Genomic DNA, 57,671 nt, shown 5'->3' on the forward strand with positions numbered 1-57,671 from the left:
GTTCTGCTTTCATCATAATTATTACTAAAGTCAAAGTGTATAGTATACTCTCCACCTTTATTTGTGATAGAAGCAGCTTTAATACTATCTTGAAGCCCTTTAAGTTTAAGGTCTTCATTTATTTCAGAAGTTTCACCCTTCTTAGGAATTTTTATAGCTAATTTACCTCCTTCTTTTAAAACATAATTTATATCTATATCCTTTATTTTTATATCTAATTTGCCTTTGTACGGATCTAATATTTTAAAAGCTCTCCCAGTTCCATCATTAGCATTTTCTATAGATAATAAAGTACCTTCTTCATCTCTAACTTCAACTTTTCCAATGGCATCTAAACTAATGGTGTAATCTTCACGCTGCTGGTAATCTATATTGCTCCATATTTTAAAGTATCTTTCTCCCTCTTCATAATAACTAGTTGCCCCTAAAAGAACTTCTTTATCTATGGCATTTCCACCAATTTCATCATAACTATTTTTAAAATCTACCTTTTTTAAATTAAACTCACCTATATCTTTATCCTTATAGTGCAACTTAAAATCTGTTATTAAACCCTCACCCTGCTGAAAAGCAAATCCTGCATATCCTCCACTTGCAAAGCTAGTTAATCCTACATTATACATATTTCCATCACTAGTCTTTAATTTTAAGTTGTTTATTATTTCTCTTTGATTCCCAATGTCTTCAGCTTCTGCATCCTGGTTAAACCACATTTCAACATATATATTCTCACCATCATTTGTAATACTTTTTACTAATGCAGAACTATCATCAATATTAATTCTTACTGGTTCTTCTAGCATATATAGCTCTTTATCTGCTTGCTGTTTTATAATGCCTTGGGAAGGAGTAAATATTAGTTTTTCAGCTATCTGCGCAATGACTTCCTTGCCTAAAGGGGACATGCCTATTAATAGGGCTAATATAGCAACCACTGCAGCCACTTTATACATCTTCATAGCCCTTTTCATTTTCCCATTTTTCTCTTGATTAGACTGTATTTTTTCTTCCTCACTTTTCTCTTTATTTACTTCTGTTAAATCAATGCTATCATTGTTGTCGTAATTATCTATATCTACTAATTTCTCTTTCAAGGATTTCTTTAATCTCTGTTTTTCAACTTCATCCATAGGAACTTCTTCAAAATTACTTACATCAAAATCAATTTCATTAAATTTATCATATATATCCTTATTATCCATGACTATACCCCCTCCCTAGCTTCCGTATAATACTCTCTTCTTATCTTTTCTTTTCCTCTACTAATTCTAGTATTTATATTACTTACAGAAAGCTTTAGCGCTTCACTAATACTGTTACTTTTCTCTCCAAGTAAAAATTTCATTATAAATATAGTTTTATCTGGTTCATCCATATTTTCTATAATACTTACTAATCTACTATTATACATGTCGTCAAGATAACGATCTTCTGCACTTTTGCCATCAGTTATAGATTCATCCACAAGCTCATTATTTTCTTTTTTACAATACTTTCTGAAGTAATCAATTGCTTTAAATTTTGTGATAGCCCCTATCCAACTTTTAAACTTAGAACTATCCCCAGTAAACTTATACCCATTAACCCAAATTGCCATAAATACATCTGATATACATTCCTCAACTAGTCCTTTATCTTCTATAGAATATAAGGTTTTAGATATGATTCCTTTTATTAAGGGCCCATATATATCAATGATATAATCAAGAGCTTTAGGATTTTTTCTTTTTAATTCTGCAATAAAATTATCTTTATTCACCCTCATTAAATCTCCTCCAAATTTTCTTCTTCACCCTATATATCGAAAGTAATATAGTTTATCTTACAAAAATATAAAAATTAACATAAAAAGGTGTCTCAAAATATACTATACCTTAGCTTTTACTAAAATATAATCTAATATTTTAAGACACCCTTAAATTAAATACTATTTAGTTATTTACTTTTTTAATCTACAGAATCCGTTTCCTCTAGTGGTTTAAAGAAACTTTTATCTCTTCTACAAATAGGACATCTCCAGTCTTCTTTTAATTCTGCAAAAGGTACCTCTTCTTGGCTTTCATCATACAAGTATCCACATACACTACATTTGTAAATTTTCATATTAATTCCTCCTCAACTATAAAATTATATTAATAAACTTCTTATGTTAGCTAATTTACTAACACTAAGATTATTAATTTCTTATATTTTTAATATAGTTTTAATCATTCTATTGGAATATTAAAACTCCTGAAATCCCCATGAATAGAACAACTATTTAAATAGTTATATATATTCCTAGTTATAAAGTTATATATTTTCATATTTGTATAGGTACATATTTACTCTTTTCAACACTCTATGGCTCTATCTGTATAACAGCATTTCCTCCAGAGTACCCCCACTTATTAAGGCTACCATTATTATTAATTACCGTCATAGAGTAATATTTATATTTAAATCCATAGGTGTCCTGAACCTCAACCAAAACATCTAACATATCTCCATTTTTTAATTTATAATTTTCTTTAAGATCTCCAGTATAATGGCTATATTCACTTGAAACTTCATTACTTTTCTCTAATTTAATTTCATCTATAACTTCCTCATTTATTCTTATCTTACATAAAGCTTCTTCTACACGATTTTCTTCTATAGAACTTGGATAAATCCTACATTCAATCCTCCCATCAATTATAACTTCATCACCCTTTGTTTTATATTCTCCTTTAAAATCTTGAGGCATAATTTGAAGTTGATACTCCATTCGATCTATATATTCATCTTCCCATATTTCTTTTTTCACTTCTTCTCCATAGTCTAAAGTAAATCTGAATTTAACAGAACTCCTTATTGGAACTGTTATCTTTGCACTATAGTTTAGAGCTTTATCTAATTTGCCTTCAACACTCTTATTATCCCCATTGCTACATTCATAATTAAAATAAAACTTTAATCCTTCCTTATATATTTTAGGAGTCCCTTTAAGATTAATAATAATGGCCTTATTTTCTATATCTAGCCCTTCTACAGAATAACTAAAGTCACTTAAAATACTCCCTTGCTTTTTTAGATTTTCTTCTACGATGGTATTAATGCTACTTAAGGATGTCCTCATATCATTATACTGATTATATATATCACCTCGTAAGCTGTCTAGATCTTGTCGAAGAGAATTAACTTTTATCAAACCCCACAGATTAAGCAATATCAAAACTATAAAACCTATAATAATTCTTTTTTTTACTTTTTTATTTTTCTCTAATAATTTATTATCTTCCACTTTCATTCCCTTTCACAATTATACTTCTATCCATCTATCTTCTAATGCTTTATTAACCATATCTTCATCACATAAATATTTCCTTAATATATCTCTTATGTATCTATCATCATATTTATGATTAGAATTATTCTTTAAATCTTTATATCCAGAACCTCTATGAAGATAATCAGAGCTACTTACCCTATAAACTTTATCTTCCATAATAGGTTGTCCATTTATAATAACCTCTAATACTTCTCTTTCCCTGTATTTAATCTTTACATTTCTAGAAAAATGAAGTCTTCCTACATATTTTCCTCTAAAGCCTGGTCCCCTACCATCAGCTAAAACTATGTCTCCATCTAAACTTTCCTTAATAGCTTCTAATATATATTTACCTTCAATTTCAAAGTATGTAGGATTTAATGGGGATGGCTCTATTTGTAATAGCTTAAGATTAGTTACTACACCTTTTTTTACTCCTCCATTTAATACTCCGCTATTTATACAAGCAAAATCACAATTATAAACTTTAGATAGTCCATCTGCTAATAAGTTAGTGATAGGATTTTCTTCTATTACATCATGCCATAAATTTTCTTTAACTTTATATAGTAGTATAGAAAGATTATTTAAAGCTATCTCTTTGTTTCTCTTTAATACTTTAATTATACCTTCATCCATATCTAAGTCTTCTATATTTATATTCTCGCCTTTTACTAAACTTACTTTATTATCTTTTATGGATAGTTTTAATACTCCCAAGTGCTCTCCAAACTGTCCTGAGGTATGGATTATCGTATTATTTATAATCTTAGGCTCCTCCATAAGGATATGAAAATGTCCTCCTATTATTACATCTACCTCTGAAATCTTTGTTGCAATCTCTTCATCCTTATCCATACCTAAATGAGATAGAACTATACATATATCATATTTACCCTTATTATCATTTATCTCCTTATTTATTCCCTCCAGATAATCTAAAATATCTAATCCGCAGCTTGTACTAAACTCATTTAAATTAGGAGAAGCACCTATAATTAATATTCTTAATCCACCTCTATTAATTATTATACTTTTATTTAATCCTTCTATATCTTCACCATTAAGTTTTCTTATATGACAACTTAAAAAAGGTATCCTTCCATCAGATGTTAAGCCTTCTAATGTATGAATTCCATCAAAGGTCTCATTATTTCCAATAGATATAGCATCGTATTTAGCTTCCTGTAGTAAATCTATTGCAACCATACCCTTAGTTCCATTAACTTCTACTCTTTTAAAATCTGCTAAATCACCTGCGTCTAATATAATTGTATCTTCGCTTTTTAACTCATTAATTTTTGTAGCTATTTTTGCTAAACTTTCAAAGTTACTATGTATATCATTAGTGTGTAATATTTGTAATTCCATAATATATCTCCTTTATGTATGTTTATAAAATATTTTAAGGCTCACATAAAAAGTAAGCTTTAAATAACCTCAATAGCCATTACATTTCATTTATATAAATATTTTACAACACATTAGAAAATATTTATATGGAAATTTTATTGAAATTGAAGTTTGCTTTCACAAATATTACATATATAACATAACATACTATTAGGTAGAAATTAATTCAAGGAGAAAACGAATGAACAACTATAGTAATTACTCACATAGAAAAATGGAATACGCTTGTGCTTTTGTATTACCTCAAGTATATGAAAATTTATTTTTAATTAAAGATGCTCTATCAAAGGGCACAATATTTAAGGATTTATATAAACCTTACAATGAGAAGAAACACTCAAGATGGGAATAAAGAGGTGAGATATTATGTATGATCAAGAATTATTAAATAATATAAGAAAACTTCAATTTTATTGTATAGATTTAAATCTATATCTAGATAACTTCCCTGATAATGAGGAAGCTACTAAGGATCTACAAACCGTATCTCACAAGCTCGGAATATTAGTACGTGAATATGAAGAAAAATATGGCCCACTTACTAATTTCGGCTCAGCCTCTGTTGAAAGTCCAATGTGCTGGACTTCATTACCATGGCCTTGGGAAAACTATTAACGTAGGAGGATTATAATATGTGGTATTATACAAAAACATTAGAATATCCAATAAATCTTAAATCTAAGGATCTTAGGATGGCAAAATTTCTAGTAGCTCAATATGGTGGCCCTGATGGAGAATTAAGTGCAGCACTTAGATATTTGAATCAACGCTATACTATGCCTACTGGAAAATCTAAAGCATTATTAACTGATATAGGTACAGAAGAGATGGCTCACGTTGAAATGATAGCTACTATGATCTATCAACTTATGAGCAATGCTACTCTAGAAGAACTTGAAGAAGTAGGACTTGGTGGTCACTATACAAATCATGGAAGAGCTTTATTCTACACAGACCCTGATGGAGTACCTTGGACAGCAGCATATATTCAAGCTAAAGATGATGTAGTTGCAGATCTTCATGAAGATTTAGCTGCAGAAGAAAAAGCAAGAGCAACCTATGAATGGTTAATAAATCAAAGTGATGATTATCAAATTAAAGAAATCTTGAAATTCTTAAGGGAAAGAGAAATTGTTCACTTCCAAAGATTTGGTGAGGCTCTAGATGACGTACAAGACTGTTTTAAAAGAAAACCATTGCTAGATCCATTGAATAGATAAACTTAAAATTTATATTCTAAGTGAATATACTTATATAATTAAAAAGGCTGTGTCAAACAGTCTTTTTATTTTAATCTATGTTAGGTAACTTTGTTATAATTATAATAAAATTTTATATAATATAATAATTAATAAAAGAGGAGATTAATGATGGATAAGAGTCAAATTAAATCCTTAATTAAATGTGTTGTTTGGGGAATAATCTGGTCTATTATTTTAGTGTTAATTGGATTAGGCATTGTTAACTTTACTACTCATAACTTAAAAGATGCTTTATTCATTGAAGGTATAATATTAGTTATTTTAGGAGTTTCTTCTTTCCTAGGAGGAAATCCAACTGGATTATCCCTTCAAGGAATGGGTCAAACTAATGCTCAGTATATTGCAAATGCAAATCTTGAAGTAACTAGAATGGAAAAAGAAAAAACTACTACTTCTATTAATAACAGTTTTAAGACTATTATAAATACGGTTTCATTAATTATCGGTGGATTAATATGTATTATAATCAACTTCATCATTTAGATTTTAAGAGTATTATAGGGGATATCAATAAATAAACTTCTAATCTTTCATTATGTTGAGCTTGTACTTATATTAGATGACAAGCTCAACATTAACTTAAGATTTAGCTTATTTTGAGATATCTCCTTTCTTAAATCAGAAGTTTTAGCTAATTATAGCTGAATCTCCATTACTACTTCTCCCCACATTATCTTTCCAGTTTTTCTGAAACCTACAGCTTCATATAATTTTTCAGCAACACTATTTTCTGGTTCAAAGCTTGTATAAACTTTTATATTTCCATGGTCTTCTTTTAATAATTTTAAAAGTTTTAGTATAGTAGCTCTACCATATCCCTTTCCTTGATATTTTTTGTCCATCATAAGTCTACACATCCACCAGCTATTATCATCACTATCAAAGCTATACATTAAAAATCCTACCATAACTTCTCCATCATATATTGCTAAAGGATAGTTTCCTTCTTCAAATTTAGACTCCAATATAGAGTATGAGTTTGATGCTACGAAACACTTCTGGTTTTCTTCTACAGAAAGCTCAATACATTCTCTCCAATTGTCATTGTCTATCACTTTAAAAATAATCTCCATAAATATTTTCCCCCTAATATTATATTTTTTTCTTATAAAAAACCTCATCCTCAGCTTCAAATCCAGTTATAAACTGCCTAAAGCCAAAACTAGAGTATAGATTTTTTGTTACTATATTCTCTGGATGAAAGCTTAAATATATAGTTTTATATTTAGACTTTTTCTTGATATCTTCTAATACTAATGATAATGCTTTTCTACCATAACCCTTTCCTTGATATCTTTCATCTATCATAAACCTTCTTAATTCTGCCATTTCATCATCATCCTCATCTCCATGCATAGCAAATCCAATAATTTCATCATCCTTATAAATTCCTAACAGTATATAATTAGGATAAAATCTTGATTCTGCAATAGACTTCAAATTAGAGTGAGGCAAGTATGTCTCTTGCTCCTCTGATATTTTTAGTTTAGTACATTCTTCCCAATTTTCTAGATTTATATCTTTAATGCTAATATTCATTTATTCACCTACCTAAAGCTATTTAATTTTGAAAACACAACTCTATCCTCATATTTATCATTTCCTTTGTTATAAATTTATTATTCTTATTTCATACTTCTAAATTATATATCTATAATAATCTATTTGTGTTTTAATAATAAATCCATTATTAATATAAAGGTTATATGCTGTATGATTTTTACTATCCACCTCAAGATATATATCTTTAATATCCAAGGTCAACGCCTTCTCTATTCCCTTACTTAATATCTCTTTTCCGTAGCCAAATCCACGATACTTAGTTGAAATTCCTAATCCACAAATAAACGCATTGCCACCTTCTAAACTAATACTACATATACCAACAGTTTCATTATCTACTTTAGCCATATAGGATATCCTATCTTTAGATTCTATTGCTCTATTAACAATTGCTTTTCCTTCTTCCAAAGTTTTATTAAAAATGTCCATGTTTAGCTTTGCTATTTCATCTATATCTTGAATAGTTATTGGAGCTAACTTCAGCTTACCATCTCTTTTAATAAATTCATCTTGTCTATAAACTAGTAAGTACTCTGAGAAATCATATATCGCATTAAATTTCTTTAAAGCTAGCATGCCATCATTGCTTGAAGTCTCATGTACAAAGAGTATTTCTTTAACGCCATACTTTCTTAGTTCATTAATAGCACTTTCTAAAAGTATTTTAAAGAAACCTTTCTTTCTCTTCTCTGGTAATGTATATGCGGAAACTTCTGCCTCCTTTGATCTTGGTATAAACATAGATAAAAAGCTTACAAGAGTTTCTTCCTCATATAATAAGAAAAAGCAATTAATTTCTTTACTGAAGTTAATTTCATTTGATAAAAATACACTTCCCTTAGTTTTATCATACTTTTGGCAAATTCCTTCCAGATTTTTAATATCTTCAATCTGCCTCTTATCTAGTTCTCTTAACTCTAAAATTTGCATTAACTTTAACCCCCTACATAAAAAATGGCCATATCCTTCACCGTAGATGATAGGATATGGCTAACTAGCACATATTTATTCTTAAACATAGTCTTAAACTTAAATATTACTTTTAAGTTCACTATGCTATTTAAAATATTTAGATATAAAAAGTCCTAGGGATACCCCTAGGACTTAATTACAAATTAATACTTTAAATTTAACTTTAAAAACCTATAATTTCAGGCAGGGCGTTATTATATATTCTATTTAATTTTATATTATTTTTATAAAAATCTCTGTTCATAAACAACGTATTCCCACCTTTCTCATTACTTATATTTACATTATAATATTTTTATATATTATTTGTCAATATTTTTAAATTCTATCCTTAAAAGTCTGGTCTTACTTACAAATCCACTACTTTCTAAAGTTTTTTTAGAATTTGTGTTATAATACCAGCATCCGCAAATTGGAATTTCTCCTTGCTTGTAACAAAGTTCCTTTAGCTTTGCTATAATAGTTCTTCCAATACCCTTTTGTCTATATTCTTCTCTAGTAAACATTCCTATACTAGTATATCCTTTTAGTATCCTTCCTTTTTCTTGTATACCAAAACCCAATATATTGGTACCTTCTTCAAAAACATATAATTCTCCATCTTTAACCTGTTTATCTACATCTTCAAAAAAGTCACCACTAAGTTCTTTTATCATTGGAATATCTTTATATTCAGCTTTTCTTAGACTACCATTGCTATAATACCTTATTTCTTCTGGGCTACCTTTATGATCCTGGAAAAAATAAGCTTGATTTTTTACTTCTTTATTTTCTATATCACATATACAACTTAAATATAACTCATCTCCTGTAAATACATAGGCTGATTTTGGATTAAATTTTTTCAATATAGCATTAAAATATCTTTGAGCGTATTTTATATATTTACACTTGATATAAAACAGTGTTAATAATTCATTATCATATATAGCAAAGTATCCTATATACTTTGAATTCATAACTATTCTATAAAACTTAGATTTAATTATATGGTCCTCTAAATAGGAATCAAAGGGCGAAGACAGGGTTTTTAAATAATCTTTTAAAAACTTATTTATATCATTATAATTGCTTAATTCAAATCCTATATTTATTTTCATTTATTATTTTTAAGCTCCAATAAATTAAACCCCTGTGCCCTTATTAAAGTACTTTCTTCTATGTTGCAATTTATTTGCAGCATAATTAATTCTTCTTTAATAGCTTTACTCATTTATTATCTAGTGAATACTTATTAATAGTATCACTAAATTCACCCCTTTTTTTACTTTATTTACCCCAGTTATTTTCTTTACTATAATAATAAAATATTTTATTGTTACTTAAGTAGCTTGTCTTACTTTCATTGCAATCATAAATCCCCTCCCTACTAATTTTAAGGCTACTGATTTACTACTTAATTTCCCCCATTATTCGCAGTACACATTTCACAGTCTATAGCTAAAACTATAGCTAAGCATAATATTTCATCAACCTGATCAGTTATATTTAGTACATAGCTGTCTCCCCAGGTAAACCATTCTTTGCTCACCGTCATAACAGCATATCCATCTTGATATAAGGTATAATCATGAGCCCAAAAATCACCTGTTAACCTTAGGTTAGTTCCATCTAGATAATAGTTTTGATTAATAAAAGTAAATTTTTTTATCAAATCTCCAATTACCATGCCATTTATAATAATTTCAAACTTAGGCATAAAGGTGAATAGTTTCTGTCTGATATATCCTACTTCTTTATCATTTTTATCGTAAATATGAAGTTTATGCCCCATGGAGAACATTTCACCTTCAACAAAGTATTTATCTTCCCCTTTTTCATCTTTAACTATAAATCTATCAGTAAATGAAAATACTTTTTGCTTAATATATAATTTCATAGATTCCTCCGGTAAATATAATTGATTATAAATATTATCTCACAAATTTTAGAATATTAATACATTTTTATGTAATTATGTAATGCATTATTCTATTATGTCACTACAAATAAAAGTTATTAGGATTAGATTCATTAGATAGTGTTCAATTATATTTAATATATTTTCATAATATTTTAAATATAATTCGATTTATAATAAAATATTTGATTTTAAATGTGAAAAAGATACCACTCATGGTATAATAATATCGTAATTTAATACAGGAGGGAAAATTATGTCTGAAAAAAAGAACAAAGAAATTCTTTGGTACACATTGGCATTTATGGCATTTTCAACAGTATGGGGTTTTGGTAATGTTATTAATGGCTTCTCTGAATACAACGGACTTAAAGCAATTGTATCTTGGGTTTTAATCTTCACTATTTACTTTGTGCCTTATGCACTAATGGTAGGAGAATTAGGATCTGCATTTAAAACCTCTGGTGGAGGAGTTAGTTCTTGGATTCATGAAACCATAGGACCAAAAATTGCTTACTACGCTGGATGGACATATTGGATAGTTCATATGCCTTACATTTCACAAAAGCCATCTGGTTTTATGATTTCAGCAAGTTGGGCGATCTTCCAAGACAAACGAATCAGTAGTATGAATACAGCTCTACTACAATTATCTTGCTTAGTAGTCTTTTTAATTGCATTATATATTGCATCAAAAGGATTAAATCCATTAAAAAAGATAGCTACTTTTGCAGGAACATCCATGTTCGTAATGTCTATTTTATTTATTATATTAATGTTAGCAGCACCAGCAATTACAGATGCTAATCTAAATGCTATAGATTGGTCATTTAAGACTTTTATGCCTACATTTGATGTTAAATTCTTTACCAGTTTATCAATCTTAGTCTTTGCTGTTGGTGGTTGTGAAAAAATATCACCTTACGTTAACCAAGTTAAAAATCCTGAAACAGGATTTTCAAAAGGTATGATTGCATTAGCAATTATGGTTGCTGTTTGTGCAATTTTAGGAACTATATCATTAGGTATGATGTTTGATTCAAACAATGTTCCTAAAGACTTAATGACTAATGGTGCATATTATGCTTTTCAAAAGTTAGGTGAATACTATCACATAGGAAATACTTTCGTAATTATTTATGCTATTACAAACCTTATTGGACAATTTGCAGTACTTATAATATCAATCGATGCACCTTTACGTATGTTACTTAATAGCGCTGATAGAGAGTTCATTCCTGAAAAATTATTTGTTAAAAATAAATATGGTGCTTATACAAACGGACATAAACTTATATTAGTTATAGTTTCAATATTAATCATCCTACCTGCTTTTGGTATAGGAAGTGTAGATGAATTAGTAAAATGGTTAGTAAAACTAAATGCTATATGTATGCCTCTTCGTTACTTATGGGTATTTGTTGCATATATAGCTTTAAAGAAATCAGGAGACAAATTCAATCCTGAATATAAATTTGTAAAAAATAAAATCTTAGGTATTATCATAGGAGCATGGTGCTTTGCATTTACAGCTTTTGCATGTATTGGTGGTATATACTCTGAAGATCCATTCCAATTAACACTTAACATTGTGACCCCATTTGTACTAATAGGTTTAGGTTTAATTCTTCCATATATTGCGAAGAAAACTAATCACTAATTTAACACTTAAATAGGACAAGCACTTAAAAATCACTATATAAACAGAGTTCTAAGCTTCAGAGTGGTTTTTACTCCCACTGAAGCTTACTAACAGACTTCTAAGTATCAATATTTTTGATACTTAGAAGTCGTTGTCCTTTAGGGGAAATAGTTATCCAGGGACGTAGCCACTCTTCACTCCCACTTTGAAGAAAAGCAGAGAGCCCAACAAATCTGTGATTTGGTGCGAATCGCTTTCACAGAGTGCGATGGGAGTATTAGAGTGGGTAGTCATCGAATAAAAATAGGACTGAATAAAGATAAAATATCTTTATTCAGTCCTTTATTTCTATTTAATTATTTTATTCCTTTAGCTTTTAATTTTTCAAGCATATCTGCTGTCATCTTAGCTAAGTCATATTCAGCTTTAAAGCCCCACTCTTCTTTAGCAGCAGATGGATCTATTGAATCTGGCCAAGTATTTGCAATTCCTTGTCTTACTGGGTCTACGTCATAAGACATTTCGAATTCTGGAATATGCTTTCTAATTTCTGCAGCTATTTGTTCTGGTTCAAAACTCATTGCTGTTATGTTAAATGCATTTCTGTGCTTTAATTTGCTTGGGTCAGCTTCCATTAAAGTGATTATTGCATTTATAGCATCTGGCATATACATCATGTCCATGTAAGTTCCTTTACCTATGAAAGAAGTATACTTGCCAGTTTTTAATGCTTCATAGTAAATATCAACTGCATAGTCTGTAGTTCCACCACCTGGTAATGCTACATAAGAAATAAGTCCTGGGAATCTTACTCCTCTTGTATCTACGCCATATTTAGAGTGGTAGTAATCACACAATAACTCTCCAGAAACCTTAGTTACACCATACATAGTGTTTGGTCTTTGAATAGTATCTTGAGGGGTATTTACTTTAGGTGTAGATGGTCCAAATGCTCCTATTGAGCTTGGAGTAAAGAATTTACAATTTAACTCTCTAGCAACTTCTAAAGCATTTACAAGACCACCCATGTTTATAGTCCATGCAAGTTGTGGTTTTGCTTCTGCAACTGCTGATAAAAGTGCTGCAAGGTGAATAATAGTATCTACTTCATGTTTTTTAGCTATTGATAAGAATTCATCATAGTTTGTTACGTCTAAAGTTTCAAAGATTCCACCTTCAACGATTGGATTCCCTTCTGGCTTTCTTACGTCTGTAGCTACTACATTGTCTACTCCGTAAACTTCTCTTAATTTCGTTACTAATTCCGTACCAATTTGACCTAAGCATCCACTAACTAATATTCTTTTCATATTGATTCTCCCTATCTCATGTTATTTAAATTTTATTTAAATGTTTTTAGTTAAAATCTATAACCTTTAGAGGAGGATAATCCTCCTCTAATTTTAATACAAATACTATTTTATTAAACCCATTTCTCTTCCTACTTTTGCATATTTAGCAATAGCTTCATCTAACATTTCTTTTGTATGAGCAGCTGATGGCATGTTTCTTACTCTAGCTGTTCCTAATGGTACTGTTGGGAATACTATTGATTTAGCATATACACCCTCTTCATATAATCTTCTACTGAATTCTTGAGCCTCAGCAGCCTCTCCAATTATGCATGGAGTTATAGGTGTTTCACTATGACCAATATCAAATCCTAATTCTTTTAAGCCTTTTTTAAGGTAATTTCCATTTTCCCATAATTTATCGTGAAGTTCCGTACTTTCAGTTAATATATTTATAGCTTCTATACAAGCTCCTGCTGCTCCTGGAGTTAATGATGTAGAGAATAGGAATGGTCTACCTCTAACTTTTAACCAATCGATAAGATCTTTAGATCCTGCTACATATCCTCCAACTACACCAATAGCTTTAGAAAGTGTTCCTATTTGGAAATCTATTTTATCTGATAATCCAAAGTGGTGAACTGTTCCAGCACCTTTTCCAAGTACCCCAGAACCATGAGCATCATCAACGTAAGTAATTAAATCAAACTCCTCTGCAATCTCAACAATTTCAGGAAGTTTTGCAACATCTCCATCCATTGAGAATACACCGTCAGTGATTACCATTATTTTTTCATATAATCCTGATTCTTTTGCTTCTTTAGCTTTTGATCTTAAATCATCCATGTCAGAGTGCTCAACTCTTATGATTTTAGCTCCTGATAATCTACATCCATCTATAATTGAGGCATGGTTTAATGCATCTGAAAGTATTGCATCTTTTTTGTTCATTACAGCAGATATAGCTGCCATATTGCAGTTAAATCCTGATTGGAAAGCTATTGCAGCTTCAGTGTGTTTAAATTCTGCTAACTTCTTCTCTAATTCTATATGTATGTCTAATGTTCCATTTATTGTTCTAACAGCACCAGCACCTACACCGTACTTTTCTGTAGCCTTGATTGAAGCTTCAATCATTCTTTTGTTAGTTGCAAGTCCTAGATAGTTGTTTGAAGATAGGTTTATTAGCTTCTTTCCTTCTATTTCTATCACAGGTCCATTTTGTCCTGTAATAACATTAATTTCATTATAAAGACCTTTACTTTTAAGGTCCTCTAAATTAGTATTAAGGAAATTGTTTAAAGATTTGCTTCCCATATGATTACCTCCATATAAATTATATTAAATAAAATTTACTATACATGTTAATATATTTATAACACATATTAGTATATTTATACTCCAAAATAATATCCTTCAATGCCTACTCTATAAGATTAGCTACTCATATTTTCTCTTCATATAATTAGAATATCTTCTACTTATAAGTTTTTGAATAAATCCTTATTTATATACGCCTCTATATTTTTCTGGTAAAAGAGCTGCTATAGATTTCATAACTTCAACCATGGCTCTTTCATTATATTGATTCTTATCTTCCTCTTTAAGTTTTTCAGGTAAATACACAGCATCCCCAAACCTTACAGTAACATGAGCTGTCTGGAAGTTTTCCTCTCCCATATCATCATCATTTATAGGTAAAAATTCCTCTGTACCAGTTAATGCAATTGGAACTATTTTAGCTTTAGATAACTTAGCCATTAAAAGGAATCCCTTTTTTCCTTCTATCATGGAACCAGTTCTGCTTCTTGTCCCCTCTGGGAATATCATAATATTTTCTCCAGCCTTAAGCTTCTTTATAATCTTGCTAATGGCATCCTTATCAGCAGAATTAGGCTTAATACCTATAGTCTTTATAAACTTAAACCCATTCTTAGTAAAATCGTTATTGGAAAGCTTTACTCCCGCAATGAATGTAGGATCAAAGTCTTTTAGTACTTCATTAAGTATAAGACCATCTGCATTACTTAAGTGATTGCATACAAATATTATTGGTCCATCTATATCTTTAATCTTTTCATATCCTTCAACTTTCATATTAGCATACTTTTTTATTGATGTCTTTACATAAGTTCTTGCTAGTTTTCCAGAAATACTTTCTGGTAACTTATTTAAAATTTTAGTTAATATATCTCTTTTCATATAAATCTCCTTTATACCTAAGACTTACACCATACTATTTCTTGAATAATTTATCATAATACTCCTTTATGTATGGTGATTTTATACTCTCTTTTATACTATCTCTATCTTCATTATACCTCAAATAATAATTGATAAGCCCATTTCTTATTAATAAATTCTTTCCACGCCATCCACAAGAATGAATGATATACTTTTCTTTAAAGCTTTTATTATCAAGATTTATAAGCTCCAATAAATCAACCTTTTCCATATACATCTTAGGTAGAAACTCTTTTATAGGTGAAACTTCCACATTCAAATTATGTGGACATACTTTTTGACAATTGTCACACCCAAAAATTTTGCCTTTAACCATGTTAATTTCCTCATCATTTAAGTGTTTCTTTTGAGTTAAATAAGAAACACATTGTGAAGAATTAAACTTTTTAACATCTTCTATTATAACATTTGTTGGGCATCTTTCCACACATAAATTGCACCCTTTACAGCCATATTTTTTTGATTTATCCCCCTGTAGCTTAAGATTTGTTATTATTTCTCCTAAAAATACGTATGAACCATACTTTTCCGTAATAAGAGCATTATTCTTCCCTATAAATCCAACTCCACTTATAGCTGCAATATACCTTTCTGGTAATGGATTGCTATCTACAAACCACTTAGCTTCTCCTCCTAAGGATTCTATAAAATCACATATTTCCTTTAAATACTTTTCTACTACTTTATGATAATCTAACCCTCTTGTGTATAAAGAAAATTTATCTCCTTCTCCTTTATCACCATGGTAATAAGGAAAAGCTATTGATATAATAGTTTCTCCATTTTCCATTAAAAGCTTTGGATTAATCTTTTTTTCTATGTCTTCCTCTTCAAACTCATTAAAAAGATTATTTTCCTTCCTATCTATGAAAAATTTCTCTAATTCATTAAATCTTCTACATTCTGTAAATCCAATAGTATCTAAACAAAGTCGCTTTGCATAACTTATTATTTTCTCTTTTTTATCCATATATTCTTCCATCAGTTTATATATTTCCTACTTTCTCATTTCCATATATCCTATTAATACTCTTAAGTCATTATTATGTTACCCTTATAGTTTCTATTGTTCTCCATGCAAATACTCTGCTGCATACTTAGCTGCTAACCTTCCCTGATTCATAACCTTCTCCACATTAGTATACCCATCAACAACTGCTCCACATGCAAATATTCCATTCATTGAGGTCTCCAGTTTATCTGAAATAAATATACCACCCTTTTCCTTATCTATATTTATTCCTATTTTTTCTGCTATAGGGGTATCAGGCTTTAAATTCATACATAACACTAGAGTATCACAATCCACATATTTACTAGTTCCTTCAATAACATTATATTTTTCATCTAGATGCACTATATCTACACCAGTAACTCTGTGAGTACCATATATTTTTACTACTCTATGGTTAAAGAGTACAGGAATATTAAAGTCTTCAATATACTCTCTAGCTTTATTACTTACAGCTCTAATAGCACCACTGGTTTCTATCATACTTATTACATTAGCTCCCTCTAAAACTAAAGTTCTTGCTGCAAGTATTCCTATATCATCAGATCCTAGTACAATACATCTTTTCCCAGGTAGTACTCCTTTTCTATTAACATACTTTAGTGTTGAACAAGCTGTAGTAATTCCAGCCATTCCATATCCTAAAATATTTTTATAACCAAAAGGTCTTTCTCTAGAGCCCATAGCAAGAATTATAGCCTTGGCTTTTATAGTCTTTATTCCTTCATTACTATTTACTATAACAACTTCCTTATTCTTTTTTAATTCCAAAACTGTAGTATCACACTTAATAATTACTCCTAATTTTAAGGCGTCCTTTATAAGTCCTGATATTAATTCCGGAGCTGCTAAATTTTCTTTTATATTCTTATAATAAAAACCTGCCTGAACACATGAAAGCATAGCTCCGCCAGGTTCCATATCCCTATCAATTACAATAACCTTTTTTACTCCTCTAGATTTCGCCTCTACTGCAGCCATAATTCCACTTACTCCTGCACCTATAACTATTAGGTCAAAAGCCTCCATTAAATCCCCTCCTATTCCAAAGTTCTGTAAAATCTGCTTAGATTATTATACTATTTTTCTTAGTATTTATCATTATTTTCTAAGTTTCTTCCATCTATTCAGCCAAAATACCATAATAAAACTAAACACAACTACAATTGTTACCAATATATTCCCTTGAGTTCTATTTCCACTTTCCATAGCAAAATATATAGCTATTGGTATAGTTTGAGTTTTTCCTGGTATATTACCAGCAATCATAAGACTAGCTCCAAATTCACCTAAAGCTCTAGTAAATGCTAAGATAATTCCACTGATAATACTATCAAAAGCCATGGGTAATACTATATCAAAAAATATATAACTTTCACTGGCACCAAATATTCTAGCTGCCTCTATACATGTAATGTCTATATTTAAAAAACCAGCCTTGGCGCTTTCGTACATTAATGGCAATGCTACAATTGCTGCTCCAATGGCAGCACCTTGCCAAGTAAATACTAAAGTACCTCCAAATATAGCCTCAGTAAGTTTTCCTATAGCACCATTTTTACCCATGACCATTAACATTCCATATCCTACTACTGTAGGAGGAAGACACATAGGTAATAAAATTATTGTCTCTAATAAAGACTTTCCCTTAAAACTATATTTACAAAATATCCATGCTAATGCTACACCTAAAATAATAACTATTCCTGTGGCAACCAAAGCTACTTTAAGTGAAATTATAACTGGTGTTAATATGGACTCTATCATATATTTATCATCCTAATCTAATATTATTTATAAAATATATCCTATAGGAATTTTGCTCTGTATAATTTATAAGCTTCATCAGAAGTTTATTTCCTATGAAGCTTATAACATAATTTTACTTAATGATTAATTAACTTTAAATCCGTACTTTTCCAATATTTCTTTACTTTCACTGGTATCTAAAAACTCTAAAAACTTTTTAGCTTCATCTTTAACTTTAGAAGCCTTTATTACCCCTCCTGGATATATAATCTTTTTATGACTTGATGTATCAAAAGTAGTTGCCACCACAGAACTCCTTATATGGACTGAGTCAGATTTATATACAATACCACAAACTGCTTCTCCACTTTCTACATAACTAACAACTTGCTTAACATCCTTTGCAAAAACAATTTTATCCTCAATGCTACTCCACTTATTATAGTAATTTAAAGCTTCCTCAGCATATTGTCCTGCAGGTACAGATCCTATTTCTCCTAAAGCTATATGTCCATCTAAATTATCTAAATCATCTAGCTCTTTTATTTTATCTTTATACTCATTATTAACAATTAAAACAAGTTCATTTTCTACTATATCCTTTTTGCTTTCACTTTCTATAAGTTCCTTATCTTCTAGAGCTTTAAATTGCTTTTCCCCTGCAGACATAAATATATCCACGGGTGCACCTTCCTCAATTTGTTTTTGAAGTGATCCTGATGCCCCAAAATTAAAAGTTAAAATTACATTATTTTTTTCTTCATAGACCTTTTTTATTTCATCCATAGATTCTTTAAGACTTGCCGCTGCTGAAATTAATATTTCTTTTTTTTCTCCACTATTATTAGTTTCTTCTTTATTAGCTTGTCCATTGGAACACCCCACAAAAACCATGGCTAAAACTGTAATTGCTATGATAACTCTTAACTTTTTCAAATTAAACCCCATCCTTTTCCATATTTATGTATTAATTATACATCTTACAAATTCACTTTCAAGAGTATTTATACCATTTTATTACTTTTTACCAAAATTCTATACTGATATAAGTAAAATGTAATATAATATAACTAAATATCTATATTCTATATTTAAATAAAATTTTTATATTTAATTTAATTTCTTAGCTGGAGATAAGTTAATAAACTTTATTTATTAATATTTTTCTGTATTCCCTATAGAGGAGGTATTTATCTTGAATTTTGAAATTAGGAAAGCAACCCTTGAAGACATAGATGCTCTTAAACAGTTAAACTATGAATTTAATGATGTAATTGTAACTAATGATAACATTGTAGAAGGAATTAAAAATGGAGATGAAATTATTGTAGTTTCTACAGTAAACAATTCACCAATAGCTTTTGCCTGTGCAAGAATTACTAAATCAATTTGTTATAATTATAAGGATGCTGAAATCACAGAGGTTTTTGTAAGAAATAACTATAGAAAACAAGGTATTGCTAAATCCATGATTAAATTTATAGAAGATATTTTCGAAGAAAATAAGGCTAATCATATAGGAATTTTAACCGGGACTAAAAATTTTGCAGCACAAGACTTATATAAGAATTGCGGCTATAATCTAAAAGAAAAGGTAATGATGGTAAAGTACCTTCATGACAAAGAACATTAAACTACTGAGGTGTAAGCCCATTAAATACCTATAGCTAACACAGCATTTTAAAATATTAAGAAGTTAAAATTTAAAAATGTTAACTTTTTGCATAGTTTCATATGTAAATATTTAACTTTTTTTGTATATAAAATTTTCTCTATAAAACCAGGTTTATAATATAATAACTTATATACCAAGGAAGGAAGTATTAAAATGTCTATAGAAAATGTTCGTAAATACTTAAGTCAATGGAATCTTGATTCTAAAATTTTAGAGTTTGATGTATCTAGTGCAACTGTTGAACTTGCAGCCCTCGCCCTTGATGTAATCCCAGCACGAATTGCTAAAACCTTGTCTTTCAAAAGTGATGAAGGCTGTATTTTAATTGTTACTGCTGGTGATGGCAAAATTGATAATAGCAAGTTTAAATCTCAATTTAAAATGAAAGCAAAGATGTTATCTCCTGATGAAGTTATCCAGCTAACTGGTCACTCCATTGGAGGTGTTTGCCCATTTGGAATAGAAAATCCAGATGTTAAAATTTATACAGATATATCACTTAAGCGATTTGACACAGTTTTTCCTGCTTGTGGTAGCAGTAATAGTGCCATTGAGCTTAGCTGTGATGACCTTTATAAATATTCTAAAAGTCTAGAATGGATTGATGTTTGTAAAGGCTTGGAAGAATAAATTTAGATTAATAATATTTTATATATATTAAAACAATTTATAATTCTCATACATTACTTATGTTTGATTTTAAAAATACCTCTACATAAGCAATATATATATAATAAAATTACCTAGTATTTCAGTAAAAATACTAGGTAATTTTATATAAGTATTTTAAGAGCAGATTTTTAAATTTATATTTATAAATAAGTTTTATTTATAAGCTTTATATTAACTACATCATTAGAATTATAAACTTTCCCATCATAAGGAGTTTTCGTTACTATAACACTTTCTCCTATGTCTATTTTGTATTGATTATAAAAGCCTAAAAAAGTTCTATTTATTATTCTTCCCTTTATATCTCCATTGGGAGTTATAATTACATTTTCAGGCCTTACATAAAAATCTTTCCCCTTACTGTCTTTAATTTTATTAGATGCTCCTAGAAAATTCATAGAAAATAGACTTGAAGGATTGTAATACACCTCTTCTGGAGACCCAATTTGAATTAAATCTCCTTCATTCATTATTGCAATTTTATCTCCAAGCACTAAAGCTTCTTCCTGATCATGGGTAACAAATACCATGGTCATATTAAATTTTTTTTGTATTGATTTAATTTCTTCTCTCATTTTTATTCTTAACTTTGCATCTAAGTTACTTAAAGGTTCATCGAGAAGTAAAACTTTAGGATTTACTATTAAAGACCTAACTAAAGCAACTCTTTGCTGTTGTCCACCGCTAATTTCATGAATCTTAGCCTTAGCATATTCCCTTAATCCTACAATCTCTAAATATTCCATTGCCTTTTGGATTGCATCCTTCTTAGAATACCCTTGAAACTTTAGTCCATATATTACATTATCTAGAACAGTTAAATGAGGAAATAAAGCATAGGATTGGAACACTGTAGACACAGGTCTCTCTTCCGGTGATAGGTCTGTTATATCCCTTCCATCTATAAGTATTCTCCCACTATCAGCCTCTAAAAATCCACCAATAATTTTTAATGTTGTTGTCTTTCCACATCCTGATGGGCCTAAAAGACATAATATTTCTCCCTTTTCTATATCTAAGGACAGCCCTTTAACTACCTTGTTATCTCCAAAACTCTTTGATAAATTATTCAATTGAAGATACATTCTTCATAGACCCCTTTCCTAGTATAATTCGTGAAATACCTAAATTCACTATCATGGTTATAATAATAATAATTGTAGCAATAAGTGATCCTACGCCATATTCTCCACTATTTATTGCATCAAATAATGCAAGAGTAGCAATTTTCTTTCCTGGATGAATTAAAAATATTATAGCACCTATGGTTGTCATAGATGTAGTAAAATTATTTATAAATCCCACTACAAAGGCATTCTTAAGATTTGGAAATATTATATCCTTAATGATATGAAATTTTCCAGCCCCTAAGTCTCTTCCTGCTTCCTCCAAATTTACATTTATTTGAGATAGTGCTGCACTACTTGTTTTAGTGGTCATAGGAAGTTGTTTAAAGATACAGTTTATGATTACTATAGCAGCTGTACCTGTAAGCATTAATGGAGGATTATTAAAAGCCAGTATATATCCTATTCCGAAGAAAGTTCCTGGTATTATATATGGAAGAGTTCCTATAAAATCTAGTACTTCCATCCCCCTTATCTTTCTTCTTTCTGTATAATAGGATAAGAGTATTCCTATTATAGTTCCTACTATTCCCACAATAATACCATATACTATACTTCTAACAAAGCTTGTCATACTATATAGCTTTAGATATTTAAAATGATCTAATGTAAATTGCATTTTTCCATAACTAAATTTAGTTATTCCACTAATAAAGATTGTCAAATACTGAAGTATCATCATTGTAAAGAATACTCCACATATAAGTGTTATACCCCAATTAATAATACCTTTTAGGCTAAAAGTATAATCACTAGAAGACACCTTATTGCTTGTTCCTTTAGAGAGGATATTATATTTTTTCATAAGTTTTCTATAAACTATAAATATTACGAGCGCAGGGATTAAGATTATCACGTTCATAGCTGCTGCTAATTCTAAATTGCCGTATCCTATGATTTGCATATATATTTCCGTTGCAAGAACATCAAAAGCTCCTCCTATAGTCATAGGGGTTCCAAAATCTGATAGTGATCTTACAAAGGATAGTAAAAAACATACTAATATAGCTGGCTTTACTAAAGGAATTATTATTTTTCTTAAAGCATAAGAATGACTAGATCCTAAATCTAAGGAAGATTGAACAAGACTCATATCAAGCTTTGAAATTATGCCTATTAATAATAGAGCATTTAGTGATGCGAAGGATAAGCTTTGCATTGCCACAATTCCATGCCACCCATAAGGATTTAGTGATAGTTTTAGGAGTCTATAAGTTATTAGACCTCTTCTTCCAAAAAGTTGTATGTAAGCTAGAGAAGATACAAATGGTGGTGAAATCATTGTAACCATTAAAATTCCCATTAAAATAAGTTTCTTTTTTCCTCTCATAAAACTTATTTTAAGAGCTATTGCTACAGATAGTATTGTAGATAATGCTGCTGACAAAGTGGCTACAAAAACGCTGTTATACAGTAACTTCTTATTATTAGTAAATAGCTTATCATATAATTCTAAGGTAAAGTCTCCATCTATAAATAAACTACTCTTTATTACACATAAAATAGGCCAAAGGATAAAAATTAAAACTGATATTGATATTAGTCCAAGGATAATATAATCTATAGTATTATAAAAATGGGTATCTAAAATAGATACCCTTTTATTTTTTTTATTCACTTTCAGCTTTGTCTCCCATTAGTGTTTTCCACTTTTCTAGAATTTCAGTTCTTTTAACTCCAAACTGTGCTAAATCTTCCTTCATTAAAGTTTCTTTAGGGAAGGTTAACTCTACTCCTTCTAGATCAGGTTTAACTAATTTTAATGTATCCTTGTTGTCAAGTCTGATAACTTCTTTTAAATTTTCATCCTTATATAGCCATTCTATAAATATTTTTGCTGCTTCTACATTAGATGCATTTTTAAATGCAGCTACACCTTCTGGTACATATGGTATGCCGTCTTCTGGATAAATGATCTTAACATTTTTTTCTTCTTGCATTGCTTCAAGGCCTTTATCTATGTAAGTTATTCCTATAGCAACTTCTCCAGCCATAGTTTTAACATTAGGATCTTTTCCTCTCTTAGAATAATAATCTATGTTCTTATTTAATTCTTCAAAGTATTTCCAACCAGCTTCTTCACCCTTAGTTTGAAGTATAGCATTTACTACAGCATAGTTAGTGCCTGATACTGCTGGATTTGACATTAATATTTCACTCTTATATATAGTATTTGTTAAATCATCCCATGTCTTTGGTTCTGGTAAATTCTTTTCTTTTAATATATCATTATTTACCACAAATCCAACTACAGTTAATCCTTTAGAATACCAGTATCCTTCTGAATCCTTATATTCTGAAGCTAAATCCTTTGCACCATCAAATTCAACTTTTTCTAAAAGTCCATCTGTTTTTGCTTGCATAAAGGCATCAATTCCGCCTCCAAACCATAAATCAGCCATAGGCTTTCCACCTTCAGCTTTAACTTTTGATATAACTTCCCCAGATGACATAGATAAAAATTCAACCTTTATGCCTGTCTCTGTTGTAAACTTATCAAAAAGTTCTTTATAAGTTTCAGATGTAGTTACAACCTTTAAAGGTTCTGTAATTTCTGTCTTTTCTTTATTCTCATTATTTTTATTAGCATCTTCTTTGGTTCCACAACCAACTAATCCTAAAGTAAAAATTGTAGCTAGTGATAGTGCTAATACCTTCTTCACACTTTTTATCATATACTGTCCTCCTAATAATTATAATTAAGTTATAAATTCATCGATAATTGTATCACCTATTTTTACAATTTTCAAAATAATCCTATACCGTATTTAGAAATATAATAATTATATCTTTATCTATTTAATATTGTAATTATCTAAGAACTTTTATTTAATATAGGTTAATATTATTATAAGAATTACTATTGAATAAAAATATCTATTAACTGTGATTTTACGATATATCATTATTTAATAGTGTGAAATTTAATCTAAAGGAGAAATACCATGATTATAGATACTCATATGCATGAAAATAAATATTCTTTTGATAGCTTAATATCTTTTGACGATATAATTCTTAGAGCCAATGAAGTTGGCTTGAATGGAGTATGTATAACTAATCATGATAATGCAGATTTAATAAAAGAGACTGGATCTCACTTTTATAAAGATGGAATTTTAGTTCTAGTAGGTGCAGAGGTACTTACTACTCAAGGTGATATCGTAATCTTTGGAGTTGAAGATATACCTAGAGATAAATTTGTTCCAAATAAACTCTCTCCTCGTGAATTGTTAACTTTAGTAAAAGAACATAATGGTGCTGCCATAGCAGCTCATCCTTATAGAACTAATAATAGAGGGCTAGGTGACAATATCCGAAGTATAACTGATATTCTAGATGGTGTAGAGGCTTTCAATGGTAGTACCCCACCTCATCACAATTTAACTGCTTACTCAATAGCTACAGAATTAGATCTAGGAATCTTTGGAGCAAGTGATTGCCATGTTAATGATAAAGTTGGCTCTTATGCTACAGAGTTCAACGGAACTATAAGAGATATGAAAGATTTTATTGAAGCTATAAAATCAAAGGATTGTTGTCCTGTTATAGGTAAAAAACATGGTTTTGAAAGAATAAATATTTACGATACCCTTAGATAAATGAATTGTCTCAAAATAATTTACTGGAAAAATATCAAAGTATAACTCTGATATTAATTTTAAATTTAACTTTTTGGGAAACAATATATAAAAATAAATAATTAAGCTTTTAATCCACTTCATGAATATATATTAAAGGAACATTCTTAGTTGAATTTTCAACTAAGAATGTTCCTTTTTCTTTATTTAAACCTTGTATGTTTTATACTATGAACTTAATTTGAATCTTATCTCAATGGTAAAGACTTCATCCTCTAAACTAGCAGAAACCTCATGTCCCATACTTTCTGTAAGTTTCTTTACAATAGTTAATCCAAGCCCTGTATTTTGACCAGTTCTCATTCTATCCACAGTAAAGAATCTATCAAAAACATGTTCTAAATCTTCCTGTGTAAAGTTTTCTACTCTATTACTAAAAGTAGAAATAATCATTCCTGCTTCTTGTCTTTGAGAGATAACCATAGTTTTATTCCCATGCTTTAAAGCATTTTGAAATATATTAGTAAAAACTCTAATTATAGCATTTTCATCTGCAACTATAGTTGGTAATTTTTCTTGTAGATCCACTTCTACTTCAAAGCCTCTATCAATGAAATCATTATAAAAAGCAGCTACAATTTCACATAGTAACCTTTCAACATTAACCTTTTTAAATTCTAGGGCATATTCATTGGCTTCTAATCTAGATAAATCATAAAAACCTGTAATAAGATTTTGCAATACCTTAGAGCGCTTTTCTATAATATCTAAATACTCTTGTTTTTCTTCTTCACTGGCAGACTCATCCTTAATAAGCTGTACATATCCTAGAATAGATGTAAGTGGAGTCCTTAAATCGTGAGATATATTAGCAATCTGCTTTCTTAATTCGCTTTCGCTTTTCTCATGAGCTATCCTATCATTTTGGCTTTTTTCTAATATAAAATTAATTTCGCCTATCATCTCTTCAATATTTTTATTAGGTGCTACTATTCTTAATTGTTGATTGGTTTTTATGCTCCTAAGATTTTTTAATTCCTTTTTTATATTCCTTATATTATAGTGATCTAGTAGAAAGAGCACTATAAATAATGCTGCTATACTACCAAATAAAATAGTTATATATATCATATAATGCTCCTCCTAAGACTCATATCATAAGTATATGTTTTTTATTAATGAAAACTCCTGAACCCCACATGAACAGAACAACTATTTAAATAGCTATATTGTTATATAGTTCCATAGTTTTATATTCTTATAGTTCCCTAGTTAACTATTATTTTATCTCTTTTCTTCTAAAAGAAATAATTCCTATAATTGTTATCAAAATTATATATACTATGCCCAGCACATAACATTTTATAATATCCTTTGAAAAAATCTTATCTTGCATTACTATGAATTTAATGTTGTAAGAAACTAAATATGATTGTATCTTTACAAATATAGGTTTTAAATAAGCAAGATATTTTATTATTCCTGGAAATACAGCTACAACTCCTAGATAAGCAAAAGCAAATATATTATTATTCTTAATATTAAAAGCAAGTAAATTTGCAATAGCTATTCCTGTTACCCAAAGTGGGAATACAGCCAAAAGTTTAGTTCCAAAATTCTTAAGTGTTTCTACTGTAGTTGCACCATCTGAACCAAGAAAAATATAAGAACTTAATATTAACACAGTGGTAACTATAGCTAAAGATATTATAGCTACAATTAACTCTGAAAGAAACTTTCCTAAATATATCTTTGTTCTATTAATTCCAAATGATACTGTATTCTTTAAAGTTTGATGCTTATGTTCATCTGAAAATACAATATCTACAATCATAATTACAGAGTAATATATCATTGTGAAGAGAGCTGTTGAAATCATTAACATATCTGACATTGATATTCTATTCATTTCTGGTTGATCTTTCATAAACCATACCGCTAATATATTCCCTAGAATACATATCAATGAAGAAGCTCCAACTAGAACATACGGATACTTACGATGAGTAGTTCTATATAATTCACTTTTTATATAATTAAGCATTGATACCACCTCCAACTAATGAAACAAAATATTCTTCCAAACTAGTTCCTTTTATAGTCATAGAATTTAACTCTACTCCATTCTTAACAATTGCACTACTTACCTTGGAAGGTGTATCTGTAAATTTATAAATTCGAATTATGTTATTAGGTAATACCTCATATTCATGACAATTTAGCTTATCCTCTAATAAGACTGCTGCCTTTTCAGTATTATCAACTGATAGCTCTAAGCATTCTTTACACTTCTCCTTAAGTTCTTCTGCTGAAATCTGTTCTACCATCTGTCCTCTCTCTATAAATCCATATTCCGTAGCTATACTAGCTAATTCACTTAGTATATGACTTGAAATTATTATGGTAATGTTCTTCTCTTCATTTAGTTTTAAAAGAAGATTACGAATTTCTACAATTCCCATTGGATCAAGTCCATTTATTGGTTCATCTAAAACTAAAAAGTCCGGATTATTCATCATTGCAAGGGCTAGCCCTAATCTCTGTTTCATTCCTAATGAAAAACTTTTGAATTTTTTCTTTTTAGTGTCACCAAGTCCTACATCTTTAAGTAATTGTTCTATGCATTCTGACCCCGCTATTCCTCTTTGAACTCTATAATATTCAAGATTCTGCTCTGCTGTTAGATATGGAAAAAAACTTGGTGTTTCAATCATTGCCCCTATTCTTTTCCTTGAAATTTCTAACCCTTTATCCGTAGTCTCTGAAAACAATTCAATTTCACCACTAGTTGTCATAGTTTGACCAGCAATCATCCTTAATAGAGTAGTTTTACCAGCCCCATTTTTTCCTACTAATCCATATATTGCGCCTTTTTTTATATTTATATTAGTAGACTTTACTGCCTCAAATTTTCCGTAGGCTTTACTTAAGTTTCTTGTAATTAATATACTTTCTTTCATATATATCAACCTTTCCTTTTCCTATTGTCTTTATTATAAAATCTAAAACTCAATAAACACTTAAGAAAAGTTAAAGAAATCATAAAGTTTATTCAGCCATGGTAAAACCTATACCCCAAATAGTTTTTATATACTCTGTATCTTTATCTATTTTTGAAATCTTAGCTCTAATATTGCTAATATGTACATTTACTGTATTGTCTTCTCCGTAGAACTCTTCATTCCATATATTTTTATACAAGTTTTCTCGAGTGAATACTTTTTTAGGATGATTTAGTAAAAGCTCTAGTATGGAAAATTCCCTTACCGTTAATGTAAGTTCATTTCCATTCACTGTAACCTTCATGGCTTCCTTATCTAGCTCTAGATTCTTATAAGTTAAAACTTGCTCCTTATCCTCTACGCCATTAAATCTTTTATATCTCCTTAGTTGTGCTTCTACTCTTGCCGACACTTCACTTATCTCAAAGGGTTTAGTAATATAATCATCTGCACCTAATTTCAATAATTTAACCTTATCTGTAATTTCAGTTTTTGCAGATATAATTATAATTGGCATGGTTTTAGTTTTTCTAATTTCTTCTATTAACTCTTCTCCAGTTAATCCTGGTAGCATTAAGTCTAAAAGTATTAAATCATAATTATACATGTTAATGCACATTTTAGCTTCACTGCCTGAATATGCACTACTCACTTCATATTCTTGCTTTTTAAGAATTTTACATAGTAACCCATTTATATCTACATCATCTTCTACTACTAAAATAGATATTCTTTCTCCCATATATAACACCTCTCTTTATTAGTACAGTAATGTGACTTACATATATATTCTCTATATACTTTATATCACATAATCAACTATATATAAATCTAAAATATTGTAAAAAAAGAATCTATCCTGCTACGGATAGATTCTTTTTTTATTTATTCGCATTCATATACAAGAATGCTTTCATTACCCTCAATTTTAAATATCTTTTCAATATCTTCAATTATCATATTATTTATATTTTTATCTGTAGTAAATTTAACCCCGATTCCACAGTTAGAGCTAAGCCTCCTAGGAACTGGCATAGTTTCATTAGTTATTTTGAGACTATCCAAATATCTATGATACTTTATAGCTCCAGAATGAGTGAAAAAAACTCCAATATACTGCATTCTATTTAACTGCCTTTATTAGAAAATCTTCTTCTACTTCTGTAACTACAGCATTTAAACCTGCATTTTTAATAAACCTTGAAACATTTTCCTTAGCTACATTATTATCAACTAATATTTCAAATCCATCTTTGTTTGCACTTAATGCTTTTTTAGCCATTAAAACTGGTTGAGGACAGCTCATTCCCCTTGCATCTACCTTAACCAATAGAAACACCACCTTTGCTATCAGCTTTACTCTTACTTATGTTAAATGATTTATTCATACAGAAATAAGAAATCCCTAATAATATTGCTATTCCTATAAATATTGCAATTTTTCCATTGCCAGTAGGACCTTCTCCTGAAGATGCTAATTTGAAGTTATGTGCAAAAGCTGCTCCAACAATCATCCCCATTACTGTGATTGCAGAATCTGCATTTCCTTCTCCAGCAAGTATTAATTGTCTTAATGGGCATCCTCCTAAAAGTACTGAACCCCAACCTGCAACTAACATACCCATAAAGTTCCATAGTGCATCATTATGAGCTATAGGTTGTTCAACAAAGCCTAGTTTAAAATCTCCTAGAACTAAGTTCCCTATTAATGTAACTACAAAGATAGATACAAATCCCCACATTAAATAGCTATCTTTAAACATGATTAGATCCCTAATTCCACCTACCATGCAAAGTCTTGTTCTTTGTGATACAATTCCTATAATAAGTCCTGCTGCTAAAGCAAACCATATAGGTGCATGCATAGAACCTGGACCTTTTGCACTAAAGAATATAAATGCTGGAGCAGATATTAATAGTACTAGTAGCATTATTGCTATCACTGGCATTGCATATCCTTCTGCTGTATTTAGATTGTAATTTCTCTTTAAAGTAAATCCCCTGTTTAAGAATTGAATTCCTATAAATATTCCTGCTGCAAAGCCAAGTAATCCTACTATAGCATTTAAGTCTCCTCCAGCAATTCTAAGTACCATTCTAAGTGGACATCCTAAGAATACTAGAGCACCAATCATAACTATAGCACCAAGAATAAATCTCAAGAATGGTGAAGAACCACCCTTTACTTTGAATTCTTTTGTGAATAGGGCAATTATAAATGCTCCTAAAACTATACCCAATACTTCTGGTCTTATATACTGTACAACTTCAGCTCTATGTAAGCCTACAGCACCTGCTATGTCTCTTAAGAAACACGCTATACAAGCACCCATATTTTTAGGATTACCTAAATAAACCAAAGCTACAGATAATAAACCAATGATTCCACCAGCTAAGATTATTCCTCTTTTTTCTTTCACGCTTTATTCCCCCCATATATTTTATAATATCTTATAAATTTAGATAATATTTCATCTCAAGTAAATTTTAACATATATTTATATTTTTATTAAATTTTTATTACCAATAGTTGTCTATAAACCTATCGGATTTTTTAATAGTTATTTGCCGAGCCTTGTAAAACCTCTCACATTTAGTTCTCTATGATATAATGATGTAAGAAAAAAATGTGTAAATTAAAATATTTTTGTAAAGTGTAATATATACTTCAGGAGGTATATTATGAGAAAAGTATATTTAGATAATGGTGCTACATCCTTTCCTAAACCTAATTCTGTAGCTGAAGCTATGGCAAATTATATTGTTAATGTAGGTGGAAATGTAAACAGGGGTAGTTATGATAGCTCCTTTAATGCAGAAAACATAGTCTATGAAACTAGAGAACTACTATGTGAACTATTTAATTTTTCAAAACCTGAAAATGTAATTTTTACTAGCAATATAACTCATAGTCTTAATGTTGTTTTAAAAGGATTTTTAAAGGCTGGTGACCATGTGATTACTTCTTCTATGGAACATAATGCAGTGCTTCGACCTTTAAACGCCTTACATAGTAAAGGTATAGATCACTCTGTAGTACCTTGTGATTCCCTAGGACAGTTAAATCCATCTGATTTACATAAATATCTTAAGCCTAATACTAAAGCTGTAGTAATGACTCATAGCTCTAATGTATGTGGAACTATTATGCCCTTTGAAGAAATAGGACAGTTCTGCAAGGCAAACAATATTTACTTCATTGCAGACACAGCACAAACTGCTGGCTCAATTCCTATAGATGTGGAGAAAATGAATATAGATATTTTATGTTTTACTGGTCATAAGGGACTTCTTGGACCTCAAGGTATAGGTGGATTCTTAATAAAAGATGAGTTAGCTAAAATAACTACTCCTCTTATAGAAGGTGGTACTGGTAGCTTTTCTGAATATGAAGTTCAGCCTGATTATATGCCTGATAAATTTGAAGGTGGTACCCCAAATATACCTGGAATATTTGGCTTAAATGCAGCCTTAAAATATCTAAAAGAAAAAAGAATTATCAATATAAAAGACCATGAAATGAAATTAACTAAACTATTTTTAGATAACATTAGGTATATAAAAGAAATTAAAGTTCTCGGACTACCATCAGCAGAAAATAGGACTTCTGTAGTATCAATTGATTTTCCTAAGGTCGACAATGGTGAAATATCCTATATGCTATCCAAAAACTATGGTATATCTGTAAGATGTGGACTTCATTGTGCACCATCAGCTCATAAGACCTTAGGCACTTTCCCTAACGGAACAGTAAGATTCTCCTTTGGCTCCTTTAACACTGAAGATGATGTATTATATGCTGTTAATGCTATTAAAGATGTAATTGCTTCATCAGATAATAACACTCTATATTTTTAACAATATAATAATTAAAGGCTCAAAGATGCAATATCTTCAAACCTTTAATTATTATATATAAATTTTTTATAGGGCAATAATTGTTAGGGATTTAAAGTTATATATTTACTTAAAAACAAAACCCCTTAACTCTTCAGTTAAGGGGTATAAAAATCACAGAAAAATTACATTAAAGTATATGCCATACTTTAATATATATCCATTCTTTTATAACACCCCTCCATCTACCGTAGAGTATCTAGTGTATTAATATAGGCAGGTCTTCTGACTTTGGTTCATAGTTGCTTCAGCCTTCCCAACATTCGTCAGTGGCGCTTTAAGAAGCTTCTCCCCATTACAGCGGCGGGACCGTATAAGATTTTCACTTACTTCCCTTTTAAACAAAGTATTAAACTTTGTACCTCTATTATTTTTATATTAAATTTTCTCTTTATTAATCAGCTTATGTAAGCTAACGTTATATATTGTTTTTTAATATAATATAGTGTATCAACTACAATATTATTATACTACTCTTACCTATGTAATTCAAGGGTTTTCCTTAATTTTCATTTAGTATCTTATACAATACACTTATTATTTTTACTAATTTGCTTCAATATAAAAGTATAAGTAATTTAGATATAAGTTATATCTTTAAAACTTTAATAATATATTACAATATATTGTATTTAACATAAACTTAACTTAATTAAACTTTAAGTTTATACACTTTAAGTTTATAATACATTTGTTTAATTATATCTTAAAATATAAAAATTTGAGGTGCTTATATGGATTTTATTAATGATTTTTTAAATACAATAATAACCACTATACAGGGATTTGGATATCCTGGTGTCTTCTTAGCGGTATTTTTAGAATACTCCTGTTTCCCATTGCCAAGTGAAGTATTACTACCTTTTATAGGTCTTCTAGCTTCTTATGGTAATTTTAGCTTTATTGGAGTCATTATTCTTAGTACTGTAGCAGGACTAATTGGTTCAACTCTTTGTTATACTATTGGATACTTTGGAGGTTCTCCTATAATAAATTGGCTTTGTAGTAAATCATCTGGTGCAAAAAAGAGTTTCAGTAAGTTAGATTTATTTCTTGATAAGTATGGAAAACCAGCTGTATTTCTAAGCAGATTATTCCCTTTAACTAGAACTTACATATCACTAGCTGTAGGGGCTGTAAAAATGAGTTATTCTCAATTTATCTTATACTCCTTTGGAGGAATAACCATATGGAACATAATTCTTATATCTTTAGGCTACTTCTTAGGTGAAAATACTGACCTAATTCAAAAGATATTGAAAGATTATTCTATTGTAGCTATATCTATTCTAGTAATAGGTTTTGGATTCTTAGCTTATAAATTTATGAAAAAAAGAAAGAAGTCTTAGGAGTAATTGAAAAAATAATAAAGTGCCTATTATCAATGAAGGCACTTTATTATTTTATATATTTAGCTATTATTTCCACTGGTAAAGACTAATTATTAACTCCATCTTCCCAATACTTCCATATCACAGTATCACCTTTATTATAAATCCAACTCCCAGTTCCCACATTAGGTTTAACAAATTCATTACTTCCACTTTTCTTTACATAAAAGCACCATCCACTTAAAGGTCCTGCTGCTTTTTCTCTAAGCCCTGCAATAGATGCAAAATATGTTGTATCATTAAAGCCTGTAGTTCTATATTTTATCCCTAACTCATCTAAAACCTTAAATGTTAATTGAGCAACAGTAATATTATCATAATTTACATGTTTAGAAGCTAGTGTTTTATTACTTATTGTATCAATTACTATAAAATTTGGAGTTTCATCCTTCACATCTGGAGCTTGTTCCTCCTTTTTAGGTTCTACAGTCACTTTAGAACTATCCGTTAAATTTGATGGTTCTTTCTTTTCACTTGAAGTTTCTTTCTTTTCAGCAGATGAATTTTTAGTATTAGAAGTCTTTTTATTATTAGCATCGTAATTATCTTTAACTATAGATGAATCATTATCTACAATATTTTCTTTATCATTAACTTCTTCATTACTTTTATTAATCTTACTATTTTCTTTATTATCTGTCGTATCTGTACTAGTTTCCTTATTACTTACTTCCTTATTAATTTTATCGTTTTTGCTATCTTCTTTATTTTCTCGCTCATCTGTGATTGTACTTTTCTCAGCAATTGTATTATTGTATGACTTTTGAAGTTTTTGTGCAAAAACAAACATTCCAGTAAAAATAATAAGAGCAGAAATTATAAGTAATATCTTATTTTTACGCTTCAATATAGCACCTTCTCTCTAAATTCTAATAAATACACAAGGAAGCCTACAGCTTCCTTATGTATTTATTATTTTAGTTATTACTAACTTTTTTTCTTCTTATTAAAACAACTCCTGATACTATACAAATAAATGAACCAACTATTAGTAAATTTAAATCCATAGCTTTTCCCGTTTTAGGAAGCTTGTCTGCTTTATTACCATTAGCAGTATTTGGCTCACTCTTACCACCATTGTTTATTTCATTATTTGTTTTGCTATTTGTATCATTGTTTATTTCATTATCTGCTTTATTAGTTGATTCCTCATCTGTTTTATCACTATTATCCTTAGACTGATCATCTTTAACCATCAAGCTATAAACACTAAAATGTGTAGTTTCAAAGGTAAATGTTAAATTATTATTATCAAATTTACCACCATCTATTTTTTCCCATTTAGTACCATTGTAATAATATGCTGCTAATTTTGAAGCATCTATTCTCTTTACATCATCTTTTGATAATTTTATTACTACCTTTACTTTGTTGCTACCAAAATCCTTTATTTCAGTTATCTTTCCACTATTATCTTTTACTGACATAGTATAATCAAAAACCTTACCTATGACCTTAGTTCCATTTTCTATATTTAATATATTAGAATTTTTATCTAAAACTTCTCTTTTTAAGATAACCTGATAATCTTCTAGAATTCCTGTATATGAATCAAAAATCTTAGATGGTATATTTAAAGATGTATCGCCCCAATTTACTACTACTTCGTTTGACTCTGAACCCTTAATTACGCCTATAGGTATTTTAATATCATCTGTATCTTTTGGAACGTTAACTATAGGAGTATTATTACCTTCAACATATACAGGCAATGTTTTTGCATCAATATTACTCTTATAATAATTATATCTACCATTTGCTCTAAATTGTTCTAATGCAATTAAAGCTCTTAATGCTTGTTCACTTGACATGTAATTATTATTAGTATCTGTTGTATGCTTAAATTGACCATCAGTGCCCTTAAATGTAAGCAAAGCAGAAACTAAGTTGTTTAGAACTTCTCCATTTGATTTAGTAAATAACTCACTAGTTGGATCAACACCTATTGATGTAAGTCCTAAAATTGTAAAACTAATACTTTCACTAGCTTCACTTCCCCAAGCTTCATAGCATCCATTTTCTTTTTGCATTAACGCTAATGTTTTAACTGCTTTATCTATTATGTCTTTAATTTCTTTATTATTGTCATAATAGCTTGATAAAGCATTTATTGCAGCAGCTGTTGTATCAACATCTACATCAGAACCCCATATATTCCATCCACAGTATTCATTTCCATCTACATCATAAACCACTTTGCTATCAACTAACTCCTTAGCTAGTATATCTTTTGTTATTTTATATTCTCCACTTACATTACAGTAATCGTAAATCATAAGTCCAAATATCTGTGCATATCTATTAAATTCTTTTACATCTCTATTCAATAACTCCTTAACTAAGTCATGACCTAAGAAATTGTAAGGATTATAGCCTTGGCTAGTAACATATATTATCATTTTTTCAAGATCCGTATCTTTATAAAAATACTCTGATAATCCGTCTTCCTCTACTCCACTCTTAAATTGCTTAACTATATTGTTAAAGCTTTCTTTATTTCCTTTAATCCCAAATTTACTTAAACTTAACGCTGCCCACTCATCACCATTGTTAGAAATCATATAGTTTTTAGTTTTTTCTAATTCGCTCTTAATATCATATGAACCAATAGGTAATAATTCTTTATAGTTAACTACTATAGTCTTCTTTCCTTCATTTCCAGCCTTATCTACTGCTTTAACAGATATTCTATTTTCGCCCTTAGAAAGATTAACAACATATTGTCCATCTTCATTAGGCTCAATAACATTTTCTCCTAATTTAACTTCGTTATTAACCTTTCCATCAACATCATCAATAGCAGATACTGTAAATGCAAACTCACTCTTCGTTACTGTTGTTTTGTTTATATTTGTTGTTATTTCTGGAGCAACTTCATCCTTTTGTTCAACTACTATCTTACAATATGGTCTTGTTAGCATTCTATTTTCAAGAACACTATCTTTAAAGGGCCTACCAGTTTTACTGTAGTCAAATGGATCACACGCCTTTACTCTTTTATCTGCAGAAATAATATAAGTTCCTGGTTTATCAAAGTTTAGCTTTACTTGTCCATTTTCATCAGTAACATATTCAGTTTCTTTATCATTAATAATTACTTTTGCCTTATCTACTAAAGCCACATCTTTTGGAATGCCACCTGGGAAAAAATACTTACCAGTTAAATCTAGTGAAATATCTTCCCCAGTTTTTGCACTAACTGCTTTCTTATCAAAGTAACCATAACGTGCGTACACATAATTTTCCATGTAGAATAGTACTATACTGTCGCCATCTACTAAATTATGACCACCAACTAACTTATCAGTATAATTATCATTAACATAATATCCCCAACCATCAAATGACCCAAATGATCCCTGAGATACTCCATCAATATTTGATATATAGCTCCCACGTCCAAAGTTAAATTTGCTTTGATCCTTTGGATTAAGACCATTGACTTCTAAAGCTTTGATTATAGCATGTATCGCCTTAGGTTGCCCTTCAACTTCACTACAGTTATAAGGTTCTAGCTCAAAATTTGTTACATCCACTTCTGTTTCTGGAATAATAGTATGGTCATTAGCTTCAATTCTAACCTTTACCTTTACAGATTTATCAGCAGCTTCAACTTTTTGTGTAAAAATTGTTGAGAACTGAGTAAATCCAATTAGTAATGCAACTAATAAACATAACAGATTCTTTTTAAATGTCTTCTTCATAAAATCCCCTCCATTAATTTTTTATATAAGTTATATCAAGCCTTCTTTTGTATCTTAAAAGTACATCAATAAAGCTATCATAGAATATAATTGAAAAAATAAAGCTACCTCCTCCATGTAAAATATCAAATGTTAATCCTGACAGATAAGCCATGATAACACTTTGTATTGTAATTGGTTTTACAAAGCCCAACACATACCAAAAATTCATGATCCAATCAAACATAAATCCATAGATAAAACATATAATTGAAAATTTTATGGCACTTACTCTTTTTCCTTTTCTACCCCAAATACCAGAGATAATTCCCACAAGTCCCCAAGAAAACATCTGCCATGGTGTCCATGGTCCCTGTCCAAAAAATATATTAGACAAAAATGCTGATGTACTCCCAATAAGAAATCCTTCATAGGGTCCAAATACAAAACCTGATAATGCCACAAGGAATGTTACCGGTTTCACATTTGGTATAGGAGCAAATGCAATCCTAGATAGTGCAGTAAATGCACTTAGAGTTGCAATTACTGCAATCTCCTTTGTACCCAGCATACTTTTCTCAAAGTAAAAATAACTTAAAAACAGTATTCCCAAAACCCCCAATGTAGAAAGTAAAGCAAAACTATTTTGTATATCCTTTTGCAGTGTAAGTATCATAAGAACTAAAATAATAAGGGATGTTATTATTAAACTAATTTTTTTCATTTGCTTGTCCCTCTTTTAGTAAATATTTTTTTCCTTCATCAAGTGTAAAAATCTTCTCATTTACATTCTTAAAAAGTTTATTTATGGAAGTTGTATAGTAAATTCCATGGCTTAGTACCTCATCTCTACTTCCTATTGATACTACTTCTCCATTAAACATAAGGGCAAAATTTTTGCAAAAATCACAGGCAAAATCTACATCATGGGTGACCATAACTATTGTAGTTCCATTATTATTTAAATTTTTAAGAACCCTACCTAATTTATTTTTAACTTCAAGGTCAAGGCCTCTTGTTGGCTCATCAATGAGAAGTATTTTAGGCTTCATCACCAATATAGAACCTATGGCTACCCTCTGTTTTTGACCTCCACTTAAATCCCTTGGATTTTTATCCATAAGTTCATAAATATCTAAATCTTTTAAAACCTTTTCTAATTCTTCCTTATCAAAGGAATTATAATTATCCATTGTAAACTTTAATTCTTCATACACCGTTGATTTTGATATATAATCATTTGGATTCTGTGATACATATCCAATGATACTTGCCATCTTATTAACAGTTAATTTTTTCACTTCATTACCAAATACCTTAATACTACCTTTATACTCTTTAAGCCCAATAAGAGAATTTAAAAGTGTACTCTTACCGGCCCCATTTGCTCCCATAATACCTATGAAATCTCCATTTTCAATATTTAATGAAAGATCTTTTATGGCATGAATTGAATGAAAATAGCAATTTAATTTTTCTATTTCTATTGCATTATTACCATATTCGCAGGCTTGTTTCTTAATATAATTTTTATCTGTTTTTGAATCTAAACACTCTAATCCAATGTCAGAATATTTATCATCGATTTTACATCTAGTTTCTTTGAAATCATTAGGCATGGCATCCCATGAAAGTTTTTTTGTTAACTTCAAATAATCAGGTAAAAAATTAAAAACTTCTTCCTTAGATTCTTTATAAAAATCATACCTACTATTATAAAAATTAACTTTACCCTCATTCATATAGGCAATCTTATCAGCTATATCAAACCATTTATTTACTCGCTGCTCTATAACTATTATTGTTATTCCCAATTCTTCATTTATTTTTCTAATTAGATTCACAATGCTTTCTGCCGCAGAAACATCAAGCTGAGAGGAAGGTTCATCAAAAATAATACATTTTGGCAAATATGCCACTGCAGAGGCTATTGCAACCTTTTGCTTTTGCCCTCCTGATAAAGTTGTTATATCTCTTTCTGCCAGGTCAGTTATTCCTATAAACTCCATGACCTCCCATACACGTCTCTTAATTGTTGATTCACTTACCCCTATATTTTCAAGTCCAAAAGCAATCTCTCGGTGAACCTTATTCATCATTAATTGCTTCTCTGGATCCTGAAAAACCATTGTAACTGTCTTTGCCCTTTCGCTATGGCTCATCTCTTCTAGCGATACTCCATCAATGATAATTCCTCCTGATATGGTACCACCGTAAAAATGAGGAACAGCACCTGTAATTGATTTAGCTAAAGTTGATTTTCCTGAACCCGATTTCCCAACTACTAATAAAACATCTCCTCTACCTAATCCTAAATTTATGTTATTTAAAGATTTCTTTCCTTCTAGAGGATATGAATAACTTAAATTTTCAATCTCTATATATTCCATTGTCTTTCTCCCTACTATATTTTAAAATTAATAATGTAATAGCTAGAATTATCACAAATATTGATGTTGTTCCATAGTTAAATATATTTACTAGACTTATCCCATCATATATTTTGAAATCAACAGCTCCTTTATATTGAGCAAATATATATACTATTAATAAAACTCCGCTTAAAACCATAATAGAAATATCTTTTTTTCTAAACTTCTGTCTGTCATAGGTACTTCTTTCATTACTTAAAAATCCTCTAACAAAAGCTGCTTCCCCTATATCGAAAGAACTTTCCATAGAATTTTCAAGTAATATTGACAATACTGGAACATAGCTTTTAGTCATTTCTCTTGAACTCTTTTTATTAAAATCAACTCCTCTAATTGTATAAATTTCTTTAAGTTTATTTAATCTATCTCTAAGACCAGGAACTAACTTAAAAGCAATAACCAGAGTTAAAGTTGATTTTGGCATCTTGCTTGAAAAATATGAAATTGCCCTATCTGAATCAATAATAAATTCAAAGGATATAAAGAGACTGGCCACTGCAAATAACTTAAGTGCCATTGTTAATGCGTATATCAAAGCCTCCAAGGTAAATTTTTTACTTCCAATTTGAAGTAAAACCATACTACCTTGTGTAACAAATATCATATTTAGAAGAATTATAAATATGGCAAAGGGTATAAAATAAACTAAAACTTTTTTTAATTTATATGTGTTTCCGCTATATATGAATAATGAAAATATATAAAAATATAGAGAGAAAACCACTGCTGGATTATCATTAGAAAAAATTATTATTATTAATGATAAAAATAAAATAATATATGTTAAAACATGAAAATCAAACTTTCTTATTTTAAAACTCAATTTTTCGCCTCCTTTTAATAAATATTAATTTACTACTTATTTCGAATAAATTTAAACGTAAAAAAAGTCCATTTAACTCTAAGTTAAATGGACTTAAATAACATCATAATTACCAATCATATACATCATAAAAATATATAAATACAAAGAATATATTAAAAATATATTTATGTATACATATGTATATAAATATCTTGTGTTACACCACTCCATTCTCCGCAGAGTTTACGTGTTAAAACACAGGCAGGTCTTCTGACTCAGGTTTCATGGTTTTTGTACACCTTCCCAGTTTCCCAGTGGTATAAGTACAAAACTCCACCTTTACAGCGGCGGGACCGTGTAGGATTTACACCTACTTCCCTTTTAATTGATAAAATCAAACCTATATTTCATTATTTACTTTTTATTCATTTTCGCAAATTTTACAAATATGATTATACTACAACAAATATTTACATTCAAGGGGCAAAAGTCAATTGTGAGTAAAATATATTATTTTTAATACTTAATTCCATCCCAGTACATGGTTTCTTGAACAATAGTTTTATCCGATAGATTAACTCCTTCCATTGCCCACTTTTTAAATTCTGGGAATCCTGTTCTATCTACAATATATCCTATATGCTCCTTACCACCTGGGGCATCCTTATCTATATATTCCTTAACATAGTTATAAGTATTACAGATAATTTTTATGATACTTTCCTCATCTACCCAAGCTATAAAATCTTTTGCCATACGTGGATTTTTCTTTCCTGTTCTACCTAAAAGAACAAGCTTGTAATATTTTTCTCTACTTCTAGTCCATGCATCCGTCGGACACGCTATTACACACTCTCCACATCCTATACACTTTTTGTGATCACGTTGAATTTTATAGTTATTCATAGTTAATGCTCCAGTGGATTTCCTTGTACATGCTTTTACGCAAGCTCCGCAGGATACACATTTATTCATATCATATTGTGGTTCGGTCATTCCTATTATTCCAAAGTCATTTAATCTAACTTTTGCGCAGTCATTAGAGCACCCTGTTAATGCCACTTTAAAGTGTAGGTCATTTGGGAATATAGCCTTTTCTATCTTTTTAGCAAACTCTGTTGTATTGTAATTAGCATATGGACAGATATTGTTTCCTACACATGCAGATATATTCCTAGTTCCAGCTGCAGAATAACCCATGCCTTCATCTACTTGATTAATTTCTAATCCTTCGATGATTGGTTGTAGTAAAGCATTTACTTTATCTATATCTTCAAATCTAATACCAGGTACTTCAAATCCTTGTCTCGTAGTAATGTTTACAGTTCCATCACCATATTTTTCTGCAATCTCTTGAACCATAGATAAATACTTAGCATCCATCTTCCCCCCTGGAACACGAATTCTTGATGCAGTAAATCCTCTTGTTTTTGTAACTCTAAAGGCATTCTTTTTAAGTTTTTTAGTGTTTATATCCATATCCTCACCTCCAATTAATCTATTAGCTCTTTACCCTTTGTATAGTTAAATACAGGGCCATCTAAGCAAATATAAGTATCATCTATTTTACAGTGTCCACATTTTCCAATTCCACAACACATTTTTCTCTCTTGAGAAATCCAAATATTCTTCTCTGGAATTCCTCTCTTTAAGAATTCTGCCACAGTAAATTTCATCATGATTGGTGGTCCTACTACAACTACTTGTACATCATTAATATCGTTTATATCCATATCAGGAATATACTTAGTCACCATTCCCACATTCCCTTTATAATTCTCGTCTGCTTTATCTACAGTAAGAATTAGGTCTATAGTATTCTTCCATCTCTCCACATCATCTTTAAATAAAACATCTTCTGGTGATTTAAATCCACAAATTAAAGAAAAGTTTTTAGCATCCTGTGGATTATTAGCAAAGTAGTCCACAATTCCTCTTACTGGAGAAAGCCCTGTACCACCTGCCACTACTACAACCTCATGATCCTTGTAAGTTTCTATATCAAAACCATTTCCATAAGGTCCTCTTAAAAACAATTTATCTCCTACATAGTTACTGAATATTTCATCGGTAACCTTTCCTACCTTACGTATTGTTAAATTAACAGTATCTTTTCCAATACCACTTACTGATATAGGTGCTTCTCCATACTTAGGTAGAGATACTTCAAAGAATTGGCCTGGTTTTACATCTCCAACATAGCTCATTCTAAAGGTATACTCAATTTCTGTATGTTGTATTACTTCTTTTATTTCTGAAATAAAAGGTATATATTCATTTTTATTCATCTACTTCACCTCATCACATGCTGATTGCAATTTATTGATACAGTTACTAAATGAAATGTATTCTGGGCATATATCATCACATCTACCACAGCCTACACACATATGGTAACCCCATTTTTTCTTGTAATCATATACTTTGTGTAATACCTTAAAGCGCATTCTTTGACCTTTCTTTTGTCTGAAACTATGACCTCCAGCCATGTCAGTAAATCCATCCACTTGACATGAGGCCCATACTCTTCTACGCTCTCCAACTTTACTATTATCTTGATAAAAAATATCTTGCATAGTAAAGCAAGTACATGTAGGACAGACAAAATTACAACGACCACAAGCAATACATCTTTGATTATATTCATCCCAAATAGTTGATTTCATAACATCTAAAGTAATTTCTTTTGGAATGTTAACGCTAACATTATTTTCAGTAACGTATTCTGGTTCTACATTTAAAGTTTCAGCATTTTCACCTTTTAATAGAATGTCAAAAAGTTCACATTTACTATCAAAATAAATCTCATCATTATCTACTTTAATATATCCATCATAGTTATCTGATTTATTAGTTCCCATGTCTACACAAAAACAATTTTCGAAGGTTGTTTCACATCCCATTAATATAAATTTTGTGTTTTCTCTAAGTCTCTTATAATAGTAGTCTTCAAAGCCATTTCTTAAATATATATCATCCATTCTTCTTACAGCATTTAAATCGCAGCTTCTTAAAAATACTATAGAACCTTTAGACTTAGGTGCTGCTTCTTTAACCTCATCTTCAGTAAAATAAAATAGTGTTTCAGATTGTGGTAATAATACTTCCTTAAAGGAAAAATGAGATTTTTCATTAAATACTACATCCTGAATTTTAGATATTTCTCCATACCTAACTCTGTATGTATCAGAGAAATTTGCACCACCCTCGATTAATACAGGAGCGTATACTTTATATTCTGATGAGAGCTCTTTTAAAACTTTATTAAACTTGTCTAAGCATAATTTGTAACCCATAATTCACCTCTAATTTACTTTTTTTCTCTTGATATCATATAATATGGAAGAGCCACAAATAAAATACCTCCAACCATATTTCCAAGTGTTACAACTAGAATATTATATATATATCCACCTATAGTGACATAAGCATCAAAAGGTGATAATAAACCTATAGTTAATACAGTCATATTAGCAACACTGTGCTCAAAACCTACAGTAATAAATATAAATAAACACCAGAATATCATGATAAGTTTTGCAACTTCCTCTTTGCATTTAAATCCACACCAAACTGCTAAACAAACTAAGATATTACAGAATACAGAACGGAAAAATAGTGGTATTAATGGCATTGTCATCTTCACTTCTGATGCCTTTGCAATATACTCACCTACACTCCCTGTAGCTAATCCTGTTAATTTAAACATTATCCCTGCTATAATGGAGCCTAATAGATTTCCTAAAAAACATACTATCCATAGTTTCACAGTACTTTTCCACTGTACATCTTTATTAAAAGATGCTGATGCTAGTACAAAATTGTTTCCAGTAAATAATTCTGCACCTGCCATTACTACTAGACTCAGTGCTCCACCAAAGGATAGTCCCATGATAATCTTTGTAGCACCCGAACCTGCTGCTGTTAAGTGACCTCCTATTGTAAAAATAAGCATAGAAGCTAATCCTACAAATAATCCTGCTAACATAGAAGAAATGAAATATCCTATTGGATTTTCATTTAACATCTGAATTTTAGATTTACCTGCTACACACACTTTGTTAAAATCTCCACAAACCATAGTAAACCCCTTCCACTTTTTAATATTATAGCTTCATTATATGCTTGTAAAATTTAAAACACCGTGATTTTAATCACGGTGTTTTAAAATATTCTAAAAGTTTTTCTTCATCTTTTATTATAAATTTCTTATTGCTATATTCAATTAACCCCAGCTCACTAAGTTCTTTACATGCCCTTGATATGGTCTCTCTTTGAGCTCCAAATAAGTCCGCTAGATAAGTTATACTAATTTCCATGTCTATTAGTATGCCATTATTTAATGGTACTCCATAATCTCGTCCTAGCTTCCAAAGCTTTGATGCAACTCTTTTTCCCATACTTAAAACTCCAGTAGTATTTTTAAACTGCCTATACATCCTTCTTACTTTTAAGGATAAAGAATATAGTACAATTTTTGTAAGTTCAAAGTTCTCTTCCATTACCTGTAAAAGTTCTACAGTGTTACAATGCATTATTTGAGAATCCTCTATAGTTTCACAATTTATAGATGAGGTAGAATTTTGTAATATAACTTCATTTATAAAATCGCCTTCCCCCAATATGAATATAACCTTTTTTTGACCTTTTTCATTAAACTTATATAGTGAAGCTTTTCCCTTTAATACAATATATATATTATCTACAATATCCTTATCCCTAAATAGTACCTTCGCCTTTTCATACCTATTAACTCTAATAATATTAGATAACTTTCTTAAAATATTCTCATCTAACCCATTAAAACCTGGGAGTTTCTTCAACTCTTCTAACTTAACATATCTCATTTCCTAAATTACCCCAATCATTTTTAATTGTTTTATCACCCATATCTTATATATATTTTTTTAAAATTTATTTATACAAATATATTACATATTTCTTCTTAATTATATATTAACAAATATGTTTATTAAAAACATTACACTTTAATTGAAAATAGTTCTCAATTGCATTGACATATGTAAAATATTATAGTAATATGAATTTATTGATAATAGTTATCAATAACTATTAAATCCTTAATCTTTTATATTTATCTTATATAGGAAATTTCCTTCAAATTACTTCAGAAGGACTTTTCCTATTTTTTGTCCTTTTAAGTTCTATACTTTAAATTATATTTTTAACATCCTTTATTATATAGTATATATCTTTAACCATATAAACTACAAAACTCTATATTGAATGAAGAAAGTTATCAAAAAATAAAAAGTATACCTAGCTTCTAAAACCACTTAGGTATACCCACTAAAATAATAAGAAATGTAATATATCCTACTATCATAACTATTCTTTTATATGACAAATCAAACTCTTCACAACCATAATAAATATTTCCTTTATAGCCTCTACTATTAATTCCATCCTTAATTTCTTTCCAACGTTTTAAAGTATTAATAAAAAGTAAAGCAGCAAGACTTCCTGAATCCTTAACCTTATTCTTAAAGCCACCGAATGCACCTCTACATAACATACCCTTTCGTAATGTTTGAAATTCATCATCTATAAGTATTAAAAATCTCTCCATAGATTTTCCTATATCACAAATATCTCTAAGCCAATTTATCTTAGAGAATATATAAAATACATGATCTGTAGGTGTTGTTAAAGTTAAAAAACTAACTGATACCCCTCCAGACACTGCCTTTAATATAAGTATTAAAGTACTATACAATCCATAATCAAATACAAAAGTTATAGAAGAAACTAAAGCAAATAAAAAAGTTGCCTCTACAAAGTGTTTTACTATATGCATAGGGTTCTTATAAACAATGTGAAGCACAAGAAAAACCATTATATTTATAACCAAAGGATAGCACTTAGTACTAAAACTAAGTGCTATTATTGGTAATATACATAAAATTATTTTCTCTATAGGATGAACATTTGCTAATTTACTTAGCTTTGAATATGAAAGTACTGTCCTTAACATTCTTTCACTTTTCCACCTACATTAGTCTTAGCTCCCTTATTCTTTGAAGCTCCTTTTTTAACACCAATGTAGTATCCTATGAATCCAGCTCCAATTGCTGCTTGTAAACAGAAAAGAAAGCTTTCAATTTCCCCTGATGGTGGTTCCCACATAGGAGCTGCCCATGGCTCATAATTTCCATTCAACTCTTGAATTTTAACTTCAATTTCTCCATCGGCACCATTAAATTCACCATTTCTACCTAAGAATAAAGATCCTACCACAATTGCTATGCATAATAAAATTAATCCTATATTTTTTTTCATATTATCTTACACCTCCAACTTCTAATAACTCCTCAGAGGCATGTTTTTCTATAAAGTCAAATATCATAACAGTTATTATTCCTTCTACTATAGCAAGTGGAACTTGAGTTATAGCAAATATTGATACAAACTTTATAAATGCCGCAGCAAATCCACCTGTAGTAGCTGGGAATGCAAGTCCAAGTTGAATGGATGTAACTAGGTATGTTGCTAAGTCTCCTAAGGCCGCTCCTAAAAATATTGCCATCTTTCTATTTTTATTTTTAAATAATTTATAAACTCCAAAGGCTACTATTGGCCCTGCAATACCCATAGATAGAACATTAGCTCCTAAAGTTGTTAACCCTCCATGAGCTAGGAAAAGTGCTTGGAATAAAAGAACTACTATTGAAACCACAGACATAGCAAATGGTCCAAATATCATTGCTCCAAGACCTGTTCCTGTTGGATGTGATGAACTTCCTGTAACTGAAGGTAGTTTCATTGCTGATAATACAAATGCAAAAGCTCCAATCAATGCTAAAAGCATTTTTAAATCCTTGCTACTCATTGTTTTTCTTCTTATATCTCTAATTCCTAATGCTACAAATGGAATGCATGCTACAAAATAAAAAGCACACCAAGCCATTGGTAAAAACCCTTCTGCAATATGCATACCATAAGCTAATTTAGGCACTGTAAACATTAATGCTAATGCCCATATAAATACAAATGATTTTTTAGCAATACTTGATTTATTCATAATTTTTCCCCCTTATATTTAGTAAAAATGATTTAATTTAAATATAATACCGCTAGCAATGTTTATATTTAAATTTCTATATATTTAACTGTAGCTAAATAATGTGATTATAAATAATATACTTAATGTGCACTTTAAATATATTAATTTAACATCTATAACATAACTTTATGTTTTGGATAATAAAAGTTACCCCCACCGTCACCCGAGTCTTTTATTTGACCTTGAAATGTTATTAAAAATTTTCTTTGTTGCTACAGATATAGTGACATAATTCTTCTTCTTCATTAAAGACTTTACCGTAATCCATGGTCTTTCTTTCTACCACTAAAACTTTAATTCCCATGTCTATGGCAGCCTTTATTTTTTCATAAGTTCCACCTTGTGGCCCACTATCCTTTGTTATTAGTGCCTTACCATCATATTCTTTTATAAAAGCTCTGTTTAACTCATAACCAATAGGTCCTTTTATGAATATTAAATCCTCTACTCTAACACCTAGAGCAAAGACTTCCTCCATAACTTTTAAAGATGGCAACACTCTATGGACTATTCTATTTTCAAGTTTTAACTCTAGTATCTTATCTATATTTCTACTTCCTGTAGTATTTAAAATACATCCATCTATATCTTTTAGGGCTTCTCCTAATTCTTCATAGGTTGGCACCTCTATTATCAAATCATTTTTAGGTAATGTGTCTAGAGTACTTTTTCTTTCATATCTTACATACTCTATGCCCATGTCCTTTGCTATCTTCATAACTGTTCCACTTATTTGAACTGCATAGGGATGAGATGCATCTACAATTACCCTTACACCACTTTTCATAAATAATGTTTTTAACTCTTCATAAACTAACGGTTTATCATTTAATATTTTATATTTATAATCCACTAAAAGCTCTCCACCATATGTGGTAGCTGTGGATACTAAAATGTTATCTGTATATTTATTTAGATGGGAAAGAATTACCTTTCCCTCTGATGTACCTACTATTAAAGCTATCATTGTAATTCTCCCCCTAAATGCCTACTTGTTTTCTAATTTATATCCTCTTGGAGTTATAAATAATCCATCTTTTATATAACTCTTAGTGTTTCCTATAATAACCATAGTCATCATATCTACTATAGAATCATCAAAAGTTCCTATAGTGCAAACTGTAGCTTCTTGACCTTCTCTTAAAGCATGCTTCACTATAGCCACTGGTGTGTCTTCATTTCTATATTCCTTTATTATATCTATTGCTTCTCTTAAGTAGTGAGGTCTTCCTTTACTCTTTGGATTATAAAGAGATATTATAAAATCACCCTCTGCTGCAAGCTTAACTCTCTTCTTTATATCTTCATAAGGAGTCATTAAATCACTTAAGCTTATGTTACAGTTATCATGCATAAGTGGAGCTCCAACTATTGATCCTGCTGAAGATGATGCTGTAACCCCTGGGATTACCTCTACTTCTTCATCCCTTTTCATTTCAAGAATTAACCCAGCCATACCATATATTCCAGCATCTCCTGTACTTACTACAGCTACTGTTCCTTCACTAGTTAATCTTAAAGCTTCCTGGCATCTTGCTTCTTCACCCATCATTCCTGTAGAATAAACCTTCTTACCATCTAAAAGTGGCTTTATCATTTCTATATACTTTGTGTATCCTACTACTATATCACTTTCTTCTATAGCCTTTACAGCTTTAATTGTCATATAATCCAGTCCTCCTGGACCGATTCCTACTACATATAATTTTCCCATTATTTTTCCTCCATTATCAGTAGACTAACTTTCCAATACAAAGGGTTATCCCTTCAAAGCTAATTTTATCTGTAAGTAACTCTCCCCCTGCTAGTTCAACACACGGTTCACAAACAGCTCTTACACCTATAGATTTCTTAACAAAATCACTGCCCTTGTATTTATGCTCTATTTCTTCTATTTCTTTTAAAGAATGAATCTCCATTGGACAGTTTAAAAATTCACTTAAAGCAATTAATGCCTGTTCATTCTTTTTAACTTCCACTGTAGAAATAGTTTTAATCGATCTTAAATCTATATTATATTTCTTTAAAGTATCCACAACAAAGTTTTTAACTTTGTCATTATCCACATCTTTTCTACATCCCATGCCTAATATGATATTTCTTCTTATGAGTTTAAGGTGAATTAAGCCGTCAACCTGTGATAAGTTATCCACATCTATTTTATTAGATACTGTAACTATACCCTTCATATCTTCTGAAGGTATTACATATCCCTTTGGCATTTTTATTTTACTTTCATCGTCTAAAAAACCAACTTTAGCTTTATCAACTAACTTTGCAGCTATATCTTTAGCTATTTTCATATCATCTATAATCAGATTATTATTCTTAGCAATCATATCCGGCGCATCAATTCCCATGCTATCTGTGGCTGTAGTTATAACTGGTGTAGTCTTAAGAATTTCTGATACTTTTAAAGCAAGCTCATTAGCTCCTCCAAGATGTCCTCCAGCGAGACTTATGGCAAATCTGCTTTCACAGTCTACAACTACCACTGCTGGGTCTTTATCCTTTCCCTTTAAAAAAGGTGCTATTCCTCTTACTGCTATACCTGTAGATGAGATAAAAATTATTCCATCTACAGTATTCATAAGCTCTTCACATACAGATTTCAGTTTGAAGTTTTTATTATTGTAACTAGAGTAAAGCTTCAATTCTAAAGTTTCACTTAGCTTTTTTGCAATATTATCTCCTTGTCTTGTTACAGACACCACTGCTAACTTCATAACTCTCCTACTTTCTAGAATTATAAATTCTAAGAATTATTTTTGTCCTTCTCTAAACATATGAGTAAAGGATTTATCATATAAAAGACTCTTATCATAGTCACAATTTATAAAGTCCCCTACTAATATTTGAGCACATTTAGTGATTCCCGCTTCTTTAACTTTTTCTGCTATATCATCTAAAGTTCCAATTATAGCTCTTTCATCTTCCCAAGTAGCTCTTTCAACTACAGCTATATTAACATTTCTTCCATAACCTTTTCTTAATTTTGCAACAACCTTATCTATCATGCTAATAGATAGGAATATTGCCATAGATGCTCCAATTGACGCAAGTTTTTCTAAGCTTTCTGTTTCTGGCACTGGAGTTCTTCCCTCTACTCTAGTTAATATTACAGTTTGGGTTACTGATGGAAGTGTAAATTCCTTCTTTATAACAGATGCTGCTGCTGTAAATGAGCTAACTCCCGGAATTACCTTGTACTCAATATTTAATTTATCAAGTTCATCCATTTGTTCTTTAATAGCTCCATAGATAGCTGGATCTCCTGTATGAAGTCTTACTACCATTTTGTTTTCTTTTTCAGCTCTTTCCATAACTTCAATAACTTGTTCTAAAGTCATAGATGCTGAATTATGTATTTCACACCCAGCCTTACAATAATTCATATGCTCCTTGCTTACAAGGGAGCCTGCATATATAACTACATCTGCTTTTGTTAATGTATCTCTTCCCTTTACTGTAATTAACTCTGCATCTCCTGGACCCGCTCCTATAAAATAAACCATTCTTCTTCCTCCTTAATCTCTGTTTGCTATTATAAGTGACATGTATTCTTTATTATCTAAAATATCTTCTCTCTTATGTAAAATCTCTTGCCCTTCTCTTCCAGCTTTTTTTATATATACATAGTTAAAGCCTTTTTCATCAAGAACGTCTAATACTTCTTCTTCTCTTTTATAGACCTTCATTATAACTACATACTTTTCATCCTTTATATCTGAAACTCTGCTAGCTGGGGTAATAAGTAATGGTTCATCACCTATAACTAGTGGTTTTTGTGCAAGACTAGCACTAGCACAGAAAGAAGTTATCCCTGGAATTGTTTCAACTTCAAATCCATGCTCTTCTATATATTTCAGTAAATATATATAGGTACTATAAACAAATGGGTCTCCTAGCGTTAAGAAGGCTACATTCTTTCCTTCCTTAAGCTTCTCTTCTATAGCTTTAAATGCTTCATAGATTTTTTCTTCTTGGTCTTCTCCACCCATTGGAAATTGCTTTATCATAACTTCTTTATCCTCTGATATAAAGTCCTCTGCAATCCCTAAAGCTATACTTTTTCCACCTTTCATAGCACTTGGCGAAACAATTACTTCACACATTTCTATAGTTTTAACTGCCTTTAAGGTTAACAGCTCTTTATCTCCTGGTCCTACTCCAACTCCATATAACTTTGCCATCTATCTCACTCCTCTATTTCTACTATGCAATAATGTTTCTAACTCTTATAGGCCTCTACAATAAAAATTGGATTATATCCAAATAACATATAACTTTGGCCTCTTGTTTTACTTACTCCAACTTGAGTACAGCTTATTTTCATATTTAATTCTTTTAAAGTACTCATTGCTTTATATACATTATCAATGGTTATAAAATTTAAAACCATTACTCCATTATCTTCAAGAATGCTATGGCATCTCTCAATTATTTTTTCAAGATTTCCACCACTACCTCCAATAAAAATGCTGTTAAACTTTTCCTTAATAGAATCTAAAGCTTCAACAGCTTCCCCTTCTATAACTTCTAGATTATCACAACTAAATTTATCTTTATTTTTATAGATTACCTCTAAGGCTTCTTCATCTCTCTCTATAGCAACTACTCTACCATGGCTACAAAGTTTACTTCCTTGAATTGATATGGAACCAGTTCCCGCTCCCACATCTAAAAGTTTAGAATTTTCCTCTAAGTTAAGTTTTACTACACTTAGAATTCTAATTTCCTCCTTTGTCATAGGACAGTTTCCTCTTATAAACTCTTCGTCTTTTATATATTTCATTTAAATTTCCTCCACTACAAAGACACTTAAAGAAGAAAACTCCTTCTTCATTATCTCCTCTGGTGTACCAACAGTTATCTTCTCATCTTCATAGGATAGGTTTTCTCCTACCCATATATTACAACTTATATTCTCTTCAAATAACTTACTTGCTAAAGCTTTAGGGGAATTTTTACTATCTGTTAAGAATATACAAGCACTATTTTCTTTAACTAGAGCTAGAAAATCTTCTTCTCTTCCATGAACACTTCCTAAAAATTTACCATTCCAACTCTTTCCTATCTTACTCATTAAATATTGAAAGGAACTGAGGCCTGGTACTATTTCTACGTTATACTCTTCTAAATTTCTCTTTATATAATCTGTAACTCCATAAAAACAAGGGTCTCCCGATGCAATTATAGATATTTTTTTGCTAGGATTTTCTTCTACTATCTTTAGAATATCTGATAAAGTCTTAACTACTGCTTTATTTGTATTTATAAAGTCTATACTCTCTAGAGCTCTAGAAAATCCTACTACCATATCACTATTTTCTAAAGTTTCAACAGCCTTTGGAAGTATATAATCTCTACTTCCCGGTCCAAGTCCTACTACATATATCATCTTTTCACCCCTATAGTGTTGTAGCCAATATCTTAGGATTAGTTGCACCCCAATACATAACCACATCACATTTAAGTTCATCGTAGCTATAAAGTTCCATTCTCTTCTTTACTTTATCTACAATAGTCTTATATATCTCACTATACTCACCATTTAAAGCTTTTATAGCTCCCTCGGTAGTCTTTTCATCATATATATTTCTAATTAAATCATGTGGAGCTCCTGCTAATGCTAACTCTAAAGCTATTACTTCTAGCCTTACATCACATACTCTGCTATGAGTGTTAAAGCTTCCAGCAGATATCTTACATATCTTACCTATATGACCTATTATAATTATTTCTTTAACTTCACAGCTAACACAACATTCTATTGCAAAACCAACAAAGTTTGATATTATAGCCACCTGATCTATAGAATATCCCATAGACTCTGCAACCTTTTCTCCCATATTACCAAAGGCTAATATAAGAGATTTATTTTTTAAAGCCTTCTGTGTTATCTCAATTTTTATTGATTCTTTAATTGACTCCTCAGACATAGGATAAACAATCCCTGTAGTTCCTAATATGGATATCCCTCCTACTATGTTTAACCTAGGATTAAAGGTTTTCTTAGCTACTTCTTCTCCCCTTGGTACAAATATAGTAATAGTAACTCCTTCATCTTCTGGAAGTACACTGCTTACCTCTTGTTCTATCATGAGTCTAGGTACTGGATTGATAGCAGCTTCACCCTTTTCAATATAGAGTCCTTCGCCATTAACTACTCCTACACCTTTTCCACCTTTTAAAATATATCTTTCTTCACCTTTTTCAGCTCTTGCCCATATAGGTAATCCGTGGGTAGCATCTATGTCATCTCCACCATCTTTTATAATGGAACATTCTACATAATCCTCACCTAAAATAACTTCATCTATAACTAAGTTTAAAGTTATTCCCTTTGGTGTATTAATCTCTATTTCTTTAATTTTTTTACCAGTAAAAAGCATGTAGGTAGCTGCCTTAGCAGCTGCTGCTGCACAAGACCCTGTAGTATAACCACATCTTAACTTTTTACCATTACTGTTAACATATAAATCTAGCATTCTAATACCTTCTTTATTAGGCATCTGAAAATAAATAACAAATTTATTTTTTGAAGATGCCTTATCTTTCTACTAACATATACATAAGGGCATTGACTATAGCTGCTGCTACTGCACTTCCGCCCTTTCTTCCTCTAACTGTCATCATAGACACATCTTTTACTTTCTCTATTTCTTCTTTTGATTCAGCTGCCCCCACAAATCCTATTGGAGCTCCTATAATAAATTTACAATTAGACTTTCCTGATTCAATAAACTCTTTAAGTTTAAATAAAGCCGTTGGAGCATTTCCAAACACAAAGAATTCCACTCCATCTCCTACCGCTTTTTCTACTGCAGCCATCGAACGAGTTATTCCTCTTTCCTTTGCTATCTCTGCAACTTCTGGTTCTGATACATAACATACAACCTTACAATTTAATTTTTCTAAAGCTCTTTTATTTATTCCTGAAAGTGCCATATTAGTATCTGTATATATAGTTGTTCCCTTTTTTAGAATCTCTAGGGCCGTATCTATAGCATCATCTGACATATAGACTAAATTCTTATATTCAAAATCTGCTGTGGTATGAATAACTCTCTTAATTATAGAGAGCTCTCTATCATCGAAATTATGAGGCCCCATTTCTTCTCCTATAATTTCAAAACTTCTTTTTTCTATGTCCATTGGTATTTTTATATAATCCATTTTTCCTCCTACTTAAGGAAATAACTTTTCCTTGATAAATTTTTATTTTTAATTTATATTTATTTAATTAAATTCTTTAAAAAATTAATATTAGAAAAGAAATGTATGTGTCCATAGGCTGCTAAAACATTATTTTTTACATACCCACACTTCCACTTCTTTGTGGTTCCATCGTAGGATTTCTTTTCCAATTCATATATTTCTTCTTCTCTTAAATTCACCAGTGATTTATGGAATTCATGACAATTAATTATCATATCTTTTTGCACTATAGAATTTTCTTCTGATATCTTTATAGTTGCATATCCAAAATTATTAAGCTTTCCAGTCATATAAGATGTTCCATTAAAGAAACCTACTGTTTCAACTCCATCTATGCTCTCTGTAAGATACATAAGTCCACCACATTCTGCATAGCATTTTACTCCACTATTTAAGACTTCTCTTATACTATTTAACATAGATTTATTAGAAGATAACTCTTCCTTGAATACTTCTGGGTATCCTCCACCTATATATATAAAATCTACATCCTTTGGCAATTCCTTATCTTTTAGAGGGCTAAAATACTCAACGTGTCCCATTTCCTCTAAAAGCTCAATATTCTCTTTATAGTAAAAGCTAAATGCTTTATCATAAGCTACTGCAATCTTTAAATCTCTGTTTTCGACGTGAAAATCTTCACTGTTAGTAGCCTTAATACCTGAAGTTCTAAATTCTTTTATAAGACTATCTACATCCACATACTCTTCCATAAGGCTACTGCATAACTCTATCTTCTTTGATAAATCTTCAACCTCGCTACTCTGTACAAGTCCTAAATGCCTACTTTTTAAAGCTAACCTATCATCCTTAGGTATGTATCCAAAAACCTTGATTCCTTTACAGTTTACTTCAATAGCTTTTTTCAAAAGGTTATAGTAACTTCCACTAATATTATTAAGTATTACCCCTACTATGTTCACATCTTCATAATTTCTTAAGCCTTCTATTTCAGCACATAAAGTAGCTGATTGAGCTTTTGGAGATAGTACTAACACTACAGGCAAATCTAAAGTTCTAGATACATGAGCTGTAGAGAAATTAGTATCTATGCCTTTTCCATCATAAAGCCCCATAACTCCTTCAATAATTCCTACATCACCTCGACCTCTTAAATAGCTCTCTTTAACCCCTGTTTCTCCCATTAGAAATAAATCTAAGTTTCTTGTAGCTACTCCAGTTATTTCTCTATGGAAGGCTGGATCTATGTAATCTGGTCCAACTTTATATCCTTGAACCTTATATCCTCTATTTATAAGGGTTTTCATAAGTGCTAATGTAACAGTGGTCTTTCCTCCGCCACTACTATTTGAAGAAACTATTATACTATTCATAATTAACTCCTTTACGGTGTTTTCTTTGTATCTCCTAAATGAAGATATTTATTATCTATTACGTCCTGTACATGATTTACATATATATGTCTGAACTTTTCAATCTCACCTAAACCATGAAGATATATGTCTACTTTAATTCCAGCTTCTTCTAATATAGTTTTCCATGAATCTTCTTCATCAGAGGCCATATCATTAGTGGCATGATCTCCAGCTACTAACATAAGTGGTGCTAACTTAACATGATCAATACCTTTTCTTTTAAGAATCTCCACTATCATATCTACGGTAGGATATCCTTCTACAGTTCCAACATATACATTGTCATAATTTAAATAAGTAAATACACTTTGAAGGGCTACAAAGGCCGAGTTAGCTGGATGATTACTTCCATGTCCCATAAATACCATGGTCTTATCCTTTTGTATAATTTCTTTTATAGCATCTATAAATACCTCATAATCATTAGGAGTTTCTTCTCCTCCTTGGAAGTGAAGTGCTGGCCTACCTACTTTTATAGACTTAAATTTATTACTTGCTTTAAACTTATCAACTACTAATCTAACATATTGGAACTCTTCTCCTGGTATTATATGAAGTGGTTGAACTATAACTTCCTCATATCCCTCTTTATACAGTTGTTCTAAAGCTTCCTCAGGAGTAGGTATAATTATTCCATCTCTATTTTTTATCTTTCTTATTATCATATGCGCTGTAAAAGCTCTCATAACATGATACTCTTTAAATCTTTCTCTTATTTCATCTTCAATCTTTTCTATAGTTAATTTTAATGTATCCTTATAGGTAGTTCCAAAACTTACTACTAATATAGCCTTTTTCATCCTAGTTCCTCCAAATTTAATAAATTAGTGCAAAATAAAACCCCTACCCAAAAGGTAGAGGTTAAAATTCAATTTAACTACACAACATAATTATAATTTGTAATATAAGTACAAACTAAACTATTAACTCCCTTCCCTCCGAAGTGTCATATCTATGCTTTAGGCAGGTCTCCTGACTCACGTATCATCCTCCATCTCACCTTCCCAGAAATACACTCCAGTGGTTTTTCTATGAGATTTCGTCTCCGTACACAGTAGCGGGGGCTGTAGTGGAATTTAACCACTTTCCCTATTAAACATAATGTACCTAAAACTATACTTTATTCAATTTAAATCAACATATTATTTGCTGTTTCTTTTTAATTCACTTTAATTATACCTTATGATTTAATTTAATTCAATATCAATACACCAGTATTTATAAAATAGTATAATATATTCATGATAAAATAATGTTATACTATTTAAATAGTATTATGTATTAGTGATAATTATTCTAATTTTTAATATATTTTTGAGGTATAGATATGGTTTTTGTTTATATATTAAGATGTAGCGACAATACTTTATATACAGGGTGGACA

Annotated in this window: 62 protein-coding genes and 3 riboswitches (2 of these 65 running past the window's edge); of the genes, 11 read left to right on the plus strand and 51 right to left on the minus strand. The window is 30.2% G+C overall.

Features of this window, described 5'->3' with window-relative positions; all coding sequences use genetic code 11:
• The 5 genes from ABDZ93_RS06375 to ABDZ93_RS06395 all read right to left on the minus strand — a co-directional run.
• A protein-coding gene (locus ABDZ93_RS06375) for a hypothetical protein (protein ID WP_343824758.1) crosses the window boundary here: on the minus strand, positions 1-1,202 show its 5' portion. 187 nt of this gene lie to the left of the window's left edge; the window shows 1,202 of its 1,389 coding nt (coding positions 1-1,202); the start codon lies at positions 1,200-1,202; its stop codon lies beyond the left edge, outside the window.
• 2 nt (positions 1,203-1,204) lie between these two features.
• On the minus strand, positions 1,205-1,765 hold the full coding sequence (locus ABDZ93_RS06380; protein ID WP_343824759.1) for a sigma-70 family RNA polymerase sigma factor: 561 nt from the start codon (positions 1,763-1,765) through the stop codon (positions 1,205-1,207).
• A gap of 182 nt (positions 1,766-1,947) precedes the next feature.
• Positions 1,948-2,103 carry a rubredoxin gene (locus ABDZ93_RS06385; RefSeq protein ID WP_343824761.1) on the minus strand — a complete coding sequence of 52 codons (156 nt, stop codon included), beginning with the start codon at positions 2,101-2,103 and terminating at the stop codon, positions 1,948-1,950.
• Between the two features lie 238 nt (positions 2,104-2,341).
• Complete coding sequence (locus ABDZ93_RS06390) at positions 2,342-3,265, minus strand: hypothetical protein (RefSeq protein ID WP_343824763.1); 924 nt, start codon at positions 3,263-3,265, stop codon at positions 2,342-2,344.
• 18 nt (positions 3,266-3,283) lie between these two features.
• Positions 3,284-4,663, minus strand: coding sequence for a bifunctional metallophosphatase/5'-nucleotidase (locus ABDZ93_RS06395; RefSeq protein WP_343824766.1), 1,380 nt, complete (start codon positions 4,661-4,663; stop codon positions 3,284-3,286).
• A gap of 223 nt (positions 4,664-4,886) precedes the next feature.
• Between ABDZ93_RS06395 and ABDZ93_RS06400 the strand changes: the two genes are divergently transcribed.
• From ABDZ93_RS06400 to ABDZ93_RS06415, 4 genes are all read left to right on the plus strand, one after another.
• Entirely contained in the window at positions 4,887-5,057 is a 171-nt protein-coding gene (locus ABDZ93_RS06400) for a spore coat associated protein CotJA (RefSeq protein WP_343824769.1), read from the plus strand.
• Positions 5,058-5,071: 14 nt separating this feature from the next.
• Positions 5,072-5,320 (plus strand): spore coat protein CotJB, encoded by a 249-nt coding sequence (locus tag ABDZ93_RS06405; protein ID WP_343824772.1) that lies wholly within the window; start codon positions 5,072-5,074, stop codon positions 5,318-5,320.
• Positions 5,321-5,337: 17 nt separating this feature from the next.
• Positions 5,338-5,925 carry a manganese catalase family protein gene (locus ABDZ93_RS06410; RefSeq protein WP_343824775.1) on the plus strand — a complete coding sequence of 196 codons (588 nt, stop codon included), beginning with the start codon at positions 5,338-5,340 and terminating at the stop codon, positions 5,923-5,925.
• Between the two features lie 150 nt (positions 5,926-6,075).
• On the plus strand, positions 6,076-6,450 hold the full coding sequence (locus tag ABDZ93_RS06415) for a hypothetical protein (protein WP_343824778.1): 375 nt from the start codon (positions 6,076-6,078) through the stop codon (positions 6,448-6,450).
• 152 nt (positions 6,451-6,602) lie between these two features.
• Here the strand turns inward: ABDZ93_RS06415 and ABDZ93_RS06420 are convergent, their stop codons facing one another.
• From ABDZ93_RS06420 to ABDZ93_RS06440, 5 genes are all read right to left on the minus strand, one after another.
• On the minus strand, positions 6,603-7,040 hold the full coding sequence (locus ABDZ93_RS06420; protein WP_343824781.1) for a GNAT family N-acetyltransferase: 438 nt from the start codon (positions 7,038-7,040) through the stop codon (positions 6,603-6,605).
• A gap of 19 nt (positions 7,041-7,059) precedes the next feature.
• Entirely contained in the window at positions 7,060-7,506 is a 447-nt protein-coding gene (locus ABDZ93_RS06425) for a GNAT family N-acetyltransferase (RefSeq protein ID WP_343824784.1), read from the minus strand.
• A 99-nt stretch (positions 7,507-7,605) separates the two neighbouring features.
• Complete coding sequence (locus tag ABDZ93_RS06430; RefSeq protein WP_343824786.1) at positions 7,606-8,460, minus strand: GNAT family N-acetyltransferase; 855 nt, start codon at positions 8,458-8,460, stop codon at positions 7,606-7,608.
• Positions 8,461-8,804: 344 nt separating this feature from the next.
• Positions 8,805-9,602, minus strand: a complete 798-nt coding sequence (locus ABDZ93_RS06435; protein ID WP_343824787.1) for a GNAT family N-acetyltransferase — start codon at positions 9,600-9,602, stop codon at positions 8,805-8,807.
• Between the two features lie 296 nt (positions 9,603-9,898).
• A complete protein-coding gene (locus ABDZ93_RS06440; RefSeq protein ID WP_486187757.1) occupies positions 9,899-10,381 on the minus strand; it encodes an LURP-one-related/scramblase family protein in 483 nt (160 codons plus the stop codon).
• 277 nt (positions 10,382-10,658) lie between these two features.
• On the opposite strand from ABDZ93_RS06440, the gene ABDZ93_RS06445 reads away from it, so the two are divergent.
• Complete coding sequence (locus ABDZ93_RS06445) at positions 10,659-12,062, plus strand: APC family permease (protein ID WP_343824790.1); 1,404 nt, start codon at positions 10,659-10,661, stop codon at positions 12,060-12,062.
• A 338-nt stretch (positions 12,063-12,400) separates the two neighbouring features.
• Here the strand turns inward: ABDZ93_RS06445 and ABDZ93_RS06450 are convergent, their stop codons facing one another.
• The 7 genes from ABDZ93_RS06450 to modA form a co-directional block, all read right to left on the minus strand.
• On the minus strand, positions 12,401-13,354 hold the full coding sequence (locus tag ABDZ93_RS06450; protein WP_343824793.1) for an L-threonine 3-dehydrogenase: 954 nt from the start codon (positions 13,352-13,354) through the stop codon (positions 12,401-12,403).
• Positions 13,355-13,459: 105 nt separating this feature from the next.
• Positions 13,460-14,653 carry a glycine C-acetyltransferase gene (locus ABDZ93_RS06455; protein WP_343824795.1) on the minus strand — a complete coding sequence of 398 codons (1,194 nt, stop codon included), beginning with the start codon at positions 14,651-14,653 and terminating at the stop codon, positions 13,460-13,462.
• Between the two features lie 186 nt (positions 14,654-14,839).
• The gene (locus ABDZ93_RS06460) at positions 14,840-15,538 is read right to left on the minus strand and encodes a lysophospholipid acyltransferase family protein (RefSeq protein ID WP_343824797.1); all 699 of its coding nucleotides are present in this window, start codon (positions 15,536-15,538) and stop codon (positions 14,840-14,842) included.
• Positions 15,539-15,572: 34 nt separating this feature from the next.
• A complete protein-coding gene (gene queG / locus ABDZ93_RS06465) occupies positions 15,573-16,550 on the minus strand; it encodes a tRNA epoxyqueuosine(34) reductase QueG (protein ID WP_343824799.1) in 978 nt (325 codons plus the stop codon).
• A 93-nt stretch (positions 16,551-16,643) separates the two neighbouring features.
• Positions 16,644-17,621 carry an NAD(P)/FAD-dependent oxidoreductase gene (locus tag ABDZ93_RS06470; RefSeq protein WP_343824801.1) on the minus strand — a complete coding sequence of 326 codons (978 nt, stop codon included), beginning with the start codon at positions 17,619-17,621 and terminating at the stop codon, positions 16,644-16,646.
• A gap of 72 nt (positions 17,622-17,693) precedes the next feature.
• On the minus strand, positions 17,694-18,359 hold the full coding sequence (gene modB, locus ABDZ93_RS06475; RefSeq protein WP_343824803.1) for a molybdate ABC transporter permease subunit: 666 nt from the start codon (positions 18,357-18,359) through the stop codon (positions 17,694-17,696).
• Between the two features lie 126 nt (positions 18,360-18,485).
• Positions 18,486-19,277, minus strand: a complete 792-nt coding sequence (modA, locus tag ABDZ93_RS06480) for a molybdate ABC transporter substrate-binding protein (protein WP_343824805.1) — start codon at positions 19,275-19,277, stop codon at positions 18,486-18,488.
• 259 nt (positions 19,278-19,536) lie between these two features.
• Between modA and ABDZ93_RS06485 the strand changes: the two genes are divergently transcribed.
• Positions 19,537-19,974 (plus strand): GNAT family N-acetyltransferase, encoded by a 438-nt coding sequence (locus ABDZ93_RS06485; RefSeq protein ID WP_343824807.1) that lies wholly within the window; start codon positions 19,537-19,539, stop codon positions 19,972-19,974.
• Positions 19,975-20,169: 195 nt separating this feature from the next.
• The gene (locus tag ABDZ93_RS06490; protein ID WP_343824809.1) at positions 20,170-20,646 is read left to right on the plus strand and encodes a YbaK/EbsC family protein; all 477 of its coding nucleotides are present in this window, start codon (positions 20,170-20,172) and stop codon (positions 20,644-20,646) included.
• A gap of 182 nt (positions 20,647-20,828) precedes the next feature.
• Here the strand turns inward: ABDZ93_RS06490 and ABDZ93_RS06495 are convergent, their stop codons facing one another.
• From ABDZ93_RS06495 to ABDZ93_RS06505, 3 genes are read right to left on the minus strand one after another with little or no spacing between them, the layout of a single operon-like run.
• Entirely contained in the window at positions 20,829-21,773 is a 945-nt protein-coding gene (locus ABDZ93_RS06495; protein WP_343824811.1) for an ABC transporter ATP-binding protein, read from the minus strand.
• A complete protein-coding gene (locus ABDZ93_RS06500) occupies positions 21,754-23,433 on the minus strand; it encodes an ABC transporter permease (RefSeq protein WP_343824813.1) in 1,680 nt (559 codons plus the stop codon). Before ABDZ93_RS06500 ends, ABDZ93_RS06495 begins: the two co-directional genes overlap by 20 nt.
• Entirely contained in the window at positions 23,426-24,487 is a 1,062-nt protein-coding gene (locus ABDZ93_RS06505) for an ABC transporter substrate-binding protein (RefSeq protein ID WP_343825133.1), read from the minus strand. Before ABDZ93_RS06505 ends, ABDZ93_RS06500 begins: the two co-directional genes overlap by 8 nt.
• Positions 24,488-24,760: 273 nt before the next feature.
• On the opposite strand from ABDZ93_RS06505, the gene ABDZ93_RS06510 reads away from it, so the two are divergent.
• A complete protein-coding gene (locus ABDZ93_RS06510) occupies positions 24,761-25,417 on the plus strand; it encodes a PHP-associated domain-containing protein (protein WP_343824815.1) in 657 nt (218 codons plus the stop codon).
• 207 nt (positions 25,418-25,624) lie between these two features.
• Here the strand turns inward: ABDZ93_RS06510 and ABDZ93_RS06515 are convergent, their stop codons facing one another.
• From ABDZ93_RS06515 to yedE, 7 genes are all read right to left on the minus strand, one after another.
• The gene (locus tag ABDZ93_RS06515; RefSeq protein ID WP_343824817.1) at positions 25,625-26,527 is read right to left on the minus strand and encodes a sensor histidine kinase; all 903 of its coding nucleotides are present in this window, start codon (positions 26,525-26,527) and stop codon (positions 25,625-25,627) included.
• A 148-nt stretch (positions 26,528-26,675) separates the two neighbouring features.
• The gene (locus tag ABDZ93_RS06520) at positions 26,676-27,440 is read right to left on the minus strand and encodes an ABC transporter permease (RefSeq protein WP_343824819.1); all 765 of its coding nucleotides are present in this window, start codon (positions 27,438-27,440) and stop codon (positions 26,676-26,678) included.
• Entirely contained in the window at positions 27,433-28,356 is a 924-nt protein-coding gene (locus ABDZ93_RS06525) for an ABC transporter ATP-binding protein (RefSeq protein ID WP_343824821.1), read from the minus strand. Before ABDZ93_RS06525 ends, ABDZ93_RS06520 begins: the two co-directional genes overlap by 8 nt.
• An 88-nt stretch (positions 28,357-28,444) precedes the next feature.
• Entirely contained in the window at positions 28,445-29,140 is a 696-nt protein-coding gene (locus tag ABDZ93_RS06530) for a response regulator transcription factor (RefSeq protein ID WP_343824823.1), read from the minus strand.
• 143 nt (positions 29,141-29,283) lie between these two features.
• Positions 29,284-29,520 carry a putative Se/S carrier protein gene (locus ABDZ93_RS06535; RefSeq protein ID WP_343824825.1) on the minus strand — a complete coding sequence of 79 codons (237 nt, stop codon included), beginning with the start codon at positions 29,518-29,520 and terminating at the stop codon, positions 29,284-29,286.
• 1 nt (position 29,521) lies between these two features.
• Positions 29,522-29,737: a sulfurtransferase TusA family protein gene (locus tag ABDZ93_RS06540; RefSeq protein WP_341349071.1), complete on the minus strand. Its 216-nt coding sequence runs from the start codon at positions 29,735-29,737 to the stop codon at positions 29,522-29,524.
• The gene (yedE, locus tag ABDZ93_RS06545) at positions 29,721-30,818 is read right to left on the minus strand and encodes a YedE family putative selenium transporter (protein WP_343824827.1); all 1,098 of its coding nucleotides are present in this window, start codon (positions 30,816-30,818) and stop codon (positions 29,721-29,723) included. The genes ABDZ93_RS06540 and yedE overlap by 17 nt, the downstream gene beginning before the upstream one ends.
• Positions 30,819-31,080: 262 nt before the next feature.
• Here yedE and ABDZ93_RS06550 point away from each other — a divergent pair, with 262 nt between their 5' ends.
• On the plus strand, positions 31,081-32,256 hold the full coding sequence (locus ABDZ93_RS06550) for an aminotransferase class V-fold PLP-dependent enzyme (protein WP_343824828.1): 1,176 nt from the start codon (positions 31,081-31,083) through the stop codon (positions 32,254-32,256).
• Positions 32,257-32,493: 237 nt separating this feature from the next.
• A riboswitch (cobalamin riboswitch) is annotated at positions 32,494-32,676 on the minus strand.
• Between the two features lie 353 nt (positions 32,677-33,029).
• The gene (locus tag ABDZ93_RS06555) at positions 33,030-33,644 is read left to right on the plus strand and encodes a DedA family protein (RefSeq protein ID WP_343824830.1); all 615 of its coding nucleotides are present in this window, start codon (positions 33,030-33,032) and stop codon (positions 33,642-33,644) included.
• A gap of 88 nt (positions 33,645-33,732) precedes the next feature.
• Here the strand turns inward: ABDZ93_RS06555 and ABDZ93_RS06560 are convergent, their stop codons facing one another.
• From ABDZ93_RS06560 to ABDZ93_RS06675, 24 genes are all read right to left on the minus strand, one after another.
• Positions 33,733-34,533: a DUF4430 domain-containing protein gene (locus ABDZ93_RS06560; RefSeq protein ID WP_343824832.1), complete on the minus strand. Its 801-nt coding sequence runs from the start codon at positions 34,531-34,533 to the stop codon at positions 33,733-33,735.
• A gap of 70 nt (positions 34,534-34,603) precedes the next feature.
• A complete protein-coding gene (locus tag ABDZ93_RS06565; protein ID WP_343824834.1) occupies positions 34,604-37,390 on the minus strand; it encodes a DUF4430 domain-containing protein in 2,787 nt (928 codons plus the stop codon).
• A 13-nt stretch (positions 37,391-37,403) separates the two neighbouring features.
• Positions 37,404-38,093 carry an ECF transporter S component gene (locus ABDZ93_RS06570; RefSeq protein WP_343824836.1) on the minus strand — a complete coding sequence of 230 codons (690 nt, stop codon included), beginning with the start codon at positions 38,091-38,093 and terminating at the stop codon, positions 37,404-37,406.
• Positions 38,080-39,759, minus strand: a complete 1,680-nt coding sequence (locus ABDZ93_RS06575) for an ABC transporter ATP-binding protein (protein ID WP_343824838.1) — start codon at positions 39,757-39,759, stop codon at positions 38,080-38,082. The genes ABDZ93_RS06570 and ABDZ93_RS06575 overlap by 14 nt, the downstream gene beginning before the upstream one ends.
• Positions 39,740-40,624, minus strand: coding sequence for an energy-coupling factor transporter transmembrane component T (locus ABDZ93_RS06580; protein ID WP_343824840.1), 885 nt, complete (start codon positions 40,622-40,624; stop codon positions 39,740-39,742). The genes ABDZ93_RS06575 and ABDZ93_RS06580 overlap by 20 nt, the downstream gene beginning before the upstream one ends.
• A gap of 225 nt (positions 40,625-40,849) precedes the next feature.
• A riboswitch (cobalamin riboswitch) is annotated at positions 40,850-41,025 on the minus strand.
• A gap of 97 nt (positions 41,026-41,122) precedes the next feature.
• Entirely contained in the window at positions 41,123-42,085 is a 963-nt protein-coding gene (gene asrC / locus ABDZ93_RS06585) for a sulfite reductase subunit C (protein ID WP_343824842.1), read from the minus strand.
• Between the two features lie 14 nt (positions 42,086-42,099).
• Complete coding sequence (gene asrB, locus ABDZ93_RS06590) at positions 42,100-42,894, minus strand: anaerobic sulfite reductase subunit AsrB (RefSeq protein ID WP_343824844.1); 795 nt, start codon at positions 42,892-42,894, stop codon at positions 42,100-42,102.
• Positions 42,895-43,902: an anaerobic sulfite reductase subunit AsrA gene (asrA, locus tag ABDZ93_RS06595; protein WP_343824846.1), complete on the minus strand. Its 1,008-nt coding sequence runs from the start codon at positions 43,900-43,902 to the stop codon at positions 42,895-42,897.
• A gap of 14 nt (positions 43,903-43,916) precedes the next feature.
• The gene (locus ABDZ93_RS06600; RefSeq protein WP_343824848.1) at positions 43,917-44,687 is read right to left on the minus strand and encodes a formate/nitrite transporter family protein; all 771 of its coding nucleotides are present in this window, start codon (positions 44,685-44,687) and stop codon (positions 43,917-43,919) included.
• Positions 44,688-44,760: 73 nt separating this feature from the next.
• The gene (locus ABDZ93_RS06605; protein WP_343824850.1) at positions 44,761-45,453 is read right to left on the minus strand and encodes a Crp/Fnr family transcriptional regulator; all 693 of its coding nucleotides are present in this window, start codon (positions 45,451-45,453) and stop codon (positions 44,761-44,763) included.
• A 440-nt stretch (positions 45,454-45,893) separates the two neighbouring features.
• Complete coding sequence (locus ABDZ93_RS06610; protein ID WP_343824852.1) at positions 45,894-46,601, minus strand: CbiQ family ECF transporter T component; 708 nt, start codon at positions 46,599-46,601, stop codon at positions 45,894-45,896.
• Positions 46,595-46,906, minus strand: a complete 312-nt coding sequence (locus ABDZ93_RS06615) for an energy-coupling factor ABC transporter substrate-binding protein (protein ID WP_343824853.1) — start codon at positions 46,904-46,906, stop codon at positions 46,595-46,597. The genes ABDZ93_RS06610 and ABDZ93_RS06615 overlap by 7 nt, the downstream gene beginning before the upstream one ends.
• 1 nt (position 46,907) lies before the next feature.
• On the minus strand, positions 46,908-47,648 hold the full coding sequence (locus tag ABDZ93_RS06620; protein WP_343824854.1) for an energy-coupling factor ABC transporter permease: 741 nt from the start codon (positions 47,646-47,648) through the stop codon (positions 46,908-46,910).
• Positions 47,649-47,883: 235 nt separating this feature from the next.
• The gene (locus tag ABDZ93_RS06625; RefSeq protein WP_343824855.1) at positions 47,884-48,657 is read right to left on the minus strand and encodes a cobalt-precorrin-6A reductase; all 774 of its coding nucleotides are present in this window, start codon (positions 48,655-48,657) and stop codon (positions 47,884-47,886) included.
• Positions 48,658-48,678: 21 nt separating this feature from the next.
• Positions 48,679-49,404, minus strand: a complete 726-nt coding sequence (gene cobJ, locus ABDZ93_RS06630; RefSeq protein WP_343824856.1) for a precorrin-3B C(17)-methyltransferase — start codon at positions 49,402-49,404, stop codon at positions 48,679-48,681.
• Positions 49,405-49,420: 16 nt separating this feature from the next.
• Positions 49,421-50,416, minus strand: coding sequence for a cobalt-precorrin 5A hydrolase (cbiG, locus tag ABDZ93_RS06635; protein ID WP_343824858.1), 996 nt, complete (start codon positions 50,414-50,416; stop codon positions 49,421-49,423).
• Positions 50,417-50,452: 36 nt separating this feature from the next.
• Positions 50,453-51,205 (minus strand): precorrin-4 C(11)-methyltransferase, encoded by a 753-nt coding sequence (cobM, locus tag ABDZ93_RS06640; protein WP_343824859.1) that lies wholly within the window; start codon positions 51,203-51,205, stop codon positions 50,453-50,455.
• Positions 51,206-51,217: 12 nt separating this feature from the next.
• On the minus strand, positions 51,218-51,883 hold the full coding sequence (locus tag ABDZ93_RS06645) for a cobalt-factor II C(20)-methyltransferase (protein ID WP_150844095.1): 666 nt from the start codon (positions 51,881-51,883) through the stop codon (positions 51,218-51,220).
• A 38-nt stretch (positions 51,884-51,921) separates the two neighbouring features.
• Positions 51,922-52,485, minus strand: a complete 564-nt coding sequence (cbiT, locus tag ABDZ93_RS06650) for a precorrin-6Y C5,15-methyltransferase (decarboxylating) subunit CbiT (RefSeq protein ID WP_343824862.1) — start codon at positions 52,483-52,485, stop codon at positions 51,922-51,924.
• The gene (cbiE, locus tag ABDZ93_RS06655) at positions 52,486-53,091 is read right to left on the minus strand and encodes a precorrin-6y C5,15-methyltransferase (decarboxylating) subunit CbiE (RefSeq protein WP_343824864.1); all 606 of its coding nucleotides are present in this window, start codon (positions 53,089-53,091) and stop codon (positions 52,486-52,488) included. It abuts the gene before it with no gap.
• A gap of 10 nt (positions 53,092-53,101) precedes the next feature.
• The gene (gene cbiD, locus ABDZ93_RS06660) at positions 53,102-54,181 is read right to left on the minus strand and encodes a cobalt-precorrin-5B (C(1))-methyltransferase CbiD (RefSeq protein WP_343824865.1); all 1,080 of its coding nucleotides are present in this window, start codon (positions 54,179-54,181) and stop codon (positions 53,102-53,104) included.
• A gap of 61 nt (positions 54,182-54,242) precedes the next feature.
• Positions 54,243-54,869, minus strand: a complete 627-nt coding sequence (locus ABDZ93_RS06665; protein ID WP_343824866.1) for a precorrin-8X methylmutase — start codon at positions 54,867-54,869, stop codon at positions 54,243-54,245.
• A gap of 59 nt (positions 54,870-54,928) precedes the next feature.
• Positions 54,929-56,245 carry a cobyrinic acid a,c-diamide synthase CobB gene (locus ABDZ93_RS06670; RefSeq protein ID WP_343824868.1) on the minus strand — a complete coding sequence of 439 codons (1,317 nt, stop codon included), beginning with the start codon at positions 56,243-56,245 and terminating at the stop codon, positions 54,929-54,931.
• Between the two features lie 11 nt (positions 56,246-56,256).
• Positions 56,257-57,087, minus strand: a complete 831-nt coding sequence (locus ABDZ93_RS06675; protein ID WP_343824870.1) for a sirohydrochlorin cobaltochelatase — start codon at positions 57,085-57,087, stop codon at positions 56,257-56,259.
• A gap of 145 nt (positions 57,088-57,232) precedes the next feature.
• A riboswitch (cobalamin riboswitch) is annotated at positions 57,233-57,413 on the minus strand.
• Between the two features lie 201 nt (positions 57,414-57,614).
• Between ABDZ93_RS06675 and ABDZ93_RS06680 the strand changes: the two genes are divergently transcribed.
• Positions 57,615-57,671: the start of a GIY-YIG nuclease family protein gene (locus ABDZ93_RS06680; protein WP_343824872.1), read on the plus strand. Its footprint extends 183 nt past the window's final position; only the first 57 of its 240 coding nucleotides appear in the window; the start codon lies at positions 57,615-57,617; the stop codon falls past the right edge of the window.

The sequence above is a fragment of the Clostridium subterminale genome (assembly GCF_039521425.1).
Taxonomy (GTDB): Bacteria; Bacillota; Clostridia; order Clostridiales; family Clostridiaceae; genus Clostridium_J; species Clostridium_J subterminale.

Coding starts and splice junctions, on each gene's coding strand:
- ABDZ93_RS06380 (WP_343824759.1), bottom strand. CDS start 1,765: ATGAGGGTGAATAAAGATAATTTTATTGCAGAATTAAAAAGAAAAAAT.
- ABDZ93_RS06385 (WP_343824761.1), bottom strand. CDS start 2,103: ATGAAAATTTACAAATGTAGTGTATGTGGATACTTGTATGATGAAAGC.
- ABDZ93_RS06395 (WP_343824766.1), bottom strand. CDS start 4,663: ATGGAATTACAAATATTACACACTAATGATATACATAGTAACTTTGAA.
- ABDZ93_RS06400 (WP_343824769.1), top strand. CDS start 4,887: ATGAACAACTATAGTAATTACTCACATAGAAAAATGGAATACGCTTGT.
- ABDZ93_RS06405 (WP_343824772.1), top strand. CDS start 5,072: ATGTATGATCAAGAATTATTAAATAATATAAGAAAACTTCAATTTTAT.
- ABDZ93_RS06410 (WP_343824775.1), top strand. CDS start 5,338: ATGTGGTATTATACAAAAACATTAGAATATCCAATAAATCTTAAATCT.
- ABDZ93_RS06415 (WP_343824778.1), top strand. CDS start 6,076: ATGGATAAGAGTCAAATTAAATCCTTAATTAAATGTGTTGTTTGGGGA.
- ABDZ93_RS06420 (WP_343824781.1), bottom strand. CDS start 7,040: ATGGAGATTATTTTTAAAGTGATAGACAATGACAATTGGAGAGAATGT.
- ABDZ93_RS06425 (WP_343824784.1), bottom strand. CDS start 7,506: ATGAATATTAGCATTAAAGATATAAATCTAGAAAATTGGGAAGAATGT.
- ABDZ93_RS06430 (WP_343824786.1), bottom strand. CDS start 8,460: ATGCAAATTTTAGAGTTAAGAGAACTAGATAAGAGGCAGATTGAAGAT.
- ABDZ93_RS06435 (WP_343824787.1), bottom strand. CDS start 9,602: ATGAAAATAAATATAGGATTTGAATTAAGCAATTATAATGATATAAAT.
- ABDZ93_RS06440 (WP_486187757.1), bottom strand. CDS start 10,381: ATGAAATTATATATTAAGCAAAAAGTATTTTCATTTACTGATAGATTT.
- ABDZ93_RS06445 (WP_343824790.1), top strand. CDS start 10,659: ATGTCTGAAAAAAAGAACAAAGAAATTCTTTGGTACACATTGGCATTT.
- ABDZ93_RS06450 (WP_343824793.1), bottom strand. CDS start 13,354: ATGAAAAGAATATTAGTTAGTGGATGCTTAGGTCAAATTGGTACGGAA.
- ABDZ93_RS06455 (WP_343824795.1), bottom strand. CDS start 14,653: ATGGGAAGCAAATCTTTAAACAATTTCCTTAATACTAATTTAGAGGAC.
- ABDZ93_RS06460 (WP_343824797.1), bottom strand. CDS start 15,538: ATGAAAAGAGATATATTAACTAAAATTTTAAATAAGTTACCAGAAAGT.
- queG (WP_343824799.1), bottom strand. CDS start 16,550: ATGGATAAAAAAGAGAAAATAATAAGTTATGCAAAGCGACTTTGTTTA.
- ABDZ93_RS06470 (WP_343824801.1), bottom strand. CDS start 17,621: ATGGAGGCTTTTGACCTAATAGTTATAGGTGCAGGAGTAAGTGGAATT.
- modB (WP_343824803.1), bottom strand. CDS start 18,359: ATGATAGAGTCCATATTAACACCAGTTATAATTTCACTTAAAGTAGCT.
- ABDZ93_RS06490 (WP_343824809.1), top strand. CDS start 20,170: ATGTCTATAGAAAATGTTCGTAAATACTTAAGTCAATGGAATCTTGAT.
- ABDZ93_RS06495 (WP_343824811.1), bottom strand. CDS start 21,773: ATGTATCTTCAATTGAATAATTTATCAAAGAGTTTTGGAGATAACAAG.
- ABDZ93_RS06510 (WP_343824815.1), top strand. CDS start 24,761: ATGATTATAGATACTCATATGCATGAAAATAAATATTCTTTTGATAGC.
- ABDZ93_RS06515 (WP_343824817.1), bottom strand. CDS start 26,527: ATGATATATATAACTATTTTATTTGGTAGTATAGCAGCATTATTTATA.
- ABDZ93_RS06520 (WP_343824819.1), bottom strand. CDS start 27,440: ATGCTTAATTATATAAAAAGTGAATTATATAGAACTACTCATCGTAAG.
- ABDZ93_RS06525 (WP_343824821.1), bottom strand. CDS start 28,356: ATGAAAGAAAGTATATTAATTACAAGAAACTTAAGTAAAGCCTACGGA.
- ABDZ93_RS06530 (WP_343824823.1), bottom strand. CDS start 29,140: ATGGGAGAAAGAATATCTATTTTAGTAGTAGAAGATGATGTAGATATA.
- ABDZ93_RS06535 (WP_343824825.1), bottom strand. CDS start 29,520: ATGCAGTATATTGGAGTTTTTTTCACTCATTCTGGAGCTATAAAGTAT.
- ABDZ93_RS06550 (WP_343824828.1), top strand. CDS start 31,081: ATGAGAAAAGTATATTTAGATAATGGTGCTACATCCTTTCCTAAACCT.
- ABDZ93_RS06555 (WP_343824830.1), top strand. CDS start 33,030: ATGGATTTTATTAATGATTTTTTAAATACAATAATAACCACTATACAG.
- ABDZ93_RS06565 (WP_343824834.1), bottom strand. CDS start 37,390: ATGAAGAAGACATTTAAAAAGAATCTGTTATGTTTATTAGTTGCATTA.
- ABDZ93_RS06570 (WP_343824836.1), bottom strand. CDS start 38,093: ATGAAAAAAATTAGTTTAATAATAACATCCCTTATTATTTTAGTTCTT.
- ABDZ93_RS06575 (WP_343824838.1), bottom strand. CDS start 39,759: ATGGAATATATAGAGATTGAAAATTTAAGTTATTCATATCCTCTAGAA.
- asrC (WP_343824842.1), bottom strand. CDS start 42,085: ATGGATATAAACACTAAAAAACTTAAAAAGAATGCCTTTAGAGTTACA.
- asrB (WP_343824844.1), bottom strand. CDS start 42,894: ATGAATAAAAATGAATATATACCTTTTATTTCAGAAATAAAAGAAGTA.
- asrA (WP_343824846.1), bottom strand. CDS start 43,902: ATGGGTTACAAATTATGCTTAGACAAGTTTAATAAAGTTTTAAAAGAG.
- ABDZ93_RS06600 (WP_343824848.1), bottom strand. CDS start 44,687: ATGGTTTGTGGAGATTTTAACAAAGTGTGTGTAGCAGGTAAATCTAAA.
- ABDZ93_RS06605 (WP_343824850.1), bottom strand. CDS start 45,453: ATGAGATATGTTAAGTTAGAAGAGTTGAAGAAACTCCCAGGTTTTAAT.
- ABDZ93_RS06610 (WP_343824852.1), bottom strand. CDS start 46,601: ATGTTAAGGACAGTACTTTCATATTCAAAGCTAAGTAAATTAGCAAAT.
- ABDZ93_RS06615 (WP_343824853.1), bottom strand. CDS start 46,906: ATGAAAAAAAATATAGGATTAATTTTATTATGCATAGCAATTGTGGTA.
- ABDZ93_RS06620 (WP_343824854.1), bottom strand. CDS start 47,648: ATGAATAAATCAAGTATTGCTAAAAAATCATTTGTATTTATATGGGCA.
- ABDZ93_RS06625 (WP_343824855.1), bottom strand. CDS start 48,657: ATGATAGCTTTAATAGTAGGTACATCAGAGGGAAAGGTAATTCTTTCC.
- cobJ (WP_343824856.1), bottom strand. CDS start 49,404: ATGGGAAAATTATATGTAGTAGGAATCGGTCCAGGAGGACTGGATTAT.
- cbiG (WP_343824858.1), bottom strand. CDS start 50,416: ATGAAGTTAGCAGTGGTGTCTGTAACAAGACAAGGAGATAATATTGCA.
- cobM (WP_343824859.1), bottom strand. CDS start 51,205: ATGGTTTATTTTATAGGAGCGGGTCCAGGAGATGCAGAGTTAATTACA.
- ABDZ93_RS06645 (WP_150844095.1), bottom strand. CDS start 51,883: ATGGCAAAGTTATATGGAGTTGGAGTAGGACCAGGAGATAAAGAGCTG.
- cbiT (WP_343824862.1), bottom strand. CDS start 52,485: ATGAAATATATAAAAGACGAAGAGTTTATAAGAGGAAACTGTCCTATG.
- cbiE (WP_343824864.1), bottom strand. CDS start 53,091: ATGATATATGTAGTAGGACTTGGACCGGGAAGTAGAGATTATATACTT.
- cbiD (WP_343824865.1), bottom strand. CDS start 54,181: ATGCTAGATTTATATGTTAACAGTAATGGTAAAAAGTTAAGATGTGGT.
- ABDZ93_RS06665 (WP_343824866.1), bottom strand. CDS start 54,869: ATGGATTATATAAAAATACCAATGGACATAGAAAAAAGAAGTTTTGAA.
- ABDZ93_RS06670 (WP_343824868.1), bottom strand. CDS start 56,245: ATGAATAGTATAATAGTTTCTTCAAATAGTAGTGGCGGAGGAAAGACC.
- ABDZ93_RS06675 (WP_343824870.1), bottom strand. CDS start 57,087: ATGAAAAAGGCTATATTAGTAGTAAGTTTTGGAACTACCTATAAGGAT.